The sequence below is a fragment of the Rhodococcus sp. T2V genome, assembly GCF_029269925.1.
GTDB lineage: Bacteria > Actinomycetota > Actinomycetes > Mycobacteriales > Mycobacteriaceae > Rhodococcus_F > Rhodococcus_F koreensis.
In genome coordinates this window covers 230687-282880 of the sequence record NZ_JARJBD010000005.1, presented here as the reverse complement: position 1 = coordinate 282880, position 52194 = coordinate 230687, and the positions used below count along the sequence as shown (strand labels likewise).

Genomic DNA, 52194 nt, shown 5'->3' with positions numbered 1-52194 from the left:
AGATGGCGAGGAATTTGGCGCGCTCGAGCAGCGGAAGCGAGGTGTCCTCGGCGAGGGCAAGTACTCGTGAATTGAAATCGAGCCAGCTGAGTTCGCGGTTGAGATAGCGATTTTCGGGGAGTCCGTCGGCGAGCGCACTCGGCACTGTGCTGGTCGCGGCAGGTGGCGCCCCGGGAATGGTCGGCGGGGGCGCGAGGACGCGACCGTCGCGCGAACCGTCCTCCACGTGCACGTCGGTGTTCGGATGGAGTGCTTCGCCGTTGCTCACCCGACGATCATCCCTCGAGAATTCGGCTCTGGACAGTCGACGGCGGCGTCCACGCTGGTGCCGCAATGTCTGCTGTGCCGCGCCTCGCGCGCACGATGGCCGCGGTATACGGCAATCGTGCCCGTGCTGTTCGTCCGGGCCGTTCGAAGAAGGAGCCTGAGCAGGTAAAATCGGGGAGTGTGGCGGTGAGCTGGGGCAGAAGTCATGTCGACCTCACCTTCGCGAAACGCACTGGTTGCTCCAGGCCGCAACGATGGTAATTCGCTCCCCGTACCGTCAAGTACATCAAGTGGATGAGGCGACACACTCATGACCAATCAGGAATCCCGCAACCCACGCCTCGATCGCATCCCCGAGGTCCTCACCGCCGAACGGCAACTTCCCTGTCTCGCCGCCGAAGACGATCCCCGCACACCGTGACGGGCCCGCCGAGGCGCGGAGGAACCCAGCGGCCCCGCACCTCCGCGGTCGGCGGCAACGTTTCGACCACCGAATCGACGCCGAAGCATCGGCATGGTGCGGTTGGGCGGCGTGACGTGATGGGTTCGCGCACAGTGCTGGGGAGAGTGCCGGTGGTCCGGGTTGTGACGGTGCTGGCGGGAGTGGTTTGCCTGGCGATGGGTGGGGTGTCAGGTCTCGCGTTCGTGCTCGGGACCGATGTGATGACCGCGCCGGCGAAAGTTGTGGTCGCGGTGACCACCGCCGGGTTTCTCGTCTCGGGCGTGGTGCTGGTTGCTCGTGTTCACTCTCGTCGACCCGAATGATGTGCGACAGAGGACGATATGGTCGGCGCCGTCGACTTCCGGTATCCCCACGGACGCAAACGGCATTCATGACTACGCATGACTTCGCAACGGGTTGGCGTGATCGTGTGCGAGCTGGAACGACAGCGCCGAATTAGCACAATGATTGCTTTTTCTGTGTTCTCCAGAATGGGTGAGATTCTGACGAGGGGGTGAATGTGTTCGGCAAACTACGGCGCGGCTCCCGCCGACGCTCCGTGTGTGAATTCCGCTCGCTCCTCAGCCCTCCCATTCCAGCAACGGCGCTCTCGTGGCGGTCGTCAATGAGCAGCGTCGTACGCTTCTGTGATCTCGATGGGAATGCGCCCTCGGCCCCCGATGTCATAGCCCTGTTTCTGTGCCCATTCCCGCACTGCCCTCACCTGGTCACGGTCCCGCCGCACAGGTTTCTGCTTGGCGCCCCCACCCGACGTCAGTGTGCCCGCGGATCGACTCATGCGACCACCCACCTTTGTGGCGTGATCGATGTAGTGGTCGAGTTTATTGTGGAACTCCTTCGCATTCTTCGCCGACAAGTCGATCTGGTAGTCGATTCCATTCACGGAGAAGGCGATTGTCTCTCCCTTTCCCTCCGCTATGGAAGTTCCGTCGATATCGTCAACGTGTTCGACTACTATTTGGCGCGCCATTCCCACTCCTCAGTCGCTTTTGTAAACCCACTCTACGTCCAGTGCACAATGCGCGCCTCGATCAACACAAGGACATTCTTGGCAGAAAAAGACCTCATGCCCGAGACAGGTCAGCACTCGAATCCATAGCCGAAGTGTTCGCGGTCGAGGGACGGCGATACTCGCTGCCCGCAGGTCGGTTGCGGGCAGCGAAAGGGTTCTGTCACATCGGACGGCCGTTCGTGACTGTCGAGGTCCGGGGGAGATGATGGAGGTGGGGGTGTCAGCCGTTGGCGTGGAAGGGGACGCCGTGTCCGCGGCGGCGCGGGGTGGGGCGGCGGAGGATCGCATGGACGGCGGCGGTGCCGCCGAGTAGCAGTATGAGCAGTGCCTTGTGGATGTTCACAGAATTCCTTCTACTGGGCGGACGCCGGTGTTGTGTCGGTGGTGCCGGTGGAGTCATAGGCCGACGACGCGTTCGAGGGCGTCGAGTTCGGTGTCGAGGTGGTCGAGCATCGGGTGCAGGTTCGGGACGGTGCGCCGGCAGCCGGTCAACCCGAACACGAGTTGGTCATCGCTGCTGGTGCAGGTGATGTTCAGGGCTTGTCCGGTGACCGGGATCGACAGGGGGTAGAGGGAGTCGAGGTGGGCGCCGTTCCAGTACAGCGGGGTGTCGGGTCCGGCGACGTTGGAGATCACCAGGTTGAACGGCGGCCGCTGCGGTCCTCGGCGGCCGAGGAGCATTTCGATTCCGAGGGGGGCGGCGCCGACGGCGCTCATCGCCAGCACTTGGGCGGGGCTCATGGCACGGAGGGCGTGTTTGCCTTCGCGCATGCAGGTGCGCACGGTGTCGAGGCGGTGGGCGGGGTCCGGTAGGTGGGTGGCGAGGTTGCACATCAGGACCCCGATCCGGTTCCCGTTGACGGATTCCGTATCGGTGTCGGAAGTGTTGGGGCGCAGGGACACCGGGACCATGGCGATCAGCGGTTCGGCGGGCAGCGCACCGAGGTCGTGCAGGTAGCCGCGCAGTGCCCCTGCGGACATCGCGAGGATGATGTCGTTGACGGTGGCGTCGGCGTGCTTGGCGAGCAGTCGTATCCGTTCGAGTGGCCAGGTGCGGGCGGCGAAGTGGCGGGCGCCCCCGATCGCGACGTTGAACATGGTGTGCGGTGCCTGTGTGGACAGGGGGCCGCCCTTGGCGCGTAGGGCGCGTTCCACGGTGCCGGCCAGCGCCGGTGCCAGGCCGGCGACCTCGCTCGACGCGTTGCGGGCGCCGCGCAGGACCTGACCCGGAAGGTCACGCAGGTTCGGCGGCGTCGATGATCCAGGTTCTGGCGGGGCCGCGTCGGTCGCGGTCACGGGGGCGGCGGGTTGCCAGGGGGCGGGCATGCCAGTGCGCGTGGGGTCCTCGCTCATGCTGCGGCGCAACAGGTTCATCGCGGATGCGCCGTCGGCGAGGGCGTGGTGGATCTTGGTGTATACCGCGTAGCGGCCGTCGTCGAGGCCTTCGATCAGGTGCATCTCCCACAGTGGGCGGGTGCGGTCGAGTGAGGTTCCGTGCAGCCGGGCCACCAGGGTCATCAGTTCGGGCATGCCACCCGGTTGGGGGAGGGCGTTGCGGTGCACGTGGTAATCGACGTCGACGTCGGTCGCGGTGTCCCAACCCCACTGTCCCAGGGTGGTGACCGATCGTCGGGCCTGCTTGCGGAAGAGTGGTGCCACCTCGTCGGAGGTTGCAGCCGTCTCGAACATCGCCCCGATGTCGGCTGCGTCGGCGCCGTCCGGTGGAGTGAATACTGCCAGGCCGCCGACGTGCATCGGATGTTCCCGCGACTCGCCGAGGAGGAACAGTGAATCGGTCGGTGACATCGGCAGCAGCATGTCGGGTGTCCCTTCCGGCCCCGCTCGCACACCCGCACTGCCACTACGGGGTTCCCGGGAACCTTGTATTCAGCTCTAGGTAATCGAGTCGTAAGATAACGGTCAGGTGTGGTTCATGTCACAATCTGGCATCTCTCATTCAGTTGTACAGGATGCGCGGACATCCGCGCGAGGCCGAAAGTCCCGGATAGGACAAGTCGGGCAAGCGAACAGGTCGGCCAGGCGGGGCGGGGCGGACTCGGCGCCTGGTGGTAGTGGTGTCCACGCGCACGTTCCGCCGGTTCGGCAACACCGAAAACCGGTGGAAAGTAGGTAGTTCGATCCTTGCACTGCGGGATCAGGGTGCGGTGGCGGCGACGTGCCGCCTGTATTGGTCGGGCGCGACGCCGAGGCGTCGCAGGAATGCCGGGCGATCCGGGGGATCCCATGTCGGCGAGGCGAACCCGGCGTCAGTTCTGCGGCCGGCGGGGCGGGCGCGCTGCGGGCCTCGTCGGCGACGGTGCGGCGTCGGCTTATCGCGGAGGAGTACTTCGGTGCGCGGGTGCGCGGGTGGAGGACGGCTGCGGTGGTGAGGGCTTCGGCGGTGGCGAGGAGGCGCCCTGGCCCGCTGCCGGTGACATGCCGTGGGCGGCGTCACCGTTGATCAGGGCCCGTTGATCTCCCCAGGAGGGTAGGTCTGGTACGCGTTCGGCGTTGCAGGCGAAGATCGTCGGGGTCGACTCGAGATGGCGGCGGGCGCCGGGGACCGGGGTGGGGAATGCGGCGGTCAGCTCGCGCGTCCAATCCTGCGAGGAGTGCATGCCGACGCCGGCCTGGGGGAGCGCCGGGCGGGTCAGCCGGGCGAACCAGAAGATCCCCGTGCTGCCACCGTCGAGAATGCCGAAGGTGTGTTCTGCGTGGCGGAAGAACGACAGCACCCCGGGTTCGGGGTCGGTGTGGCCGGGGATGCCGGCGTCGTGGCCGTAGAGCACGACCTGGTCGTCGTAGACCGGTCCGGTCGGGCAGGCGATGATCTCTCCGCGCACGATCGAGGACATTCCGTCGCACCCGACGAGCACGTCCGCGTCGACGACCCGGCCGTCGGCCGTGTGCAGTCGCGCACCGTCGGGGGAGGTAGTGCCTGACCGGACACCGTCAGGTAGGCGCCGTCCTCACCCGCGGAGTCCGGTTCCCGCCGCTCGTACACTGTCACCCGGTGCCCGTGGCCAATGGCGGCGATCGCGACGGTTCTCGGACCGGCCACAGTGTGCCTGGAAGGGGCGCTCCTCGATCGTGTTCGGGTGCGGACGGGCGCGTCGCCGAAATGGCTTGAACAGGGTTGTATTGAAAACTCATGAGTTCTAAGATTGGGTATGGCCACGGTCGAGCACGACTCGGCGGTGCCGGGCGGATCCGGGACCCGCCGGTACCGATCTCCGCTGCGCCGCATGCAGGCGGCGCAGACGCGGGCGGTCGTGCTCGAGGCCGCCACCCGGTTGTTCGCCGAGCGCGGCTGGGTCGCGACAGGGGTGCGTGATGTCGCGCGGGCCGCGGAGGTTTCCGTCGAAACCGTCTACACGACATTCGGATCCAAGGCCGACCTGTTGAAGTCGGCGCTGGAGGTTGCCATCGTCGGAGACGACGCTGAGGTGCCGTTGGCCGACCGGCCCGTCTACACGGCGATCCGAACGGGGCGCACGACCAGTGACCGCATCGAGTCGGGTGCCCGCATGATCGCCACGATCAACGAGCGCATCTACCGCCTGGCCGTGGCAATCCGCCAGGGTGCGACGGCGGATGCCACGCTCGCAGCGGTGGCCGCCGACCTGGAGGGGCAGCGCAGGCGCTCGGTCGCCGACGTCGCCGACCTGATCGTGGGTCGTCACGCCGATCCCGGTCAGGTCGACGAACTGTGGGTCCAGGCCCACGACCAGGTCTACGCCCTGCTCGTGGACGAATGCGGTTGGAGCCGTGTCCGTTACGAGTCGTGGTTGATCGACCGCATCGAAGAAATCCTCGACCGCCCGGTGTGACACACCGGCGCCTTTGTCTGGAGTAGGTCATGACTACCGACGCTCGGCATTCTGCCGACACTCGCATCATGCGCATCGTCCACAACGCGCTGCGCCGCGATATCGCACGCGCCGCGGAGGCGCTGCACATGACACCTCCGCCCGCGCAGGCCCAACGGGTCGCCCTCGCCGATCATCTCGTGTGGATGATGCATTTCCTGCACCTGCACCACAGCGGCGAGGACCGTGGGCTGTGGCCGCTGGTCCGCGAGTTGAACCCGGACGCCGGGCCGCTGCTCGACGTGATGGACGCCGATCATGCGCGAATCGTCCCCGAGATGGAGCGGGTCGTCGCTGCGGCAACCGACTATCGTGCGCATCCGGCTGCCCGAGAGGAACTTTCGCGTTCCCTCGCCGCTCTCGGGCAGGTTCTGCTGCCGCATCTGCACCGGGAGGAGGACGAGATGATGCCGATCGTCGCCCGAACCCTGACCCGTGGTCAGTGGGACGACGTGGAACAGCAGGTGTTCATTGCCTCGAAGACCAAGCGGGAGCTGGGGATCGAAGCTCACTGGCTCGTCGACGGTGTCGATCGGGAGGACTACGACGTCACCGTTCGCAAGGTCGGTCCCGCCACCCGGTTCATGCTGCTCCATGCGTTCAAACGACCGTATCGGCGGGCGTGCGCCTCCCGGTGGGGCGCCGACCTCGACGTGAGCCCGCGGCATCACCGGCCGGCCCGCACCGAGGGCTCGGCAGAATTGTGGATCGACGTCCCGGCCCGGCCGCTGTACGACGTGGTCGCCGACGTCACCCGCATCGCCGAACGCAGCCCCGAGTGCCGCAGCTGCGCGTGGCTACCGGGACGGTCGCCGGGGACCGTGGGCGCCCGATTCCGGGGACACAACCACGCACATCACATGCGGTGGTCCCGGGTCTGCGAGGTGACCGTCGCCGATACGGGCAGGAAATTCGCATTCCACACGGTGTCGGACCGACGCAACCCGCTGTACCACGACTCGACCACCTGGTCGTACACGTTCAAGGCGGACGGCGACGGGACCCGGGTGACGCACTCGTATCGGATCGACGTACTGCCGTACCGCCCGCTGCTCTCGCTCTACTCACACCTCCAGCCGCAGCACCGCGACATGCGGCCGCAGATGCGGCAGAACCTGGAGGCGCTGCGACGGCAGGCGCACGCCGGCACGGCTACCGGGTCCCTGCCCCGAACGGCCTAGCGGGAGCGGACGAGGTGATTCAATGGTGGTCATCGATCCCCACGGCAAGGAGAGCGCATGCTGGTGGCATTCAGCGTCAGCCCGATGGGCGGGGACTCCGACAGTGTCGGTGCCGCGGTCGCCGCGGCCGTGCGTGTTGTCCGCGAATCCGGGCTGCCCAACGAGACCACGTCGATGTTCACCACCGTCGAGGGTGAGTGGGACGAGGTGATGGCGGTCGTGAAGCGCGCGACGGACGTTCTGCTGGAACAGTTTCCGCGGGTCAGTCTGGTGCTGAAGGCGGATATCCGGCCGGCGCGCAGCGGTCAGCTTCGGGCGAAGGTCGAGACCGTGGAGCGTCACCTGGCCGAGTGACCGTTCTCGCCGGAGTATGGGTGGGCGAGTTCCGTGCCGATCCGGGCGGGTTCGGCGCGGACGAAGAAGCCGGACACCAGGGAGCGGCGGATCGAACGGACGGTCATGCCGGCCGCAATGAAACTGCGGGCCAACCATCCGGGTGTCCGGATCCGGGACGGTGTGCGGTAGCACGTCACGGGATATTCCGACGTCCGGTCGGCGACCGGGAGAGGGGAGCACGAATGGACTGGCCGCACGAACTTGCCGATCAGCTCAGCTGGCACTGGGACCATCAATTGCGCCCACGGCTGGCGGGGCTGACCGATGAGGAGTACATCTGGGAGCCTGCCCCGGACTGCTGGAGTGTGCGACCGAGAGGCCGCTCGCAGGCTCCCGTTCAGGGCGGCAGCTGCGAGTTCACCATCGACTTCGCCTTTCCCGCGCCGGACCCGCCGCCGATCACGACCATCGCCTGGCGGCTCGGGCACATCATCGTCGGCGTCTTGGGCATGCGGATCGGCAATCACTTCGGCGGCCCGCCCATGGACTATCAGACGTTCGACTACGCCGGTACCGCTGCGCAGGCGCTCATCCAACTCGACGAGCAGTACGACGCCTGGTGCGAAGGCGTGCGGGGCCTGGGAACCAGCGGTCTCACCCAGTCGTGCGGGCCGAGCGAGGGACCGTTCGCGGACTACCCGATGGCGGCGCTGGTGTTGCACATCAATCGCGAGGTCATCCACCACGGTGCCGAAGTGGCGCTGCTGCGCGATCTGTACCTGCGACGACCGGCCTAGCGTTCGCCCGCGACGCGGGCGAGCCGGCGGACGAGGGTCCGCACGACCGAGCCGTAGGACGTGAACAACGGGTGAATTGGGCCGTGTCGAGTTGCGTGTAACTCGCGGTACTGGCCACGCTAGTAGGGAACGGCGAGGGAGGGAGCCGATCATGCTCGTTCGTCTACCCGGGGTGTATCGCCCCCAGCGCGACACGTGGCTGCTCGCCGAGGTGCTGGCCGCCCGAGAACTCGGGCCGGGCACCCGTGTGCTCGATCTCTGCTGCGGCACAGGCGTGTTGAGTGTCCAGGCGTGTGCGGCGGGCGCCGGTTGGGTGACAGCGGTCGACGTGTCCCGCCGCGCCGCGATCAGTACGTGGCTCAATGCCACACTGAACCGGCGGACGATCCGTGTGGTGCGGGGCGATCTGGTGGACGCCGTCCGGACCCTTCGCTTCGACGTGGTGGTGGCCAACCCGCCCTACGCGCCGGCGACCGACGACGGCAGGCCGGGCCGGGTCCTCGCGCGGGCTTGGGACGGGGGCGTCGACGGGCGCGCCGTGCTGGACCGGATCTGCAGCGAAACCCCGGACCTCCTCGCCCCCGGCGGCACCCTGCTCCTCGTCCAGTCGACGCTCAACGGGGTGGACAAGACGCGGGCGATGCTCGAGGAACGGGGACTGCGGGTGGACGTGGTGGCGTCGGAGGACGTGCCGTTCGGTCCCGCACTCGCGTCCCGCACGAGGATGCTGGAGGCACGGGAGATGATCCGGCCGGGCCAGCGCACCGAGCGCATCGCGGTGCTGGCGGCGACCGACCTGCGGTCCGGCGACACGCGGCACTGACCCGGCGAGCGCATCGACCCGATTCCGGTGTTTGTCCGATTCGCCACGATCCCGCGGCAACTGCGGTTCCATGGATGGGTGCGTTCAGGACTTCGTGAGGTATCGAATTCGACGCGGACCCCGAATCCGGCGTCGGCCCACTCGACCTGAAGGAGAGCAGACGTGGTCATCCCGCACACCGGTGGTCCCGCGGAGGAAGCCCTGCTCAGGGGAGGGCGGTTCTTCACTCCGGGTGTGTTCTCGGACGATCTGCGCACCGTCACCCGGGAAGGCGGGCGGCAGGGCGACGTCTTCTACCGGGACCGCTGGAGCCACGACAAGGTGGTGCGGTCCACCCACGGCGTGAACTGCACCGGATCGTGTTCGTGGAAGATCTACGTCAAGGACGGGATCATCACGTGGGAGACCCAGGAAACCGACTACCCGTCGGTGGGTCCGGACCGCCCCGAGTACGAACCCCGCGGCTGCCCCCGCGGTGCGGCGTTCTCCTGGTACACGTACTCGCCGACGCGCGTGCGGTATCCCTACGCGCGCGGTGTTCTCGTCGAAATGTACCGGGAGGCCCGTGAGCGCCTCGGTGATCCGGTGGACGCGTGGGCCGACATCCAGGCCGACCCCGCGCGTCGCCGGAAGTATCAGCAGGCCAGGGGCAAGGGTGGGCTCGTGCGGGTCACCTGGGCCGAGGCCACCGAGATGATCGCCGCGGCGCACGTGCACACGATCAGGGAATACGGCCCCGACCGGATCGCCGGGTTCTCGCCGATTCCCGCGATGTCGATGGTGTCGTTCGCCGCGGGATCGCGGTTCGTCGAACTTCTCGGTGGCGTCATGACCTCGTTCTACGATTGGTACGCCGATCTTCCGGTCGCGTCGCCGCAGGTGTTCGGGGATCAGACCGATGTTCCCGAGTCCGGCGACTGGTGGGACGCGGCGTATCTGATGATGTGGGGGTCCAACGTCCCGGTCACCCGGACTCCGGACGCCCACTGGATGGCCGAGGTGCGGTATCGCGGCACGAAAGTCGTGTCGATCAGCCCCGACTACGCCGACAACACGAAATTCGCGGACGAGTGGATGCCGTGCGCCGCGGGCACGGACGGCGCGATGGCGATGGCGATGGGACACGTGATCCTGTCGGAGTTCTTCGTGACGCGGCGCGAACCGTTCTTCGTCGACTACGTGCGGCAGTACACGGATCTGCCGTTCCTGATCGCGCTCGAGGAACGCGACGGCCGCCTCGTTCCGGGAAAGAACGTGACCGCCGCGGACCTCGGTGAGTCGAGCGAGAACGCCGCGTTCAAACCCGTCCTGGTGGACGGCGCCACGGGCGAGGTGGTGGTGCCGCACGGCTCCCTCGGATTCCGTTACGGCGACGAGGGCGTGGGGAAGTGGAATCTGGACCTCGGTGACGTCGTTCCCGCGCTGACGGTCGTCGCGCCCGACGGGGAGGGCGAGACCGCCGCGGTGCACCTGCCGCGGTTCGACACCCCGGACGGCCACGGCGAGACGCTGGTGCGCGGTGTGCCGGTCCGCCGGGTCGGCGACCTCCGGGTGTGCACCATCTTCGACCTCCTGCTCGCCCAGTACGGCGTTGCTCGGCCCGGGCTTCCCGGTGACTGGCCCGGCGGCTTCGACGACGCGGCCGTCCCGTACACACCGGCGTGGCAGGAACCGATCACCGGGGTCGCGGCGGCGCAGGTGGTCCGGATCGCCCGCGAGTTCGCGACCAACGCCGTCGACTCGGGCGGGCGTTCGATGATCATCATGGGCGCCGGGATCTGCCAGTGGTTCCACGGCGACGCGACGTACCGGGCGGTGCTGAGCCTGCTGTTGCTCACCGGGTCGATGGGCCGCAACGGCGGCGGGTGGGCCCACTACGTCGGGCAGGAGAAGTGCCGTCCCGTCACGGGATGGGCGACGGTCGCGATGGGCACCGACTGGAGTCGCCCGCCGCGCCAGATGGCGGGCACGTCGTATTGGTACGTCCACACAGACCAGTGGCGGTACGACGGGTACCGCGCCGACGCCCTCGCGAGCCCCACCGGCCGGGGAAACTTCCGGGGCAGGCACACGATGGACGTGATGACGTCGGCCGTCTCGATGGGGTGGACGCCGTTCTACCCGCAGTTCGACCGCTCCAGCCTCGACCTGGCCGACGAGGCCCAGGCCCAGGGACGCGACGTCGTGGAGCACGTGACCAGCAAATTGGCCTCGGGGGAGCTGAAATTCGCGATCACCGACCCGGATGATCCGCGGAACTGGCCGCGCGTGCTGAGCGTGTGGCGCGCGAACCTGCTCGGTTCATCGAGCAAGGGTAACGAGTACTTTCTCCGTCACCTCCTGGGCACGACGTCGAATCTGCAGGCGGAGCCCACCCCCGAGCACCTTCGCCCGAACGACGTCACCTGGCGCGACGACATCCCGGAGGGCAAACTCGACCTGCTGATGTCGATCGACTTCCGGATGACGTCCACCACGTTGCTGTCGGACGTCGTCCTCCCCGCCGCGACCTGGTACGAGAAGTCCGACCTGTCCAGCACCGACATGCACCCGTATCTGCACGCCTTCTCTCCGGCGATCGACCCGCCGTGGGAAACCCGTTCCGATTTCGACGCTTTCGGTGCGGTGGCGCGGGCGTTCAGCGTGCTGGCGCGACGGCATCTCGGTGTGCGCCGCGACGTCGTGATGGGCACGTTGCAGCACGACACCCCGGGAGCGATGGCATACCGGGGCGGCACCGAACAGGATTGGCGCGCACACGGTCAGACGCCCGTCCCGGGCAAGACGATGGGTCCGCTGGTGGTGGTCGAACGGGACTATCCCGCCGTCGCCGAGAAGTGGGCGGCGCTGGGCCCGCTCGTCGAGTCGGCGGGGCTCACCACCAAAGGCGTCACCACGCATCCGGACCGAGAGGTACGCGAACTCGCCGCCGGGCACGGCGTCCTCGACTCCGGCGTCGCCGCGGGTCGGCCGGCGCTCGACACCGCCGAGAAGATGGCCGAGACCATCCTCGCGTTGTCGGGGACGTCGAACGGCAGACTCGCCGTCCAGGGATTCCGCGAACTCGAGAAGCGGACGGGCACGCCGCTCGCGCACCTCGCCGAGGGGAGCGAGGAGCGCCGGATCACGTTCGCCGACACCCAGGCCCGGCCGGTTCCGGTGATCACCAGCCCCGAATGGTCGGGCAGCGAGACCGGCGGCCGCCGGTACGCGCCGTTCACGGTGAACATCGAGGAGCTGAAGCCCTTCCACACGCTGACCGGGCGCATGCACTTCTTCCTCGACCACGACTGGATCGAGGAACTGGGGGAGCAGTTGCCCATCTACCGCCCGCCGCTCGACATGGCCCGGTTGTTCGGCGAACCCGCCGTGGGCGATCGGCAGGGCGGGATCGGGCTGAGCGTGCGCTATCTGACCCCGCACTCGAAATGGTCGATCCACTCCGAGTATCAGGACAACCTGTTCATGCTGTCGCTGTCGCGGGGTGGGCCCACCATGTGGATGAGCCCGAACGACGCCGCGAAGATCGAGGTGCGGGACAACGACTGGGTGGAGGCGGTCAATCGCAACGGGGTGGTGGTGTGCCGGGCGATCGTCTCGCACCGGATGCCGGACGGCGTCGTCTACGTCTACCACGCGCAGGAACGCACCATCGACGTGCCACTCACCGAAACGACCGGACAGCGTGGGGGCATCCATAATTCGCTGACCCGGCTGCTGATCAAGCCGTCCCACCTGGCCGGCGGCTACGCGCAGACGTCGTTCGCGTTCAACTATCTGGGGCCGACCGGAAACCAGCGCGACGAGGTGACGGTGGTGCGCCGTCGCTCGCAGGAGGTGACGTACTGATGCGTGTCATGGCTCAGCTCGCGATGGTGATGAATCTCGACAAGTGCATCGGCTGCCACACCTGTTCGGTGACGTGCAAGCAGGCGTGGACCAATCGCTCCGGTACCGAGTACGTGTGGTTCAACAACGTGGAAACCCGGCCCGGCCAGGGCTATCCGCGCACCTACGAGGACCAGGAGAAGTGGCGCGGCGGGTGGGTGCGGGACGGCAAGGGGCGGCTGCGCCTGCGGGACGGCGGCCGGTGGAAGAAGCTCTCGCGGATCTTCTCGAACCCGAAGATGCCGTCCATCGACGACTACTACGAACCCTGGACGTACGACTACGAGAACCTCACCCGCGCCCCGCTCGGCGAGCACATACCCGTCGCGGCCCCGCGCAGCCTGATCAGCGGCAGGCCGATGAAGGTGGAGTGGTCGGCGAACTGGGACGACGACCTCGCGGGTTCGCCCGAGATCCTCCCGGACGATCCGGTGCTGAAGAAGGTGAGCGACACCGTCAAGCTCGAGCTCGAAGAGACGTTCATGTTCTACCTGCCGCGCATCTGCGAGCACTGCCTCAACCCGTCCTGCGTCGCCTCCTGCCCGTCGGGCGCGATGTACAAGCGGTCCGAGGACGGCATCGTGCTCGTCGACCAGGACAAGTGCCGCGGCTGGCGGATGTGCGTGTCCGGATGCCCGTACAAGAAGGTGTATTTCAACCACAAGACCGGCAAGGCCGAGAAGTGCACGTTCTGTTATCCGCGCGTCGAGGTGGGACTGCCGACCGTGTGCGCGGAGACGTGCGTCGGCCGGCTGCGCTACATCGGCCTGCTCTTCTACGACGTCGACAAGGTCCTCGCCGCGGCCTCGGCGGAGAACGACACGGACCTGTACGAGGCGCAACTCGACCTCCTGCTGGACCCCCGCGACCCCGCAGTCGTGGAGGGCGCCCGCGCGGAGGGAATCTCGGACGAATGGATCGAGGCGGCCCAGAATTCGCCCGTCCACGCCCTGATCAAGGACTGCCGGGTCGCGCTTCCGCTGCATCCGGAATTCCGGACGATGCCGATGGTCTGGTACGTGCCGCCGCTGTCGCCCGTCGTCGACGCCGTCAGCCGCGACGGTCACGACGGCGAGGACGTCGGCAACCTGTTCGGTGCGCTCGACTCGTTGCGGATCCCGGTCGAATACCTGGCGGGACTGTTCACCGCGGGCGACACCGAGGTGGTGGACGGTGTCCTTCGCCGCCTCGCGGCGATGCGGTCGTACATGCGCGACATCAACCTCGGCCGCGAGCCGCAGCCCCACATCCCGGCCGCGGTCGGGATGACGGAGGAACAGATCTACCAGATGTACCGGTTGCTGGCGCTCGCGAAATACGAAGAGCGGTACGTGATCCCCACCGCCTACGCCGCCGACGGACACCGCCTCGAGGAGACGGCGACGGAATGCGCACTCGACTTCGAGGGCGGCCCCGGCATGCACGAGTCCGGTCCCTTCGGTGAGGTCAGCGGCGGCCCGGTGCCCGTGGCGGTCGAGACATTCCACGCGCTGCGCGAGCGGCAGACCACCGGCGAGATGTCCGCCAACGCGAGCCACCCGTCCCGCGTGAACCTACTGAACTGGGACGGCAAAGGCGCCCCGGCCGGCATGTTCCCCGAACGGAGCGAGCAGTCGTGACCGGACTGTTCCGCCGTCGGCGTGGGACTACCCGCGATCGCCTGGTGTGGCACGCGGCGGCACTGCTGCTCGCGTATCCGGACGACGGCCGGGACGAGCGTCTCCACGTCGTCGCCGACATCCTCGGGCACGTGCCGCCCGATTCGGGGCGGCTGCTCGCGGAGGTGCATCGCTTCCTGTGCGGGACGGACCCGTACGTGGCGGCGGCGCAGTACGTCGAGACGTTCGATCTCCGCCGCCGCACGACGCTGTATCTGACGTACTGGACGGCGGGCGACACCCGCAACCGCGGCCGCGAGATCCTGGCCTTCGCCGACACCTACCGCCGCGCCGGTGTCGAACCGCCGAAGGACGAGTCGGCCGATCACCTGACGGTGGTGCTCGAGTTCGCCGCGCTCGTCGACGCCGCCGCGGGTGCGGGACTCCTGTCGGCGCACCGGGTTCCGCTCGACATGCTGCATGCGGCGCTCGGCGAGACGGGCTCGCCGTACGCCGGCGTCGTCGCGGCCGTGTGCGGCACACTGCCGCCCGCCTCCGACCGGGACGTGGCGCGGGCGCGGCAACTCGCCGCGGCCGGGCCGCCCGCCGAGACCGTCGGGCTCGAGCCCTTCACCCTGACCGTTCCACCGCGCCGCGAAGGAGCGACCTGACATGTCAGCCGGTGAACTCTTCTGGGACATCGTGCCGTACGTCACGCTGGCGATCTTCGTGGTCGGCACGTGGTGGCGGTACCGCTACGACAAATTCGGGTGGACCACCCGCTCTTCGCAGCTCTACGAGAGCCGGTTGCTGCGGATCGGCAGCCCGCTGTTCCACTTCGGCATCCTCGTCGTGATCGCCGGCCACGTCATCGGCCTGGTCGTCCCGCAGTCGTGGACCGACGCGATCGGGATGAGCGAGCACGCCTATCACCTCCAGGCCCTCGTGCTCGGCGCGATCGCGGGGGTGGCAACTCTGACCGGTGCCCTCGTCCTGGTGTACCGGCGGCGCACCCGCGGTCCGGTGTTCACGGCGACCACCTGGAACGACAAGCTGATGTACGCGGTGCTGCTCGCCGCGATCGTCGCCGGGCTGGCGACCACCCTGCTCGGATCCGGCGTCGTCGGCGAGGAGAGCAACTACCGCGAGACGGTGTCGCCGTGGTTCCGGTCGATCTGGATTCTGCAGCCCCGCGGCGATCTGATGGCGCAGGCGGCGCCGGCCTTCCACATACACGTCGCGATCGCTCTGGTGTTGTTCGCGCTCTGGCCGTTCACCCGGCTCGTGCACGCCTTCAGCGCTCCCGTGGGCTATCTGTTCCGCCCCTACATCGTGTACCGCAGCCGCGACGTCGCCCGAAACGGCGAGCTCATCGGCTCGCAACCCCGTCGTCGAGCCTGGTGAACCACTGTCGGGGGCCGCGTGTAAAGTTTGCCGTTCGACGACGCCCAGCTTTCGAGGACCGCTGAACCACTACATGGCCAAGATCGATCGCAGCCGCACTGCCGCACTCACCCAAGCGCCGACCCTGCACGAGCCGGATGCCGGCGTCCGGCGCACCGTGCTCCCCGGCGGGCTCCGGGTGGTCACCGAATACGTTCCCGGTGTCCGATCCGCCTCCGTGGGCGTCTGGGTGGGTGTCGGATCACGCGACGAGCAACCCACCGTCGCCGGGGCCGCGCATTTCCTCGAGCATCTGCTGTTCAAGGCCACGCCGTCGCGCAGCGCTCTCGACATCGCGCAGGTGATGGACGGCGTCGGCGGCGAGCTCAACGCCTTCACGTCCAAGGAGCACACCTGCTTCTACGCGCACGTGCTCGACGACGACCTGCCGCTCGCCATCGACCTCGTCAGTGACGTCGTCCTGCGCGGCCGCTGCCGGTCCTCCGACGTCGACGTCGAACGCCAGGTGGTCCTCGAAGAGATCTCGATGCGCGACGACGATCCGGAGGACCTCCTCGGCGACGCGTTCCTGACCGCCCTGTACGGCGACCATCCCGTCGGCAGGCCGGTGATCGGCAGTGTCGAATCCATCGAATCGATGACCCGCACCCAACTCCACTCGTTCCACGTGCGGCGCTACACGCCGCCGCGCATGGTGGTCGCCGTCGCCGGCAACGTGGAGCACGAACACACCGTCGAGCTGGTGCGGCGCGCGTTCGCCGGGCACCTCGAATCGGCCTCCGAACCGGCTCCCCGACGTGCAGGCACCCTGCGCCTGCGCACGGAGCCGGCACTCAGCCTGACCAACCGGGACAGCGAACAGGTCCACCTCTCGCTCGGGGTGCGCGCGTTCGGGCGGCACGAGGCCCATCGCTGGGCGCTGTCGGTCCTCAACGCCGCCGTCGGCGGCGGGCTCAGTTCCCGGCTCTTCCAGGAAGTGCGGGAAATCCGTGGCCTGGCATATTCCGTGTACTCGGGCATCGACACGTTCTCCGACACGGGCGCGTTCTCGATCTACGCCGGGTGTCAGCCCGAGAACCTCGGCGAGGTCACCACGGTGATCCGCGAGGTGCTGTCGAACGTGGCGGCCGAGGGCATCACCGACGCCGAGTGCGCCCGCGCCAAGGGTTCGCTGCGGGGCGGACTGGTTCTGGGACTGGAGGATTCGGGTTCCCGGATGCACCGTATCGGTCGCAGTGAGCTCAACTACGGCAATCACCGCAGCATCACCGAAACCCTGAGCAAGATCGACGCGGTCACCACCGACGAGGTCCGCGACGTCGCGAGGGTCCTGCTGCAGCGCCCGTTCGCCGCCGCCGTCGTCGGACCGTATCGTCGCAGGCGCGACCTGCCGGCCTCGGTGCGCGGCATCGTCCGGTAACGAGGATTCGCCGAACACCGACAGGAGCAGCCCGACATGAAGATCCGTGGAGCGGTACTCGAGGAGATCGGGAGAACGCGCCCGTTCGCCGAGTCGGCGCCGATCTCGATCTCCGAACTCGACCTCGACGAGCCCGGTGCGGGCGAGATCCTGGTCCGGATCGAGGCGGCGGGTCTGTGCCACTCCGATCTGTCCGTCGTCGACGGCAACCGCGTGCGCCCGGTCCCGATGCTGCTCGGGCACGAGGCGGCGGGGCGGATCATGCAACTCGGCGCCGGCGTCGACGACGTCACGGTCGGACAGCGCGTGGTCATGACGTTCCTCCCGCGCTGCGGAGAGTGTGAAGGCTGCGCCACCGACGGTCGCATGCCGTGCGTGCCGGGGACCAGCGCCAACAACGGCGGAACCCTGCTCGACGGGGGAGCGCGACTGCACCGCGGCGGCGCCACCGTGCACCACCATCTCGGGGTGTCCGGATTCGCGACGCACGCGGTCGTCAACCGGCGCTCGGTCGTTCCCGTCGGCGACGACGTCCCCGCCGACGTGGCGGCCGTGCTCGGATGCGCCGTCCTCACCGGCGGCGGCGCCGTCCTCAACGCGGGCGACCCGCAACCCGGCCAGGCCGTGATGGTCGTCGGGCTCGGCGGCGTGGGAATGGCCGCGATCCTGACGGCCGTGTCCCGGGGCGCCGGTGAGGTCATCGGCGTCGACGCCGTGCCCGCGAAATTGCAGACCGCCCGCGAACTCGGAGCGACCGCGGTCTACACCCCGGCGGAACTCGAGGAAGCCGGTGTTCGGGCGCCCATCGTCATCGAGGCCGCCGGGAACGCACGCGCGTTCGAATCGGCTGTTCGCGCAACCTCTCCCGGGGGCAAGACGATCACCGTCGGACTGCCGTCCCCGGACGCGCAGTCGTCGATCTCCCCGCTCACCCTGGTGGCGGAGGCCCGCACGATCATCGGCAGCTACCTCGGCTCGGCGGTGCCGTCCCGGGACATCCCGATCTACGAGGACCTCTGGCGCTCCGGGAAGCTTCCCGTCGAGAAACTCATCTCCTCCCGCATCACCCTCGACGACATCAACCGCGGCATGGACGAACTCGCCGACGGCAGGGCGATCCGGCAGATCATCGTGTTCGACTGATTCGCGCGGATTCCGTCAGTCGGAGTCGCTCGGGCGCCCCGTGACGTCTTCGACGGACAGTGCCGACAACGCGATCAGGCCGGCCAGAAAACCGGCCCGGTCCCGCTCCGGCAACCGGGCGAGGAGTCGCTCCTCGCCCCGCCGGATCGCCGCCTGCGCCGAATCGCGCACCCGATGCCCATCGGGGGTCAGCGACAGCAGCCGGGCCCGGCGGTCCGCGGGATCGCGCTGCCGGTCGATCAGGCCGCGGTCCTGCAGTTCGTCGAGCACGCCGATGATCCGGGTCTTGTCGGCGCCGATCGTCTCCGCGAGAGCGGCTTGGGTGCGCAGCGGGTGCTCGTCGAGTGCGAGGAGTACGACGTAGCCCCACATGGTCAGCCCGTGCTCGGCGAGCACGGGGAGTTCTGCCGCCAACAGTGAGCGGTTCAGGGTGGTCGTCATCGCGGCGAGGTCGGGGCGGGTGCGCTCGTGCTGTCCGTTCTTCGGGTCGAGGCTCGGCATACCGCAGAAAATACACCTTGACCGATAATCTACTTGAGTAGATGATAAGCGATAGCGTATTAATTCGTTTCGAAGGTCGGAGGTACCGACGATGGATGTGGACGAGGTCCGGCGCTGGGATGCCCGCGCCGTCGAGGCGAGTGTGGAGATCGTGTCGCACGTGACGGGTGGCGACCTGCAGCGCGCGACACCGTGCGCGCAATGGACCCTCGGCGAACTGCTGGCTCACATGACCGTGCAGCACCTGGGGTTCGCCGCGGCGGCCGCGGGCGACGGACCCGACCTGTCGCACTGGCGGCCGCATGCGTCGGCGAACCCGGTTGCCGCCTATCGCGCGGCGGCGGACACCGTCGTCGAGGCCTTCGCCCGCGACGGTGTCGGGGAGCGGCAGTTCTGGCTACCGGAGATCAGCACCGAGTTCCCGTTCCCCGCGGCCACCGCCGTCGGGTTCCACTTCCTCGACTACGCCGTCCATTCGTGGGACGTCGCGCGAGCACTCGACCTCGACTTCGCGCCGGAAACCGGCATGGTGGCCGCGGTTCTCCCTATCGCCCGCCGCGTGCCGGACGGTGCGGACCGGTTGCGCGAGGGCGCCGCGTTCGCCCCGGGATCGACCGCCGGCGCCGACTCTGCGGATTTCGACGCGGTGCTGTCGCTGCTCGGCCGATCACCGCACTGGCACCCGGGATACGAGCCCCACCGCGTGTGAGGACGAGACGCAGGTCTCCCACGCCGCCCCTGCACAGCGGTCGGCACCCGGCGATTGCGTAGGCTTTCGGGCGAATCGTTGTGACTGGACGGAGCGTGGAGAAGTGAGCGCAGCAGCACCCATCAGAGTCGGGGTTCTCGGGGCCAAGGGCAAGGTCGGACGGGCGATCTGCGAGGCGGTGGAGCAGGCACCGGACCTCGAACTCGTCGCGGAGGTCGATCACGGCGACCGGCTCGAGTCGTTCGTCGAGGCCGGCACGCAGGTCGTCGTCGACTTCACCCACCCCGACGTGGTGATGGACAACCTGAAGTTCCTCGTCTCCAACGGCATTCATGCCGTGGTGGGCACCACCGGATTCGACGACACGAGGCTCGACACCGTGCGGTCGTGGCTGACCGAGCGCCCCGACGTCGGGGTCCTGATCGCCCCCAACTTCGCGATCGGCGCCGTCCTCTCCATGCGCTTCGCCGAAGCGGCAGCACGATTCTTCGATTCCGTCGAGGTCATCGAGTTGCACCACCCCAACAAGGCGGATGCGCCGTCCGGCACCGCCTACCGGACCGCCGCCCTCATCTCGGAGGCACGCCGCAAGGCCGGCGTGGGACCGAGCCCCGACGCGACGACCACCGAACTGGACGGTGCGCGCGGCGCCGACGTGGACGGCGTGCGCGTCCATTCCGTGCGGCTCGCAGGTCTGGTCGCCCATCAGGAGATCATCCTCGGCACGCAGGGCGAGACGCTGACCATCCGCCACGATTCGATCGACCGCAACTCCTTCGCCCCCGGCGTCCTGCTCGGTGTGCGGGAGATCGGCAACCGCCCCGGTCTCACCGTCGGTATCGACCCCCTTCTCGACCTGTGAAGGACGGCTCGACCAAGACCGTCGTCACGATCGGACTGCTGGTCGCGGCCCTGGCGTTCTACTTCGTCCTGCTCGGGCAGCGCGGCATCGAGCTGATCCAGGACGGCGGTGCGGCGGCGATCGGCCTGGGTATCGGCGTCCTGATCCTGCCGTTCCTGGGTGCCTGGATCGTCTACGCCACGCTCCGCGCCGGATTTCAGCACCAGCATCTGTCCCGCCGCATCGCCGACGAGCGACTCGAACTGGATGTCACCGATCTCCCGAAGCGTCCCTCGGGTCGCATCGACCGAGACGCGGCCGACGCACTGTTCCAGCAGGTCAAGTCCGAATGGGAAGCAGACCCGGACAACTGGCGGAACTCCTACCGGCTCGCGCGCGCCTACGACTACGCCGGCGACCGCGGCCGGGCCAGGGAAACGATGAAACGAGCCGTGGAACTCGAACGCGTCGAACGGGAAGCCGGGTCCGGCCGGTAGGGCACGGAACCGGTCGTACGCTGACGACTGTGAAGTCGCTACTCGTCGTCCACCACACGCCGTCGCCGGTGACCCGTGAGTGCCTCGAAGCCGTACTGAAAGGCGCCCGGGACCCCGACATCGACGGGGTCGAGGTGAAGTCGATCCCCGCACTCGGCGCGACCGTCCCCGACGTCCTCGCGGCCGACGGGTTCCTGTTCGGGACCTCCGCCAACTTCGGCTACATGTCCGGTGCGCTGAAGCACTTCTTCGACACCGTCTACTACCCGTGCCTCGACGCGGTCGCCGGGCGGCCCTACGGACTCTGGGTGCACGGCAACAACGACACCGCCGGGGCCGTGAAGTCGGTGCAGAAGATCGTGACCGGGCTGGCGCTCACCCAGGTCGCCGAGATCCTGGAACTGACCGGATCTGTCGACGCGAGTGCGCGGGAGCGGTTGTACGAACTCGGTGCGACGGTGGCGGTCACGCTGGCCGACGACGCCTGACCACGTCGCCGTCGACTGTGTCGGTGGCCGATGGCAAGCTTCGGGCATGCGTGAGATGACCGCCGCCGCGGCCAGGAGAACGGCGCTCTGGGCGCAGGGTTTCGCCGACCGGAAGCCGGCCGGTACGCCGACGCGCAGGCACGTCCGTTCGGTTCTCGACCGCGTGCGGTTGTTCCAGATCGACTCCGTGTCGGTGGCCGTGCGTGCCCACTACGTCCCGCTGTTCAGCCGTCTCGGGGTGTACGACCGCGGTCTGGTCGACTCGGCGGCGTGGTCGCACTCCGCCCGCGCACCCCGCATGCTGGCGGAGTACTGGGCGCACGAGGCGGCGTTCATCCCGGTCGAGGACTGGCCGCTGCTGCGCTGGCGGATGCACCGGTACCGGCACGGACGCTGGTCCGGCGAATCCCGCGTACTCGACCGCAATCCCACGCTCGCCGCCGACGTGCTCGACGTGATCGGCGCCGTCGGTGCGTGCAGCGCGGGTGACGTGGAGAAACACCTCGAGGTCGACCGGCCCGACCGCAAGGGTCCTTGGTGGGATCGCAGCGACACCAAAGTGGTGTGCGAGCAGCTGTTCGCGTCCGGCGCGCTGGCGGTCGACAAGCGCGTCGCCTTCACCCGTCACTACGACCTCACCGAACGGGTGCTGCCGAAAGCGGTTCTCGCCGAGAATGTTTCGGAGGACGATGCCGTCCGTGGCCTGGTGCAACGGTCCGCGCGGGCCCTCGGGGTGGCCACCGAACCCGATCTGCGCGACTACTACCGGCTGTCGCCGGCGCAGACCGCCGCGGCCGTCGAGGACCTCGTCGAGGACGGTGTGCTCGAACGGGTCGACGTCCGGGGCTGGGAGGCACCGGCATTCGTCCACCGCGACGTCCGGGTTCCCCGGAAGGTGGAGGGGGCGGCGCTGCTCTGCCCGTTCGATCCGCTGGTCTTCTGCCGGCCCCGCACCGAGCGGGTATTCGACTTCCGGTACCGCCTCGAGATCTACACCCCCGCGCACAAACGTGTCCACGGGTACTACGTCTTCCCGTTCCTGCTGAACGGTGAACTGGTGGCGAGGGTCGATCTCAAGGCCGACCGCGCGTCGGGGACGCTCGAGGTGCGATCCGCGTTCGTCGAACCCGACCGGAATCCGGGGCACGTGGTGGAGGCGCTGGTTCCGGAATTGCGAAGAATGGCAACGTGGTTGGGCCTGGACGACGTCCGGGTGGACGATCGCGGCAACCTCGGTGCTCTCCTCGCGGCCGAGGCGTCGCGGCCGCGAGGAGAGTGAAGAACTCGAGCCTCTCGGCTGCCTACAGGCTCTCGACGAACTTCGTCAGGCCCTTGCTCGCGGTGTCGAGCGCCGTCTTCTGCGCCTTCTTCACGAGGAACCCCGGCAGCGGAATCTTCGGGTCGACCGTCAATTCGAACGTCACCTTGGTGCCGACGCCGGACTCGGTGAGGACGTACGACCCGTCCTGGGCGTTCTGCTGGCCGCTCTCGACGAGGTGCCACGACACCGTGTTGTCGCCCTCGAACGTGTAGTCGACGACCTGCTCGTCGCTGATCCCGAGGATGGAGACGCTCATCCGGACTCGGTGGGGGCGGCCGTCGTCGTGTGTGCTCTCGATGGTGACCGACTTGTGGGCCGAGGACCACTCGGGCAGGCGATCCACCGCAGCGATCGCGGCCATCACCGTGGCCGGATCGGCCTTGATCTCGAATTCCTTGACGCCGGAAACGGCCATGTTCTTCGCTCCTTCGAGCCCGTGGCGACTCTCACCGTGTGGCTGATGCGACGTAATTACATCACCGCCGCCGACGGGCGCGTGGAGTGAGTGCACCGGCGCTCAGAAATCGCCTCTCCCGTTCCGGCGCATCTGGTCCTTGAGCGCGCCCTGGACCGCTTGCGACACCCAGGAATTGAGTGACACCCCGTTCTGGGAGGCGGCCTCCTCGGCCTTCGACTTGATCTGATCCATCAGGCGGAGGGTGACGCGGCTGATGTCACCGGTGACGTCATCGAACGCGGCACCGATGTCCTCGGCGGTGGCGGTGCGTTCCCCGTCCGGCCCGGGCTGGGCGGGAGTGCGGTGCACGTCGACCGCCACCTCGCTGCCGTCCAGACGCACGCCGACGGTGCGATTGCCGAGTTCGGAAGACACCTCTCCCGCAAAGTCGGTGAGCGCCGACAGGAGGAGCAGGCGCGCGGCGGGCTCGACTGCGGCGGCGAGCGCCGCAGCGGTCGCCCGCGTCTGCTCGTCGCCGAGTGCGGCTGCTGCGTTCAGGTCGTCTCGCAGCCGTGAGACATAGATGCCGAGGTCCATGACGCCAGCATGACGTCAACTGTGACGTCAGTCAAGCAGTCGTGACCTCGGTGTGGTGATGTCACCCTCGGACAGTGCCGGGCCGACGCTGCGACTAGGGTCGATGCATTCAGGAGGGACTCCCGACCAGGGAGTTCGGTAGGAGGATCAGCGCAGTGCCGCAGACCGTGCCGCTCAGGGTGCAACTCGTCGCGAAGACCGAGTTCTTTCCACCGGCGGACATCCCGTGGGAGACCGACGCCGACGGCGGCGAAGCGCTGGCGGAATTCGCGGGCCGGGCGTGCTACCAGAGCTGGTCCAAACCCAACCCCCGCACCGCGACCAACGCCGGATACCTGCGTCATCTGCTCGAGGTCGGGCACGAGTCGGTCCTCGAACACGGCACCGTCAGCTTCTACATCACCGGCATCTCCCGGTCCTGCACCCACGAGTTGATCCGGCACCGCCACTTCTCCTACTCGCAGCTGTCGCAGCGCTTCGTGCGTGAGAACGAGGGGAACGTCGTCGTCCCGCCCGCGATCGCCGGCGACCCCGAACTCGAGGAGCTGTTCGCGAAGGCCACCGACGCCAGCAGAACGGCGTACGGCGAACTCCTCGAGGCCCTCGAATCGAAACTGGCCGACACCTCCAACGTGCCGCTGCGCAACAAGCAGGCGAGGCAGGCCGCGAGGGCCGTCCTGCCCAACGCGACGGAGACCCGCGTGGTGGTCACCGGCAACTACCGCGCCTGGCGGCACTTCGTCTCGATGCGGGCCACCGAGCACGCCGACGTGGAGATTCGCCGTGTCGCGGTCGAGTGCCTGCGGCAGCTGCAGGCGGCCGCACCGAATGTCTTCGGCGACTTCGAGGTACTGGACTGGGGCGACGGCACCGAGGTGGCGCGGAGCACGTTTTCCGCCGACGCGTGACTGGTGTGCAAAAGTACCTGGGTCACCGGGTAGCCTTCTGACCATGACCTACGGTGATTCCGCTTCTCCAGTCGAGCGTCCGTTCGGCACCGTGTCCACAGCGATGGTGACGCCGTTCACCTCGGACGGAAAGCTGGACGTCGACGCCGGTGTCCGCCTCGCGGCGTACCTCGTCGACAACGGGTGCGACTCCCTCGTGCTCGCCGGCACGACCGGTGAGTCGCCGACGACCACCGAAAACGAGAAGCTCGAGCTGCTCCGGGCGGTCATCGACGCGGTGGGCAACCGCGCGAAGATCATCGCCGGCGCGGGCAGCAACGACACCGCGCACAGCGTCGAACTCGCCCGTGACGCCGCCCGCGCCGGCGCGCAGGGCCTCCTCGTCGTCACCCCCTACTACTCGCGTCCGCCGCAGGCCGGACTGTTCGCGCACTTCACCGCCGTCGCCAACGCCACCGACCTTCCGGTCATGCTCTACGACATTCCACCCCGCTCCGTGGTCCCCATCGAGACGGAGACCATCCGGCGCCTCGCCGAGCACCCGCGCATCGTCGCGGTCAAGGACGCCAAGGGCGACCTCAACGCGGGCGCCGAGCTGATCGGCACCACCGACCTCCAGTTCTACTCGGGTGACGATCCGCTCAACCTGCCGTGGCTGTCGGTGGGCGCGACGGGATTCGTCAGCGTCATCGGGCACCTCGTGCCCGGCCGGTTGCGTGAACTGCACACCGCCTTCGCGGCCGGGGACATCGCCCGCGCCCGCGCCATCAACCTCAGCCTCATCCCGGTCATCCGCTCGGTGGCGCGTCTGGGCGGCGTGAGCGCGTCGAAGGCGGGTCTGCGCCTGATTGGCCTCGACGTCGGTGAACCCCGGTTGCCGCAGGTGGCGCCCACGCACGATCAGATCGATCTCCTGGCTGCCGATCTGCACGCCGCGGGGGTGCTCGCGTGACCCGACCGCCTCGTCGTCGCAGCGCCAGCCGCCAGGCAGGTCCCCCTTCCCCCACCGCGAGCGAGCCGACGACGCCGGCCCCCGCTGCCGAGCCGGCGAAGTCCGCGCCCGTCGTCGCCGACGAGCCGAGTGCCCCGAAGTCGGAGCAGGCCAAGTCCGCGCCCGTGAAGACCGCCTCCACGAAGGGCGGCGCCGCCAACAAGTCGTCGTCGCGCTCCGGACGGCGCGGCGGCAGCAAGCGTCAGGACTCGCGGCCGGCCGCGGTCGATCCGACGGCCCGGCTCGGCGCCCCGCCGAAGGCCCCGTTCAAGGGTCTGCGGGTGGTGGCTCTGGGCGGCATCGGCGAGATCGGTCGCAACATGACCGTCTTCGAGCACCAGGGCAAACTGCTCATCGTCGACTGCGGTGTGCTGTTCCCGGAAGACCAGCAGCCTGGTGTCGACCTGATCCTCCCGGACTTCCGGCACATCGAGGACCGCATGGACGACGTCGAGGCAGTCGTCCTCACACACGGCCACGAGGACCACATCGGCGCCATCCCGTTCCTGCTGCGCCTGCGTCCGGATCTGCCTGTCGTCGGTTCGCGGTTCACGCTCGCGCTCGTCGCGGCCAAGTGCCGTGAGCACCGCCAGCGCCCCAACCTCGTCGAGGTCGTCGAGGGTCAGCGCACCGAACACGGCCCATTCGAGTGCGAGTACTTCGCCGTCAACCACTCGATCCCCGACGCCATTGCCGTCGCGATCCGGACCGACGCCGGCGTCGTCCTGCACACCGGCGACATCAAGCTCGACCAGTTGCCGCTCGATGGCAGGCTCACCGACCTCGCCGGCTTCTCCCGTCTCGGCGACGAGGGCGTCGACCTGTTCCTCGTCGACTCCACCAACGCCGAGGTGCCGGGATTCGTCACCCCCGAACGTGAGATCGGGGGAGTGCTCGACAACGTCATCGGCAAGGCCCGGCAGCGTGTGATCGTGGCCTCCTTCGCCAGCCACGTGCACCGCATCCAGCAGGTCGTCGACGTCGCGCACCGGTACAACCGGCGGGTCGCGTTCGTGGGCCGGTCGATGGTCCGCAACATGCAGATCGCGCAGGATCTCGGCTACCTGAGCGTCCCGGACGGTCTGGTCGTCGACATCGACACCGCGGCCAACCTGCCCGACGACCGGCTCGTCCTCATCTCCACCGGCTCGCAGGGCGAACCGCTGTCGGCGTTGTCGCGGATGGCCCGCGGCGAGCACCGGCAGATCAACATCCGGGCCAACGACCTCGTCGTGCTGGCCTCGTCGCTGATCCCCGGCAACGAGAACTCCGTGTTCGCCGTCGTCAACGGCCTCGCCAAGCGCGGCGCCACCGTCGTCACCCAGCAGAGCGCGAAGGTGCACGTCTCCGGTCACGCCTCGGCGGGTGAGCTCCTGTACCTGTACAACGCGGTCCGGCCCACCAACGCGATGCCGGTCCACGGCGAATGGCGCCACCTGCGGGCCAACGCCGCCCTCGCGAAGGCGACCGGCGTGCCGGAGGAGCGGATCGTGCTCGCCGAGGACGGTGTGGTGGTCGACATGGTCGACGGTCTCGCCGAGATCGTCGGGCAGGTTCCCGTCGGGCACGTCTACGTCGACGGACTGTCCGTCGGCGACGTCGGCGACTCCACACTGTCGGACCGGTTGGTCCTCGGTGAGGGCGGGTTCATTGCCATCAACGTCGTCATCGACGACCACACGGGCCGCGCCGTCAGCACCCCCGAGGTGTCCGGACGCGGATTCTCCGACGACCCGACGGCCCTCAAGGACGCGGCACAGTTGGTCGAGGCGGAGCTGCTGCGCCTGGCCACCGAAGGCATCAACGACGCTCACCGCATCGCCCAGGCGATCCGGCGTGTCGTCGGCAGATGGGTGGCCGACAAGTACCGTCGCCGGCCGATGATCGTCCCGACCGTCATCGCGGTGCCGTCGGCGGAGGGCAAGTAGTTCTCCGACAGGTAGATTCGGTCGGGTGACCTTCGCCCGAGATGAACGCCTCGCCCTCGTCGACTCGATGGCCGAATTCGGTCCCGACGCCCCGACCCTCTGCGGGACGTGGACCAACCGGGACCTGGCCGCCCACCTGATCGTGCGCGAACGACGCCTCGACGCTGCCCCCGGCATCGTCGTGGGCCTGCTCGCCGGGTACACCGAACGCGTCCAGAACGAGACGGCGACGCGTCCGTGGAGCCGGCTGCTGGACGAGGTCCGGTCGGGTCCGCCGATGTGGTCGCCGATGTACTGGGTGGACGCGCAGGTGAACCTGGGGGAGATGTTCGTCCACCACGAGGACGTGCGCCGCGCCCACGACGGGTGGGAGCCGCGCGTGCTGCCCGCCGACCGTCAGGACGCGCTGTGGGGTCTCGCGCGCAAGGTCGGCAAGCTCGGCTACCGGCACGCCCCGGTGACGGTGGTACTCGAGCGGCCGTCCGGGGAGCAGGCCACCGTCCGCACGGCCGGCACCGGCCGGGTGATCCTGCGGGGGGAACCGTCGGAACTCGCCCTGCACGCGTTCGGCCGGAATCGGGTGCGGATCGAGACCGAGGGCGATGCCGCCGACATCGAGGCCGTGACTTCCCTCGACCGAGGGTTCTGAGGCCATTTCGACGCAGCTCTGCCGTGTTACGGGTGTTGCGGATGGTCCGGAAGGGGCCGTAGCGACTAATCTGAGAGCCATGGCAGGTAAGGCGAGCGCCCGCGGTTCGAGCACGACGTCCAAGCCCAAGTCCCGCACGACCCGGACGGTCAGCACTCCGCGTAAATCCACGTCGCCCCGCGGCGGCGCCCGGAGGCCCGCCGCGACGAAGGCGTCCGCATCCGGTCCCCTGAAGTCGGTGGGCCGGGGAATCGGCGGCGGCTGGTCGCTCGTGGCGAAGGGAGTCGGAGCCACCACCCGCACCGTCGGCAAGGCGGCCGAGATCGAGCAGGGCCACCGGCGCGACGGCATCGCCCTCGGACTGATTGCGATCAGCGTCGTGGTCGCCGGCGGAATCTGGTTCTCCGCGGGCGGTCCGGTGGGCGAGTGGATCGAGACCGGAGTCCGCGCCGTGTTCGGCGGGGTATCCGCTGTCCTGCCCCTGATCGGTGTCGCCGTCGCGGTGACCCTGATGCGGACCGAACCGAAACCCGAGATCCGGCCCCGGCTGGTGCTGGGGTCGCTGCTGGTCGGTCTGCCGGTTCTCGGCCTGTGGCACATCGCGACGGGGTCGCCCGCCGACGCCGACGGCAGGGCCCGCGGCGCCGGCTTCGTCGGGTACGCGGCGGGCGGTCCCCTGACCGACGGTCTCACCGTGTGGCTCGCCGCGCCGCTGCTGCTGATGGCGGCACTGTTCGGTGTCCTGCTCCTGACCGGGACCACGGTCCGCGAGGTGCCCGGCAAGCTGCAGTCGTACTTCGGAACGTCGTTCGGCCGCGATCACTACGCCGACTACGACAGCGAGTACTACGAGGACGGCGAATACGACCCCACCCTCTTCGATGCCGACGGCTACCCCGTCGACGACTACAAGACCGGGGTCCGGGGTGCCCCGGCCGACAACTATCCCACCGACGAGTACGACGTCAGCGGCACCGCGAAGACGGAGGTGCTCGGGCTGTGTGAGACCGAGCCCGCCACGGAACCCGTGCCCGCTCCGGCACCGGCCCCGAAACGGCCGCGCGCCAAGGCCAAGCCCGTCGTCGCCCCGAAGCCGGAACCCGAACCGGAACCTCTGCCCGACGTCGACAAGTTCGTCACCGACCGGGTGGTCGAGGGCGACTACACACTGCCGCCGACGTCCCTGCTCATCGAGGGCGATGCGCCGAAGACGCGCAGTTCGGCCAACGACGCGATGATCGAGGCCATCACCGAGGTCCTCGAACAGTTCAAGATCGACGCCGCCGTCACCGGATTCACCCGCGGCCCGACCGTCACCCGCTACGAGGTGGAACTCGGCCCGGGTGTGAAGGTCGAGAAGATCACCGCGCTCGCCCGCAACATCGCGTACGCCGTCGCCACCGACAACGTGCGCCTGCTCGCGCCGATCCCGGGCAAGTCCGCGGTGGGTATCGAGGTCCCCAACTCCGACCGTGAGATGGTGCGCCTCGCCGACGTGCTCACCGCCCCGACCACCCGCAAGGACCACCACCCGCTGGTGATCGGTCTCGGCAAGGACATCGAGGGCGACTTCGTCAGCGCCAACCTCGCGAAGATGCCGCACCTGCTCGTGGCCGGTTCCACCGGTTCCGGTAAGTCCAGCTTCGTGAACTCGATGCTGGTGTCCCTGCTGTCCCGGGCGACACCCGACGAGGTCCGGATGATCCTCATCGACCCCAAGATGGTGGAGTTGACGCCGTACGAAGGCATTCCGCACCTCATCACGCCCATCATCACCCAGCCGAAGAAGGCGGCGGCCGCGCTGGCCTGGCTGGTGGAGGAGATGGAGCAGCGTTACCAGGACATGCAGGCCAACCGGGTGCGCCACATCGACGACTTCAACTCCAAGGTGAAGTCGGGTGAGATCACGGCGCCGCTCGGCAGCGAACGGGTCTACCGGCCGTACCCGTACATCCTCGCCATCGTCGACGAACTCGCCGACCTCATGATGACCGCGCCGCGCGACGTCGAGGACGCGATCGTCCGCATCACCCAGAAGGCGCGCGCCGCCGGTATCCACCTCGTGCTGGCCACGCAGAGGCCCTCGGTGGACGTCGTGACGGGTCTGATCAAGACCAATGTGCCGTCCCGGCTGGCCTTCGCGACGTCGTCCCTGACCGACTCCCGGGTCATCCTGGACCAGCCCGGCGCCGAGAAGCTGATCGGTATGGGCGACGGGCTGTTCCTGCCGATGGGTGCGGGCAAGCCGACCCGCCTGCAGGGTGCGTTCATCACCGACGAAGAGATCTCCGCGGTCGTCGATTTCAGCAAGAACCAGGCGGAGCCGGAGTACACCGAGGGTGTCACCGCCGCGAAGGTCGGGGAGAAGAAGGACGTCGATCCCGACATCGGCGACGATATGGATGTGCTGTTGCAGGCGGTGGAACTCGTCGTCTCCAGCCAGTTCGGGTCCACGTCGATGCTGCAGCGGAAACTGCGGGTCGGATTCGCGAAGGCGGGCCGCCTGATGGACCTGATGGAGACCAGGGGCGTGGTGGGCCCCAGCGAGGGCTCGAAGGCCCGCGAGGTCCTCATCAAGCCCGAGGAACTCGACGGCCTGTTGTGGTCGATCCGTGGCGGCGACCCGGACGAGGCCCCGCCCGACCAGGGGTGACACACGATGCGCGTGTCCGAAATGTGCGGTTCGCGCGCACTGTGGTTGAATGGTCTCCGAATTGGAGGGGAGTATCCCCACCTCTGTGACAGCATCGTCAACACGATCGGCACCGTTGCCGATCCGGGGCTGTCAGTCGCTCGGGCGAATATTCCGGTGCGGCGGGAGAGACCTCCGGTACCCGCTAGGTCTACCGGAGGTCTGTGTTCATGCATGTGTCACCGCTGGTCTGGGTCATCACCTGTGTGGTGATTCTCGGACTGTTCGTGTTCGACTTCTTCGCTCACGTACGTACCCCGCACGCCCCCACGTTCCGTGAGTCGGCGTTCTGGTCGTCGGTCTACATCGGCGTCGCGATCCTGTTTGGCCTGATCGTGATGTGGCTGTGGGGAAGTCAGTACGGCGGCGAATATTTCGCCGGATACGTCACCGAGAAGGCGTTGTCGGTCGACAACCTGTTCGTGTTCGTCATCATCATGGGAACGTTCGCGGTGCCGCGGGAGTACCAGCAGAAGGTGCTGCTGATCGGCATCGTGATGGCGCTGGTGATGCGCGGAATCTTCATCGGCGTCGGCGCCGCGGCGATCAACGCGTACAGCTGGGTGTTCTACCTGTTCGGCGCGTTCCTCATCTACACCGCGTACACGCTGGTGCGTGATCACGGGCACGAGAAGGAGGTAGAGGAGGAACGCGACAGCAAGATCGTCGCCATCGCGAAGAAGATCCTCCCCACCACGGACACCTACGACGGCGACAAGCTCGTCACGCGGATCAACGGCAAGCGCGTCGTGACGCCGCTGCTGCTCGCGCTGGTCGCCATCGGATTCACCGACGTGCTGTTCGCGCTCGACTCGATCCCCGCGATCTACGGGCTCACCCAGGAGCCGTACCTGGTGTTCACGGCCAACGCGTTCGCGCTGATGGGTCTGCGTCAGCTGTACTTCCTGATCGGCGGCTTGCTGGATCGCCTGGTGTACCTGTCGTACGGCCTGTCGATCATCCTGGCGTTCATCGGCGTCAAGCTGGTTCTGCACGCTCTGCACGAGAACACGCTGGGCTTCGTCAACGGCGGGGAACACGTGGCCGTGCCGGAGGTGTCGACGGTGTTCTCGCTCGCCGTCATCATCGGTGTGCTGGCAGTGACGACCGTCGCCAGCCTCCTCAAGACGCGGAACACGACGCCGGCGAAGTAACTCCGCCGGGCGTCGTGCTCGAGGGGTCCGGTGCTCGGCGGTTCAGGAGCTGAATTCGCCGAGTACCGGAACCCATTCGACGATCCGGGTGGCCGTCACCAGGCCGTTGCGGGCGAACGGGTCGTGGGTGAAGAGCTGTTCCACGGTCGCCGCGTCGGCGGCGTCGACGATGATGAACGCGCCGCTACCGTCCGCGAACGGACCGGACGACACCACCGTCTTCTGCTCGGCCAGTTCGCCGAGCCACTCCCGGTGGGCGGGGCGATGCTCGTCGCGTCCGGCGACGGTATCGGCCGAATACGTGTACTCCACTACGAACAGGGACATGTTCTCGCTCTCTCGGGACGGGTTCATCGAACAAAAATGGGATCAGGGCCCATCTGTCTCACGCACTGGGATTTCAGAGAGTGAGAAGCATTCGGGTGTTGCCGAGGGTGTTCGGCTTGACGTAGCTCAGGTCGAGGAACTCGGCGACACCGGTGTCGTACGAACGGCACATCTCCGCGTACACCTCGGCGGTGACGGGTGTGCCGTCGATCTCCACGAATCCGTGCTTGCCGAAGAAGTCGACCTCGAACGTGAGAACGAACAGGCGCTCGAGTTCGAGTTCCCGCGCGACCTCGATCAATTTGGCCACCACGTGATGGCCCGCACCCTGGCCCTTGGCCGACGGATCGACGGCGATCGTGCGCACCTCGCCGAGGTCCGCCCACAGCACGTGCATTGCGCCACAACCGATCACGTTGCCGCCGCGCTCGGCCACCCAGAACTCCTGAACGGATTCGTACAGGGTCACGAGGTTTTTCTCGAGCAGGATCTTGCCGGAGTAGATGTCGATCAGACGCTTGATCTCGGGAACGTCGGAGGTTCGTGCTCGCCGCACGATCAGCTGATTGTCGGCGGTGTCCGGCGTCCGAGAAGTCATGTCGTGAACATTAGCCAACGGCCGTACCGATATTCTTAGGCACGTGCCGGTACGACCTACGAATCCCTCCCACTCCCCACCGCGTCCCGGGGTGCAGTTCGACGCTGCGGTGCTCCGATGAGCGCGCAGCGCGAGGATTGGACGGCCGCCGACAACCCGGCGGCCCCGGATCCGTCGGTCGAGCCCGCGAGTGAGACGGCCGTACCACTGCTGAACATCGCGAACATCCTGACGATCCTCCGGATCCTGCTGGTCCCCGTCTTCCTGGTCGTGCTGTTCGTCGGCGACGGACACTCGACGACGTGGCGCCTGATCGCCACCGGCGTGTTCGCGGTCGCCGCCATCACCGACCGGATCGACGGTCAACTCGCCCGCAAGCACGGCCTCGTCACCGATTTCGGCAAGCTCGCCGACCCCATCGCGGACAAAGCGCTGATCGGTGCCGCCCTCGTGGGTCTGTCGATTCTCGGCGACCTGCTCTGGTGGGTGACCGCGGTGATCGCGGTGCGGGAACTGGGCATCACGCTGCTCCGGTTCGCGGTCCTGCGGCACGCGGTCATTCCCGCGGGCCGGGGTGGCAAGCTCAAGACTCTCGTCCAGACGATCGCGATCGGGTTCTACCTGCTGCCGCTGCCGGACGGATTCGACGTCCTCGGATGGGTTCTGATGGGGGCGGCCGTGCTGCTGACGGTGGTGACCGGGCTGGACTACGTCGTGCAGGCCGTCCGGCTGCGAGCCGGGGTGCTCGAGGTCGAGGCGAACGCGAGCACCGGGGCGTGACCGACCCGTTGGTGGACGGCACGCGGGCCGCCGACCTGGTTGCCGTGCTCACCGCCCGCGGCGAGACCGTCGCCACCGCGGAATCGCTCACGGCGGGACTGCTCACCGCCACCATCGCCGGTGTGCCGGGCGCGAGCAACGTGCTGCGCGGCGGACTCGTCGTGTACGCCACCGACCTGAAGGCAACCCTCGCCGGGGTGGATCCCGCCCGGCTGGCGGAGGACGGGCCCGTGGCGCCGTCCACGGCACAGGCGCTCGCGGACGGCGCCCGCGCCCGCTGCGGCGCCGACTGGGGCGTCGGACTGACCGGCGTCGCCGGCCCCGACACGCAGGACGGACATCCCGTGGGCACGGTGTTCCTGAGCATTTCCGGTGCGGCCGGAACGTCGGTCCTCGAGCTCGGATTGACCGGCGGCCGGTGGCAGATCCGTAAATCTGCGGTTTCCGCCGCCGTGTCGGGACTCCTCGATCGTGTGCAGGAAACATCCGCAGGCTAAGGTCGGGAACCAATCGGTCCTGTTCGCGCGTTGAGATAGGCGAGACAGGTGACGGATGAAGGAGGAGCGAGATGGCGCTGCTATTGCGTGAGGCAATCGGTGACAGTCTTCGGCGTACGCGCGTTTCGCAGAGCCGGACCCTGCGTGAGGTCTCCAACAGTGCTCGTGTGAGCCTCGGGTACTTGTCCGAGGTCGAACGAGGGCGCAAGGAAGCCTCGAGTGAGCTCCTGGCTGCGATCTGCGACGCGCTGGACGTCCCACTGTCCGACGTGCTCGTCGACGTCAGCGAATCGCTGTCCGACGGGTCTTCGGCCAAGCGTGCGGACACCGAGCGGCACGCGGTCGAATCCGCGCCCGCAGAGGCCCCCGCCGCGAGCGCACGACCGGGTTCGACGACCATCGCCCGCGACACCCGGGTGGTCATCCCTGCACCCGCGCAGGCGCTGGCTGCCGCGTAGCAACACCCGTGCCGAACCGATAGATTTCAGTCAACCGCCGATCTCGTCGGCGGGTGAGCCAGGTAGTCGGGGCGCAGCCCTTGTTCCGGTGCGTGACGGTCGCGTATCGGGTCGCGCATCGCGCGGCGCAACAGATGGAGGCAGGATCAAACCCATGGCTAATCCTTTCGTCAAGGGATGGAAGTACCTGATGGCGCTCTTCAATTCCAAGATCGATGAGAAGGCTGACCCCAAGGTTCAGATTCAGCAGGCGATCGAGGATGCGCAGCGTCAGCACCAGGCCCTGTCGCAGCAGGCCGCGTCTGTCATCGGCAACCAGCGCCAGCTCGAGATGAAGCTCAGCCGCCAGCTCGACGAGGTGGAGAAGCTCAACGCCAACGCCCGTCAGGCCGTCAACCTGGCCGACCAGGCGCAGGCCGCCGGCGACACCGAGAAGGCCATCCAGTACACCAATGCCGCCGAGGCGTTCGCCGCACAGCTCGTCACCGCCGAGCAGGGCGTCGAAGACCTGAAGGCACTGCACGACCAGTCGCTGCAGGCAGCTGCCCAGGCGAAGAAGGCCGTGGAGCAGAACGCGATGGCTCTGCAGGCCAAGGTCGCGGAACGCACCAAGCTGCTCAGCCAGCTGGAGCAGGCCAAGATGCAGGAACGGGTCAGCGAGTCGCTGCGCTCCATGGACAGCACCCTCTCCGCTCCCGGCAACACGCCCAGCCTCGATGCCGTGCGCGACAAGATCGAGCGGCGCTACGCCGATGCCCTCGGTTCTGCGGAGCTGGCACAGAACTCGGTGTCGGGCCGCATGATGGAAGTGCAGCAGGCGAGCATCCAGATGGCCGGACACAGCCGCCTCGAGCAGATCCGGGCCTCCATGAAGGGCGATGCATTGCCGTCCGGCGGTACGGCCGGCGCACCGGCGACGCCCGCCGCCAACCCGAACCTCGACAAGCAGCCGCCGGCAGCAGGCCAGACCGGCACGGCGCAGTAACCGAATCGCCTGTGAGCATGAGTTCCACCCGACGTGGCCGACCTGGACGTTCAGTCCGGTCGGCCACTGTCGTGTCCGGGCTCGCCGGGATCCAGGGCGCACTGCGCGAGGCCGGTGAGTCCGTCGCGGACGCGGCGCAGCGGTGGCGCGACCCTCGTGAACGTCTCCTGCGGAAGAAACGGCGGGCCCGGCGTCGTGCGAAGCGCTACGGCATCGTGTCCGGAACCTCGGCCACCGGCGCCGCCGGTCTCGCTCTGATGGCTGCGCCGGAATGGTCGATGCTGATGGCCGGTGGGGGCGCGGTCGTGTTCGCGGTCCCCGCGGTGCTGGCCGTCAGCCGGTACCGCAAGCTCGACGCCGTGACCTTGCCGCCGGGTCTGCCTGCCCGCCGGGTGCTTCCGGCGCCGTCCTCGGTCGCCCGGGAGCCGATGGAGCGACTCGTGCACAGCGAACGGGCACTGCACGGCATCCTCGGCGTGCTGTCCCGGTCCGGGACCATCAGCGCCGAGGACATCGAGGACACCCATGCCACGGCCCGCTCCGCGGCAGCCGCGTTGCAGGCGGTGGCCCTCGACATCACGTCGATGGAGGACGCCGCCCGGGGGAGCCGGGCCGCAGCGGCGCCGCTCCACCGGGCGATCGCCTCGGCTGCCGCCCAACTCGGCGACGGCGTCGAACAATTCGAAGAACTGGTGGCCGCTGCCGCCGAGGTCGCCGTGCCCGGAACGGCGAGTGCCGTCGGCGAACTCGCCTATGAACGCGCGGAACTCGTGTCGGCGACCGAGAAACTCGCCGGCCTCGCGACGGCCCTCGGCGAGATCGACGACATCGTTCGCCGCTACCGCTGACCTCGTCGATCGACGCACGGCGCCCTGGGGACCCGGTGTGGGGGAGAACCCTGATCTTTCCCTGATCTTTACGTTGACCTGGTGATTTACCCGAGCCGGCGTGCCAGGCTGGTGTGCGTACCCGATAAATGGGGTCGACCGGACGTCGGGCGCAGAAATCGATCGGGGAGACGTGAGTGGAGGAAACCATGTTCTGGAAGATTGTTCTGGCTGTCGCGGCGATCTGGATCGCCCTCGCCGTGGTCGGTGCCCTCGTCAAGGGCCTGTTCTGGATTCTCGTCGTCAGCGCCGTCGTATTCGGTGTGTACCTGTTGATCAAGGCGATGTCGGGATCCGGCGAGAAATCGGACATCACGCGTAGCTGACGGGCATGCTCTACCCATGGAACCGGTACCGGAGGACTGGCATCGTGGGCTCGTCGTGGTCGCGCACCCCGACGACATCGAATACGGCGCAGCGGCGGCTGTGGCGCGCTGGACCGGGCAGGGTAAGGATATCCGCTATGTGCTCGCCACCAGCGGAGAGGCAGGGATCGCGGGCCTGCACCCGACGGAGTCGGGCCCGCTGCGGGAGGCGGAGGAGTGGCGCTCCGCGGCCGTGGTGGGGGTGACCGACGTCGAGTTCCTCGGTTATCCCGACGGCACCCTCGTCGAGAGTCTCGCACTCCGCCGCGACCTCGCCACGGCGATCCGTCGTCATCGTCCAGATCTCGTGGTGACGGCGAACTTTGGGGACACCTGGGGGCCGGGCCGGCTGAACAGCGCGGACCACCGCGCTCTCGGGCGAGCCGTCCTCGACGCCACCGCGGACGCCGCGAACGAATGGATCTTCCCCGAACTGGGGGAGTCGGGGTTGCCGCCGTGGCGCGGAGTCCGGTGGGTGGCGGTCCACACGATGACCCCCACCCATGCCGTGGATGTCACCCACACGGTGGATCGGGCGGTGCTCTCGCTGGCTGAGCACGTCCACTACCTGGAGGCGCTCAGCGACGTGCCGGTGGGGCAGCAGGCGCGGGCTCAGGTCGAGATGGTGACCGGGCGGCAACCGGGATTCGACGCCGAACACGCGGTGGGGTTCGAGCTCTACTACTTCGGCTGAGTTGTCGAAGCGCTCGCGATCGTGGTCATGCGTGGGTCAAGTCTTCGACGGCGGACGGCTCGAGGCACCCGCCGTCGGCCATACGCGAGGTGATTCGAATACCAGTGAGGTGCCGGCGGGGGATTCATGCGTTACGGTGTTACATACAATGTCTATTCGTAATCCACCGTCGCGTGACGACACCTCAGCGAGCGTCGAAGACTCCATTCTCGACGCCGCACGCTCGTGCATCCTCGATTTCGGACTGCGCCGCACCACCCTGGCGGAGGTCGCGCGGAGGGCCGGGGTCAGCAGGCCGACCGTCTACCGGCGCTGGTCGGACACCAGGGCAGTGGTCGCAGACCTCATGACCCGCGAGATCGCCGCCGTGATGCCCGAATTCTCCACCGAGGAATCGGTTCACCGCCAACTGGTCGACGCCGTGGTCCACGTGTCCACCGAGGTGCGTGACCATCCGCTGTTCGTGAAGATCCTGCGCTCGGATCAGGAACTGTTCACCACCTACATCCTCGAGCGGCTGGGGACCAGCCAGCGGGCGATCATCGACCAGGTCTCGGTCGCGGTGTCGGCGGGGCAGCACCAGGGCTCGATCCGCGCGGGGGACAGTCGTCAGATCGCCACCATGGTGCTGCTGATCGCACAGTCCGCGGTCCAGTCGGCCGTGATGGTCGCCGAGGAACTTCCCGGCGACGCCCTGACCGAACAACTCCGGCACGCCGTCGGCGCCTATCTGGCACCCGCAGCAGCCGACACCCACCCGACAGATCGAGGAGACCGGTGACCCACCCCAGCACGCCGCCCGTGAGCCGCTCGTCGGCGCTGAACGCCGCACGACGGGCACGCGAGCTCGACCAGCTGTCGAACGGCGCGCGCGTCGACGTCCTCGTGATCGGCGGCGGAGTGACCGGCGTCGGCGTCGCGCTCGACGCGGCATCACGCGGCCTCGACGTCGTGCTCGTGGAGAAGCGGGACCTCGCGTTCGGGACCAGCCGGTGGAGTTCGAAACTCGCCCACGGCGGACTGCGGTACCTGGCGTCGGGCAATGTCGGCATCGCCCGCGAGAGTGCGGTCGAACGCGGAATCCTGATGACCCGCACCGCGCCCCACCTCGTCCGGGCGCTGCCACAGCTCGTCCCCGTCCTCGATTCCACGACGCTGTTCGGAAAGTCCCTCGTCCGCACGGGATTCCTGGCCGGTGACCTGCTCCGTGCGAGCGCTCGCACGCCGTCGACGGTCCTGCCGCGATCGCGGACGGTCCGGGCCGACCGGGTGGTCGAACTGACCCCCGCTGTGCGCCGGGACGGTCTTCGGGGCGGCCTGATGGCCTTCGACGGCCAACTCGTCGACGACGCCAGGCTCGTGGTGTCCCTCGCGCGCACCGCGGCGCTCCACGGCGCGAAGGTGCTCACCCGGACGGGCGCCTACGACGTGACCGGGACATCCGCGACCCTGCGCGACGAACTGACCGGCTCGGAACTGTCGATCACCGCGCGCGCCGTGGTCAACGCGGCAGGCGTGTGGTCGGGTGAGATCGATCCGTCGATCACGCTCCGGCCCAGTCGCGGAACGCATCTGGTCCTGCCGGCGGAACGGCTCGGGAACCCGACCGCGGCGCTCACGGTTCCGATCCCCGGTGAGACCAATCGCTTCGTCTTCGCGCTGCCCGCACAGCTCGGCCGCGTGTACCTCGGCCTGACCGACGAGGCGGCGCCGGGACCCGTCCCCGACGTTCCGGAAGCGTCGGAGCAGGAAATCGACTTCCTGCTCGACACGGTCAACACCGCACTCGAAGTGCCGTTGCGGCGTTCGGACGTCCTCGGCACGTTCGCCGGACTGCGACCGCTGCTCGACACCGGCGACGGATCGACCGCCGACCTCTCACGCAACCACGCCGTCCTCCGCTCGGACACCGGTCTGGTCAGTGTGGTGGGCGGCAAGCTGACCACGTACCGGAAGATGGCGGAGGACGCCGTCGACGCCGCGGCGGCAGCGACGGGACTGGACGCGCGCCCCTGCCGGACCCGTGCCCTCCCGCTCGTCGGCGCCGCGACTCCCGAAGCGCTGCGCCAGGTTTCGGCCCCGCCGGTGCTGCTCGCCCGCTACGGAACGGAGGCGGCACTGATCGCCGCCGCCGACCCCGAACTGCTGACCCCGATCGCCGAGGGCGTGGACGTGAGCCGAGCCGAGTTCGAGTTCGCCGTGACCCACGAGGGAGCACTCGACGTCGACGACCTCCTCGACCGGCGCACCCGGATCGGCCTCGTCCCTGCCGACCGTGCGCGGTCTCTCGCCGCTGCGGAAGCCGTGTTCGAGAAACGGTGACGGCGACTGTGTGACACCCTGTGCTTCGTGCGAGTCGCCGTGGTCGCCGGGCCTGATCCCGGACATGCCTTTCCCGCCCTGGCCTTGTGCCTCGCCCTCATCGAGGCCGGGGACGAACCGGTCCTGTTCACCGGCGCCCGGTGGGTCGAGCCCGCGCGGGCGGCCGGTGTGCCTGCCGAGTTGCTGAAAGGTCTCGCGCCCCGCCCGACGGACGACGACCTCGACGCGGGGGCGCGCATCCACGCCCGCGCCGCGCACATCTCCACCGAGTTGCTCCCCGACCTGCGCGCGATGGGACCCGACCTCGTGGTCTCGGACATCCTCACCGCAGGCGGGGGCATGGCGGCGGAGCGGTTGGGGATCCCCTGGGTCGAGTTGTCCCCGCACCCGCTGTACGCGGCGTCACGGGGATTGCCGCCCATCGGAAGCGGGTTGGCTCCGGGGGTGGGAATCCGCGGCCGGGCCCGCGACACGCTCATGCGGGCGGCGACGGCGCGGTCGATCCGGCAGGGCGAGCGGCAGCGTTCCGAGGCCCGCGTCGGCGTCGGGTTGCCGGCGAAGGATCCGGGACCGGTGCGCCGGCTGATCGCGACGCTCCCCGCGCTCGAGGTGCCGAGGCCGGACTGGCCCGCGGAGGCGCACGTGGTCGGGCCACTGCTGTGGGAACCGACGAACGAGGTGCTCGAGCCGCCGGACGGTACCGATCCGCTGGTCATGGTGGCGCCGTCGACCGCGTTCACCGGTGCCGAGGGCATGCTCGAGACGACGCTCGCCGGTCTCGACGGGGCCGGCGTCCGCGTGATCGCGTCGATACTCGACGGATCTTCGGCCGCGGTTCCGCCCTGGGTGCGGGCGGGGCTCGGCCGTCAGGACGCGATGCTCCGCGAGGCCTCCGCGGTCGTCTGCGGCGGTGGCCACGGGATGCTGTCGAAGGCCCTGCTCGCAGGGGTCCCGGCGGTGGTGGTTCCCGGCGGCGGCGATCAGTGGGAACTCGCGAATCGCGCCGCGCGGCAGGGGAGTGCCGTCGTGGTGCGTCCCCCGAGCGCCGAGGCGCTCCGTGCGGCGGTCCAGCAGGTGCTCTCGCACGGCGCGCACGCGGAGGCCGCGCAGCGGGCCGCGCGGAGCGTCGCGGACGTGGCGGATCCGGTGGAGGTGTGCCGCGACGCGCTGCGATGAGAGCGCCGCCCGGGGTTCGGCTAGCGTGGAAGCGTGCGACTGACAGAATTTCACGAACTCGTCCGCGAAGAGTTCGGGCAGATGCGCGGCGACGCACTACTCGTCGACCACGTGCTGCTCAGTCTCGGGGGCAAGACCGCCGCCGAGGCCATCGAGGACGGCCGGGAACCCCGCGAGGTGTGGCGTGAACTCTGCGCCGAGTTCGACGTCCCACCGCAGCGCCGGTAGAAATCCGGCGTGTCGAACGGGCCGGTCGCGCCAATCGAACACATGTTCCCCTATGCTGGAGATGTTCGGTGGTCACGGTTCTTGTCGGTACCTGGATCTAACCTGACTGCAGATCACTGATGAGACTCGAGAATGGGGACGACGATGGCACCACAGGCACACGATCGAGACAAGGCGCTCGACCTCGCGCTGGCGCAGATCGACAAGAACTTCGGCAAGGGCTCGGTGATGCGCCTGGGCGAAGGTGTCCGTCAGCCGATCGCCGTCATCCCGACCGGCTCCATCTCGCTGGACGTCGCCCTCGGCATCGGCGGGCTGCCCCGCGGCCGTGTCGTCGAGATCTACGGCCCGGAATCCTCGGGTAAGACCACCGTCGCTCTGCACGCGGTCGCCAACGCCCAGGCGGCCGGCGGCATCGCCGCGTTCATCGACGCCGAGCACGCGCTCGACCCCGACTACGCCCAGAAGCTCGGCGTCGACACCGACGCACTGCTGGTGTCGCAACCCGACACCGGTGAGCAGGCGCTCGAGATCGCAGACATGCTGATCCGCTCCGGCGCCCTCGACATCCTCGTCGTCGACTCCGTGGCCGCTCTCGTCCCGCGCGCCGAGATCGAGGGCGAGATGGGCGACAGCCACGTGGGTCTGCAGGCGCGTCTGATGAGCCAGGCGCTCCGTAAGATGACCGGCGCGCTCAGCAACTCCGGCACCACCGCGATCTTCATCAACCAGCTGCGCGAGAAGATCGGCGTGATGTTCGGTTCCCCCGAGACCACCACCGGTGGTAAGGCGTTGAAGTTCTACTCGTCCGTGCGCCTCGACGTGCGGCGGATCGAGACCCTGAAGGACGGCACGGACGCGGTGGGCAACCGCACCCGCGTCAAGGTGGTCAAGAACAAGGTCGCGCCGCCGTTCAAGCAGGCCGAGTTCGACATCCTCTACGGTCAGGGAATCAGCAAGGAAGGCTCGCTGATCGACATGGGTGTCGAGCACGGGTTCATCCGCAAGTCGGGTTCCTGGTACACCTACGAAGGCGACCAGCTGGGGCAGGGCAAGGAGAACGCCCGCAAGTTCCTGTTGGAGAACACCGACATCCGGGACGAGATCGAGAAGAAGATCAAGGAAAAGCTCGGAATCGGTGCCGACGTCACTGCTGCTACGGACGACGCCGCCCCGGTCGAATTCTAGGCGCTGCCGTGCGTCCCACGGGCGAGGGTGGAACGGAGACGCAGGCCAAGGATTTGTGCCTGCGTCTCCTGACGGATCGTGCCCGGAGTCGAGCGGAGTTGTCCGACCGTCTGGCGAAGAAGGGGTACTCGGCCGACATCGCCGAGCGTGTACTGGATCGACTCACCGAGGTCGGGCTCGTCAACGACGCCGACTTCGCCCAGCAGTGGGTGCATTCACGGCACACGTACTCCGGTAAGGGAAAACGTGCGCTCGCACTGGAACTGCGCCGCAAGGGCATCGGTCAGGAAGACGCCACCGAGGCGCTCGCTCGGATCGACAGCGAAGACGAGCGAGCTCGAGCCACCGAACTGGTCGCGAAGAAACTGCGCACCGTGTCCACGGACGACCGTGACCGGGCGGTCCGCCGGCTGGTGTCCATGCTGGCGCGCCGCGGGTTCCCCCAGGGCATGGCGTTCGAGGTCGTCAAGGAGCAACTCGATCGTGCCGGCGCGGAAACCGACGGCCTGTTCGACGAGACCTGAATCGGACACAGCCCGACCATGATCACGACCTGACCACGATCACGACGAACGACACTGCGGTCGGACGGGAGCCGAGTTCCCATCCGACCGCAGTGTCGTTCGTGTCCCGAGCGGTGCCGGGTCACAACCGCTTGTCGGTGATGTCCATACCCGGAACCGACACCGCGGGAAGTTCGGAGACGGCCCCCTTGGGGCCTCCGCCCTTCCGGGCGGCCCGCAGCCGCTTCTCCACCCTGGTCGCCACCACGGTGAGCGTGTAGTTGAGGACGATCATGATGATCGCCACCACGATCAGGGCGGGCAGGTAGTTGCCGTAGAACGCGCCGAGCTGCTGGCCGGACCGCACCACTTCGACGTAGCCGATGAGGTAACCGAGCGCGGAGTCCTTCAGGGCGACCACCATCTGCGAGATGATCGCGGGCAGCATCGCCGTGACGGCCTGCGGCAGCAGGATGGTGCGCATGACCTGACTCTTGCGCATGCCCAGTGCCATGGCGGCCTCGCCCTGGCCCTTGGGGAGCGAGTTGATGCCGGCCCTGACGATTTCGGCGATCACCGAGCCGTTGTACAGCGTGAGGCCCACGATGACCGCGGCGAGCGCAAGGTACTTCGACTTGAACACCTCGTACTCGGCGAACAGCTGGTACGAGAAGATCATCAGGATCAGCACCGGGATGGCGCGGAACAGTTCGACGATCCCGCCCGCCACCCATCGCACCGGTCGGTGGTCCGACAAACGTCCGATGCCGAGGATCGCGCCGAGGATCAACGCGAACACGATCGACACGGCGGCCGCGACGAGGGTGCCGCGGATACCGGGAATGAGGTAGGTGGTCCACGAGGTCGACTCGGTGAACGGGTCCCATTTCGCCGCGGTCAACTGGCCCTTGTCGTCGAGTGCGGCGTAGACGAGGTAGCCGATTACCAGCAGTACGAGGGCGACGGCGACGGAGATCAGGCGGTAGACGTTCTTCGCCTTCGGGCCTGGCGCGTCGTAGAGGACGGTGGCGGAATTGCTCATCGTGCAACCTCGAATCGCTTGCTCAGGTATCCGAAGAGAAGCCCCATCGGCAGGGTCAGGATCACGAATCCGAGCGCGAAGATGCCACCGACGACGAAGATGGCGGCCTCGTTCTCGATCATCTCCTTCATCAGGAGCGATGCCTCCGCCACACCGATCACCGAGGCGATCGTGGTGTTCTTCGTCAGGGCGATCAACACGCTGCCGAGGGGTGCGGTAACCGCGCGGAACGCCTGCGGCAGCACGATGAGCCGCAGATTCTGGGAGAACGTCAGACCGAGTGACCGGCCCGCCTCCGCCTGGCCGACGTGCACGGTGTTGATACCGGACCGGAGGGACTCGCAGACGAAGGCCGCCGTGTAGATGCTGAGGCCGAGCACGGCGAGCCGGAAGTTGTTCTGCTCGAAGAACGTCGGCGACTGCTCCGGGGCGAGCGTGACGCCCATCGTCTGGAAGAGCCCGAACGAGCAGAAGATGATGATGAGGGTCAGGGGAGTGTTGCGGAAGATCGTCACGTATGCCGCGCCGACGCCGCGCGCGACCGGGATCGGTGACACCCGCATGGCCGCGAGGATGGTGCCGAGTATCAGAGCGCCGACAGCCGAGAACACGGTCAGCTGCACCGTCGTCCAGAATGCGTCCATCAGCTGATCGCTGTATTTGCTCAGTAGGTCCACTTACCGTCTCCCCAGGTCACCGGTGGTTGGTGTCGAACCGGGCCGGACGACCCCACGAAAAGGGGAGTCGTCCGACCCGGATGAGTGAGTTGTTCAGTACCGATCGACGGTCGGCGGTGCGGGGATCGGGTAGCCCGACGCGCCGACGGTCTCGTTGAACGCACGCGCCCACGAACCGTCCGCGATCATCGCCTCGATGGCGTCGTTGATCTTGGCCCGGGTCTCGTCGTCACCCTTGGCCAGGCCGACGCCGTAGCGCTCCTCGGTGAACGGCGCGCCGACCACCTTCAGCTCGCCCGGGTACTGCGCCGCGTAGCCGGCGAGGATGATGTCGTCGGTGGTGACGGCGTCGACTGCGCCGTTCCGCAGCGCCTCGACGCAGGCGGAGTACGTGTCGAACTCCTGCAGTTGCACGTCCTGCGCGTACTGGTCCTTGACCTTCTGCGCCGGGGTGGACCCGGTGACGGAGCACAGCTTCTTGCCGCCGTTGAGCGACTCGGGGCCGGTGATGTCGGTGTTGTCGGACTTCACCAGGAGCGACTGTCCGGCGATGAAGTACGGCCCGGCGAAGTCGACCTTCTCCTTGCGGGCGTCGGTGATCGAGTAGGTGGCGACGATGTAGTCGACCTCACCGTTCTGGATCAGCGTCTCGCGCTGAGCCGACGGGGACTCCTTGAACACGATGTTCTCGGGCGCGACACCCAGCTTGCCCGCGATGTACTCGGCCACCTCGACGTCGAACCCGCTGAAGGAACCATCGGGGTTGCGCAGTCCGAGGCCGGGCTGGTCGTACTTGATTCCGACCGTGAGCTTGCCCTCCGACGCGCTCTGGGAGGCGCTCTTCTCTTCACCTCCGCCACAGGCCGATGCGACGACGGCGAGCGCCATGACGCCGATTCCCACACGAATCGAGCGGTTGATCCTCATCGAGTTCCTCCAATTGAAATGACGGGTGTTGCCTGTGGAGCACGGTCGACCGAGAGGGCACCGCGGCGGCGCCCTCTCCGATCAGTGGCTGAGAATTTTGCCGAGAAAGTCCTTCGCGCGCTCGGATTTGGGAGCGGTGAAGAACGTGGCGGGCTCGGAGTCCTCGACGATCTGGCCGTCGGCCATGAAGAGAACACGGTCGCCGGCCTTGCGGGCGAAGCCCATCTCGTGGGTCACCACGAGCATGGTCATGCCTTCCTTGGCGAGCGAGGTCATGACGTCGAGGACTTCGTTGACCATTTCCGGGTCGAGCGCGGACGTCGGCTCGTCGAACAGCATGACCTTGGGGTTCATGGCGAGTGCGCGGGCGATCGCGACACGTTGCTGCTGACCGCCCGACAACTGCGCCGGGTACTTGTCCGCCTGGTTGGCGATGCCGACCCGCTCGAGAAGCTCGTAGGCCTTCTTCTTCGCGTCGGCGCTGCTCTTCTTCCGGACCTTGACCGGTGCGAGCATCACGTTCTCGAGGATCGTCTTGTGGGCGAACAGGTTGAACGACTGGAACACCATCCCCACGTCGGCGCGCAGCGCGGCCAGTGCCTTGCCCTCGGCCGGCAGCACCTTCCCGTCCACGGCGATCTCACCGGAGTCGATGGGCTCGAGGCGGTTGATGGTCCGGCACAGCGTCGACTTTCCGGATCCGGACGGTCCCAGGACGATCACGACCTGCCCCCGAGGGACTTCGAGGTCGATCTCCTGGAGGACGTGGAGGGCGCCGAAGTGTTTGTTCACCGATTTCATCGAGATCATGGACGGGGCCGCGCCCGTGGAGGGCGTCGGCGTCGCGTCGTCGGCTTGCGTCATAGTCGATGACCCTATGTGCTGGGAGCGGGAGCACCTGTCATTTGCTCCGAGAATCCTCGGGATGTCACGGAAACTTTACTGTCCGGCGTCGGTCGTGTGTCCTGACGCACACCGGCCGCGACGAGGCGATTTGGCGCGGGCCGTACCCTGGCATACGTGGACACGATCGACCAGACCCCTCACCGCAGCTACGAGGTGCGCACGTACGGCTGCCAGATGAACGTGCACGACTCCGAGCGGCTGTCGGGGCTCCTCGAGGACGCCGGCTACACGAAGGCGGCCGCCGGGCAGTCGCCCGACCTCGTCGTCTTCAACACCTGCGCGGTGCGGGAGAACGCCGACAACAAGCTGTACGGCAACCTGAGCCATCTGGCGCCGGCGAAGGAACTGAATCCCGACATGCAGATCGCGGTCGGCGGGTGCCTGGCGCAGAAGGACCGCGACGTCGTCGTGAAGAAGGCTCCGTGGGTGGACGTCGTGTTCGGCACCCACAACATCGGTTCGCTCCCGGCGCTGCTGGACCGGGCGCGCCACAATCAGCGGGCCGAGGTCGAGATCCTCGACGCGCTCGAGGCGTTTCCGTCGACGCTGCCCGCCAAGCGGGAGTCGGCGTACGCCGGCTGGGTGTCCATCTCGGTGGGATGCAACAACACGTGCACGTTCTGCATCGTCCCCGCGCTGCGCGGCAAGGAGGTCGACCGGCGGCCCGGCGACATCCTGGCCGAGGTGCAGGCCCTGGTGAACGAGGGCGTCGTCGAGGTCACGCTGCTCGGGCAGAACGTCAACGCATACGGCGTCTCCTTCGCCGACCCCGACCAGCCCCGCGACCGCGGCGCGTTCGCCGCGCTGCTGCGCGCGTGCGGCGAGATCGACGGGCTCGAGCGCGTCCGCTTCACGTCCCCGCACCCGGCCGAGTTCACCGACGACGTCATCGAGGCGATGGCCGAGACCCCCAACGTGTGCCCGCAGCTGCACATGCCGCTGCAGTCCGGTTCGGACCGCGTCCTGAAGGCGATGCGCCGCTCCTACCGGAAGTCGCGGTTCCTGGGGATCATCGAGAAGGTCCGCACCGCGATGCCGCACGCGGCGATCACCACCGACATCATCGTGGGCTTCCCCGGTGAGACCGAGGAAGACTTCCAGGACACGCTCGACGTCGTCCGGCAGGCGCGCTTCACCAGCGCGTTCACCTTCCAGTACTCCAAGCGTCCCGGCACCCCGGCAGCGGACATGGACGACCAGCTGCCCAAGGCCGTCGTGCAGGAACGGTACGAACGTCTCATCGCGTTGCAGGAACAGATCACGCTCGAGGAGAACCAGAAGCTCGTCGGCGCCGAGGTGGAACTGCTCGTCGCCGCCGGGGAGGGCCGCAAGAACGCGGAGACCGCACGGATGAGCGGGCGCGCCCGCGACGGGCGGCTCGTCCACTTCCGGCCGGAGGGAAACCTCGACGGAAACGTCCGGCCCGGCGACGTCGTCACCATCGTGATCAGCGCCGCAGCCCCGCACCACCTCGTCGCGGACACCCCGGTCCTGACCCACCGCCGCACTCGCGCAGGCGACTCCTTCGAGAAGGGCGTCACCCCGAAGACCCCGCCGATCGGCGTGGGACTCGGACTGCCGCAGATCGGTGTGCCCGCACCACTACCCGCTCAGATGGGATGCAACGCATGACCCCGCAGTTCGACGACCAGCGCCACGACGACCCGAGTGACGCGAACGAGCCGATCGAGAGCTACCTGAAGGATTTCGACGCTGCCGAGAAGAAGGTGGCCGGTGAGATCGACCCCGGGGCGCGTGCGCTCGTGGTCGCGGTCGCGGTGGTCGTGCTCCTCGGCTCGCTGACGTTGCCGCATTCCGGCATCGCCAACGGCTGGGAGGTGCTGGTGTACGGGGACGACGCCCGCGCGGAGACGATCGCGCTGCCGTCGCGGCTGTTCGTGTGGTTCGAGGTGGTGTTCGGGGTCGTCGTGTCGATGCTGGCGCTCGTCACCCGTCGCTGGGCGCTCGCGTGGGTGGCCCTCGCCGGAACCGCCGTGTCCATCGTGTTCGGCATGCTCGCCATCTGGTCGCGGCAGACGCCGGCGCCCGGCGTCGAGGCGGCCGGACCGGGCATCGGCCTGATCATCGGCTGGCTCACCGTCATCGTGCTCACGTTCCACTGGCTGAAGGTGGTCTGGAGCCGGACCGCGCTGCAGCTGGCCGCGGAAGAGGAACGCCGCGCCGCTGCCGCCGAAGCGGAGCGACGCGGCGACTGGAACGTCGGCTGATCGTGCCTACTGGCCGCTGACGGCGCCCTCGGCCGCCTCGGCCCATTCGCGCCACTGCTTGGCCTGGGCGAGAGCGCTCTCGGCGTCCTTCGTCTTGCCCGCCGCAGAGGCCTTGGCGGCCTGCTCCTCGAACTGCGTGACCCGCTCCCGGAACTGCGCGGCCCGGGCGAGCGTCTCCGGGTCGGTGCGGCGCCATTCCTCGTCGGCGGCGTCGCGGACCCGCTTCTCGATGGCCCGCAGCTTGCCCTCGAGGTCGTGCATCCGCTCGCGGGGCACCTTCCCGATGGCGTCCCACTTCTCCTGCAGGTCGCGGAGTGCGGCCCTCGCCCCGTCGATGTCCTTGGACGGATCGATGTGGCCGGCGTTCTTCAGCAACTCCTCCTTGGCGACCGCGTTCTCCTCGAACTCGGCGTCGCGTTCGGAGGACGCGGCGTTGCGGGCGGCGAAGAACACGTCCTGAGCGCCCTTGAACCGCTTCCACAGGTTGTCGTCGGCTTCCCGCGGCGCGCGTCCGGCGGCCTTCCACTCGGCGAGCAGATCGCGGAAGGCTCCGGCCGTGGGACCCCAGTCGGTGGAGTCGGACAGTGCCTCCGCCCGCTCGACGAGTTCTTCCTTCTTGGTCTTGGCGGCGGCGCGCTCACGGTCGAGTTCGGCGAAATGCGCGCCGCGGCGCCGGTTGAACGCCTCCCGCGCCTTGGAATACCGCTTCCACAGGGCGTCGTCGACCTTCCGGTCGATGCCGCGGATGGTCTTCCACTCGTCCAGGATCTCGCGCAACCGGTCGCCGGCGGCCTTCCACTGCGTGGACTCGGCACCGATCTGTTCCGCCTCGGCGGCCAGTGCTTCCTTGCGCTCGGTGTGCGCCTGCCGCGACAGTTCCTTCTCGTGCTTGGCGTGGGCGGCCGCCTCGTCGGATCCGGCGATGATGACGTCGAGTCGCGCAGAGAGCGAGTCGACGTCACCGATCACCGCGGCGGTCGGGAGCGATTCGGCGAGCGCGGTTGCGGCGGCCTTCGTCTTCTTCGCGTCGCCCGCACCGGAATTGAGCCGGGCCTCGAGGAGTGCCACTTCGGTGGCGAGATCGTCGAAGCGCCGACCGAAATGCGCCAGGCCTTCCGCCGCGTCTCCGGCCTGCCACGACCCGATCTGCCGTTCACCGTCCGCGGTCTTCACCCAGGCGGTGCCGTCGTCGTCGACGCGGCCGAACTCGCTCGGATCACTGTGGGCGGGGGCGGCGACGGCGGGGGCGGAGAGGGCGTGCGTCGGTGTGGGGTGGGGCTTGGGTGCACCCGGTTTCGCGGCCGCGCCCGGCTTCGGGACGCTGGGCTTCGGTGTGTCGTGCTGCTGAGCGGCAGGCTCCACGGCGGGCTTCGCGTCGCTGCTGTCGGTCATCGGTTCCTCATCTCTGCCGCGCGTCACGGCTGCCTGAACGCAATACTGGCTCCATACGACCCGGGACGGGTGCTGGCTCCATTCAACCCGGTACGGGCCCTGTGGACTATTGAATCAGGTCCGACGGTCCGTGTTGGTACCGATTGAGGGCAGTGCCCGAATCGGATGTCGGGTCCGTGCCTGCGGTCGACTAGCGTGACTGTGTGTTCACCGCTGCCATCCTCGTGCCGTCCCCACCGTTGCTGGTACCCGAACTGACCGGGGCGGCCGCTGCGGAGACGGCGCCGCTGCGGGACGCGGTCCAGGCGGCCGCGAAGGCATTGTCCGCGATCGCCACCGAATGGGTGGCGATCGGCGCGGCGCCCACCGCGGTGGAGGTGCCGGCCGACGCTCAGGGCACCTACCGCGGCTACGGCGTCGACGTGCGGGTCACGCTGCGGCCCGGTCATGCCGGCGAACCCGACCCCGACCTGCCGCTCGCGGCGCTGACGGCCGGATGGATCCGGGGAGCGTGCGCGCCGGACGCCGTCGTCGACGCGCGGATCCTCGCCGCCGACCTGTCGCCGCAGCAGTGCGCCGCGTACGGCGCGGAATTGCGCACGTTTCTGGACCGGGACCCCGAGCCGCGCGGGCTGGTGATCGTCGCGGACGGGGCGAACACCCTCACCGCGAAGGCACCGGGCGCGTTCGATCCCCGCGCGGAAGGCGTGCAGGCCCGGGTCGACGCGGCCCTCGACACCGGCGACCGGGACGCGCTGCTCGCCCTCGACCCCGCCGAATGCGCCGCCCTCGGCATCGGCGGGCGCGTCCCGTGGCAGGTCCTGGCCGGCGTGTTCGACGCCGCGCCGGCCTCCTGCCGGACGCTGTACAGCGCGGCGCCCTACGGAGTGGGCTACCACGTGGGGGAGTGGCGTCCGTGACCTCACCCGTGCCGATCGCCGTCGTCGGACCGACCGCCACCGGAAAGTCGGATCTCGCGCTGGACCTGGCGGAACGCCTCGGCGGCGAGATCGTCAACATCGACGCCATGCAGCTGTACCGGGGCATGGACATCGGCACCGCCAAACTCGCCCCGGCCGAACGCCGCGGAATTCCGCATCACCAACTCGACGTGCTCGACGTGACGCAGACGGCCACCGTCGCGAACTATCAGCAGGCCGCGGTCCGCGACGTGGAGGCGATCGCCGCCCGCGGCGCCGTGCCGGTCATCGTCGGCGGATCGATGATGTACGTGCAGTCGCTGCTCGACGAGTGGAGCTTCCCCGCCACCGACGCGTCGGTGCGGGCGCGGTGGGAAGCCGTCCTCGCCGAGAAGGGCGTCGCGGCCGTCCACGCCGAGCTGAGCCGGGTGGATCCCGACGCCGCCGCGTCGATCCTCCCCACCGACGGCAGACGTCTGGTCCGGGCCCTCGAAGTCGTCGAGATCACGGGCAGGCCGTTCGCGGCGTCCGCCCCGCGCATCGGCGAACCGCGCTGGGGCACACACATCGTCGGCGTCGACCGCGACACCGCCGCACTCGACGACCGGATCCGGCTCCGCACCCGGCTGATGTTCGAACAGGGACTCGTCGACGAGGTGCGCGGGCTGATCGACGTGGGACTGCGCGAGGGCGTCACCGCGCCGCGGGCCATCGGCTACGCACAGGTCCTCGCCTGGCTCGACGGCGAATACGACCTGGCCGAGGCGGAGGAACGCACGTTCATCGGCACCCGGCGCTACGTGCGCAGGCAACGGTCCTGGTTCCGCCGCGACCCCCGCATCCACTGGGTCGACGGAAACACCCCCGACCTCGCGGACGCCACGATCCGCACCCTCGACGAGACGCGAACACTGGGAGAACGATGAGCCGAACACCGTCCGCACGGCACCGTCCGGCCTCGTCCGTGCTGGTCACCACCCGCAACGCCCGCTTCCAGCAATGGCAGTCGTACCTCGCCAACCGTGCCAAGCGGACGAAGGCGGGACGCTTCCTGATCCAGGGTGTGCGCCCCCTCAACCTAGCCCTGGAACACGACTGGCCGATCGAATCGCTGCTGCACCGCATCGACGGCCCACCGCTGTCCGACTGGGCGCGGGAACTGCTCGCGACCCGATCCGTCGAACAGATAGGCGTCAGCGCTGAACTGATGGCCGAACTCG

General features: G+C 68.3%; 56 protein-coding genes and 1 pseudogene (1 of these 57 running past the window's edge). 41 read left to right on the top strand and 16 right to left on the bottom strand.

Annotation, left to right across the window (positions count from 1 at the left end; genetic code table 11):
• Nucleotides 1-226: pseudogene (locus P3H15_RS07465) on the bottom strand (RNA degradosome polyphosphate kinase); the annotation flags it as partial.
• 626 nt (nt 227-852) lie between these two features.
• Here P3H15_RS07465 and P3H15_RS07460 point away from each other — a divergent pair.
• Nucleotides 853-1032, top strand: coding sequence for a hypothetical protein (locus P3H15_RS07460; RefSeq protein ID WP_276136622.1), 180 nt, complete (start codon nt 853-855; stop codon nt 1030-1032).
• A 299-nt stretch (nt 1033-1331) separates the two neighbouring features.
• Here the strand turns inward: P3H15_RS07460 and P3H15_RS07455 are convergent, their stop codons facing one another.
• The 4 genes from P3H15_RS07455 to P3H15_RS07440 all read right to left on the bottom strand — a co-directional run bounded on the left by P3H15_RS07455 (nt 1332) and on the right by P3H15_RS07440 (nt 4654).
• Nucleotides 1332-1700 carry an Lsr2 family protein gene (locus P3H15_RS07455; RefSeq protein ID WP_276136621.1) on the bottom strand — a complete coding sequence of 123 codons (369 nt, stop codon included), beginning with the start codon at nt 1698-1700 and terminating at the stop codon, nt 1332-1334.
• 262 nt (nt 1701-1962) lie between these two features.
• Nucleotides 1963-2085, bottom strand: a complete 123-nt coding sequence (locus P3H15_RS07450; RefSeq protein WP_276136620.1) for a hypothetical protein — start codon at nt 2083-2085, stop codon at nt 1963-1965.
• A 53-nt stretch (nt 2086-2138) separates the two neighbouring features.
• The gene (locus tag P3H15_RS07445) at nt 2139-3560 is read right to left on the bottom strand and encodes a wax ester/triacylglycerol synthase family O-acyltransferase (RefSeq protein WP_276136619.1); all 1422 of its coding nucleotides are present in this window, start codon (nt 3558-3560) and stop codon (nt 2139-2141) included.
• Nucleotides 3561-4072: 512 nt separating this feature from the next.
• Nucleotides 4073-4654, bottom strand: coding sequence for an NAD(P)/FAD-dependent oxidoreductase (locus tag P3H15_RS07440; protein ID WP_276136634.1), 582 nt, complete (start codon nt 4652-4654; stop codon nt 4073-4075).
• 258 nt (nt 4655-4912) lie between these two features.
• On the opposite strand from P3H15_RS07440, the gene P3H15_RS07435 reads away from it, so the two are divergent.
• The 3 genes from P3H15_RS07435 to P3H15_RS07425 are packed head-to-tail and all read left to right on the top strand — an operon-like array spanning nt 4913 to nt 7146.
• A complete protein-coding gene (locus tag P3H15_RS07435; protein ID WP_276136618.1) occupies nt 4913-5572 on the top strand; it encodes a TetR/AcrR family transcriptional regulator in 660 nt (219 codons plus the stop codon).
• A gap of 29 nt (nt 5573-5601) precedes the next feature.
• Complete coding sequence (locus tag P3H15_RS07430) at nt 5602-6792, top strand: hemerythrin domain-containing protein (protein WP_276136617.1); 1191 nt, start codon at nt 5602-5604, stop codon at nt 6790-6792.
• A 57-nt stretch (nt 6793-6849) separates the two neighbouring features.
• A complete protein-coding gene (locus tag P3H15_RS07425; protein WP_276136616.1) occupies nt 6850-7146 on the top strand; it encodes an MTH1187 family thiamine-binding protein in 297 nt (98 codons plus the stop codon).
• Here P3H15_RS07425 and P3H15_RS07420 read toward each other — a convergent pair.
• The gene (locus P3H15_RS07420) at nt 7131-7325 is read right to left on the bottom strand and encodes a hypothetical protein (RefSeq protein WP_276136615.1); all 195 of its coding nucleotides are present in this window, start codon (nt 7323-7325) and stop codon (nt 7131-7133) included. The two genes, P3H15_RS07425 and P3H15_RS07420, sit on opposite strands and share 16 nt — an antisense overlap.
• A 45-nt stretch (nt 7326-7370) precedes the next feature.
• Here P3H15_RS07420 and P3H15_RS07415 point away from each other — a divergent pair, with 45 nt between their 5' ends.
• From P3H15_RS07415 to P3H15_RS07380, 8 genes are all read left to right on the top strand, one after another.
• Nucleotides 7371-7925 carry a DinB family protein gene (locus P3H15_RS07415; protein ID WP_276136614.1) on the top strand — a complete coding sequence of 185 codons (555 nt, stop codon included), beginning with the start codon at nt 7371-7373 and terminating at the stop codon, nt 7923-7925.
• A 151-nt stretch (nt 7926-8076) separates the two neighbouring features.
• Nucleotides 8077-8748 carry a HemK2/MTQ2 family protein methyltransferase gene (locus P3H15_RS07410; RefSeq protein ID WP_276136613.1) on the top strand — a complete coding sequence of 224 codons (672 nt, stop codon included), beginning with the start codon at nt 8077-8079 and terminating at the stop codon, nt 8746-8748.
• Between the two features lie 162 nt (nt 8749-8910).
• Nucleotides 8911-12597, top strand: a complete 3687-nt coding sequence (locus P3H15_RS07405; RefSeq protein ID WP_276136612.1) for a nitrate reductase subunit alpha — start codon at nt 8911-8913, stop codon at nt 12595-12597.
• Nucleotides 12597-14255 (top strand): nitrate reductase subunit beta, encoded by a 1659-nt coding sequence (gene narH / locus P3H15_RS07400; protein ID WP_276136611.1) that lies wholly within the window; start codon nt 12597-12599, stop codon nt 14253-14255. The genes P3H15_RS07405 and narH overlap by 1 nt, the downstream gene beginning before the upstream one ends.
• Nucleotides 14252-14905: a nitrate reductase molybdenum cofactor assembly chaperone gene (narJ, locus tag P3H15_RS07395; RefSeq protein ID WP_276136610.1), complete on the top strand. Its 654-nt coding sequence runs from the start codon at nt 14252-14254 to the stop codon at nt 14903-14905. Before narH ends, narJ begins: the two co-directional genes overlap by 4 nt.
• A 1-nt stretch (nt 14906) precedes the next feature.
• Complete coding sequence (gene narI, locus P3H15_RS07390; RefSeq protein WP_276136609.1) at nt 14907-15638, top strand: respiratory nitrate reductase subunit gamma; 732 nt, start codon at nt 14907-14909, stop codon at nt 15636-15638.
• Between the two features lie 73 nt (nt 15639-15711).
• On the top strand, nt 15712-17058 hold the full coding sequence (locus P3H15_RS07385) for a pitrilysin family protein (protein ID WP_276136608.1): 1347 nt from the start codon (nt 15712-15714) through the stop codon (nt 17056-17058).
• A 36-nt stretch (nt 17059-17094) separates the two neighbouring features.
• The gene (locus tag P3H15_RS07380; RefSeq protein WP_276136607.1) at nt 17095-18201 is read left to right on the top strand and encodes an alcohol dehydrogenase catalytic domain-containing protein; all 1107 of its coding nucleotides are present in this window, start codon (nt 17095-17097) and stop codon (nt 18199-18201) included.
• Nucleotides 18202-18216: 15 nt separating this feature from the next.
• On the opposite strand, the gene P3H15_RS07375 is transcribed toward P3H15_RS07380, so the two are convergent.
• Nucleotides 18217-18702, bottom strand: coding sequence for a MarR family winged helix-turn-helix transcriptional regulator (locus P3H15_RS07375; protein WP_276136606.1), 486 nt, complete (start codon nt 18700-18702; stop codon nt 18217-18219).
• Between the two features lie 91 nt (nt 18703-18793).
• On the opposite strand from P3H15_RS07375, the gene P3H15_RS07370 reads away from it, so the two are divergent.
• The 5 genes from P3H15_RS07370 to P3H15_RS07350 all read left to right on the top strand — a co-directional run bounded on the left by P3H15_RS07370 (nt 18794) and on the right by P3H15_RS07350 (nt 22516).
• Nucleotides 18794-19411, top strand: coding sequence for a TIGR03086 family metal-binding protein (locus tag P3H15_RS07370; protein ID WP_276136605.1), 618 nt, complete (start codon nt 18794-18796; stop codon nt 19409-19411).
• Between the two features lie 103 nt (nt 19412-19514).
• On the top strand, nt 19515-20273 hold the full coding sequence (dapB, locus tag P3H15_RS07365) for a 4-hydroxy-tetrahydrodipicolinate reductase (RefSeq protein WP_276136604.1): 759 nt from the start codon (nt 19515-19517) through the stop codon (nt 20271-20273).
• Nucleotides 20270-20749: a hypothetical protein gene (locus tag P3H15_RS07360; RefSeq protein ID WP_276136603.1), complete on the top strand. Its 480-nt coding sequence runs from the start codon at nt 20270-20272 to the stop codon at nt 20747-20749. The genes dapB and P3H15_RS07360 overlap by 4 nt, the downstream gene beginning before the upstream one ends.
• Nucleotides 20750-20778: 29 nt before the next feature.
• Nucleotides 20779-21237: a flavodoxin family protein gene (locus P3H15_RS07355; RefSeq protein ID WP_276136602.1), complete on the top strand. Its 459-nt coding sequence runs from the start codon at nt 20779-20781 to the stop codon at nt 21235-21237.
• 46 nt (nt 21238-21283) lie between these two features.
• Nucleotides 21284-22516, top strand: coding sequence for a winged helix-turn-helix domain-containing protein (locus P3H15_RS07350; protein WP_276136601.1), 1233 nt, complete (start codon nt 21284-21286; stop codon nt 22514-22516).
• Nucleotides 22517-22538: 22 nt separating this feature from the next.
• On the opposite strand, the gene P3H15_RS07345 is transcribed toward P3H15_RS07350, so the two are convergent.
• Together P3H15_RS07345 and P3H15_RS07340 are read right to left on the bottom strand one after the other, a co-directional pair.
• Entirely contained in the window at nt 22539-22973 is a 435-nt protein-coding gene (locus P3H15_RS07345; RefSeq protein WP_276136600.1) for an SRPBCC family protein, read from the bottom strand.
• Nucleotides 22974-23075: 102 nt separating this feature from the next.
• Complete coding sequence (locus P3H15_RS07340) at nt 23076-23552, bottom strand: toxin-antitoxin system HicB family antitoxin (RefSeq protein WP_206015356.1); 477 nt, start codon at nt 23550-23552, stop codon at nt 23076-23078.
• A gap of 155 nt (nt 23553-23707) precedes the next feature.
• On the opposite strand from P3H15_RS07340, the gene thyX reads away from it, so the two are divergent.
• The 6 genes from thyX (at nt 23708) to P3H15_RS07310 (ending at nt 31874) form a co-directional block, all read left to right on the top strand.
• Complete coding sequence (thyX, locus tag P3H15_RS07335) at nt 23708-24460, top strand: FAD-dependent thymidylate synthase (protein ID WP_087555775.1); 753 nt, start codon at nt 23708-23710, stop codon at nt 24458-24460.
• 43 nt (nt 24461-24503) lie between these two features.
• Nucleotides 24504-25412 (top strand): 4-hydroxy-tetrahydrodipicolinate synthase, encoded by a 909-nt coding sequence (gene dapA / locus P3H15_RS07330; protein ID WP_015890417.1) that lies wholly within the window; start codon nt 24504-24506, stop codon nt 25410-25412.
• Nucleotides 25409-27379: a ribonuclease J gene (locus P3H15_RS07325; RefSeq protein ID WP_276136599.1), complete on the top strand. Its 1971-nt coding sequence runs from the start codon at nt 25409-25411 to the stop codon at nt 27377-27379. Before dapA ends, P3H15_RS07325 begins: the two co-directional genes overlap by 4 nt.
• A 25-nt stretch (nt 27380-27404) precedes the next feature.
• Nucleotides 27405-28028 carry a TIGR03085 family metal-binding protein gene (locus P3H15_RS07320; protein WP_276136598.1) on the top strand — a complete coding sequence of 208 codons (624 nt, stop codon included), beginning with the start codon at nt 27405-27407 and terminating at the stop codon, nt 28026-28028.
• A 79-nt stretch (nt 28029-28107) separates the two neighbouring features.
• A complete protein-coding gene (locus tag P3H15_RS07315; RefSeq protein ID WP_276136597.1) occupies nt 28108-30681 on the top strand; it encodes a DNA translocase FtsK in 2574 nt (857 codons plus the stop codon).
• Between the two features lie 209 nt (nt 30682-30890).
• A complete protein-coding gene (locus tag P3H15_RS07310) occupies nt 30891-31874 on the top strand; it encodes a TerC family protein (RefSeq protein WP_276136596.1) in 984 nt (327 codons plus the stop codon).
• Between the two features lie 42 nt (nt 31875-31916).
• On the opposite strand, the gene P3H15_RS07305 is transcribed toward P3H15_RS07310, so the two are convergent.
• Together P3H15_RS07305 and P3H15_RS07300 are read right to left on the bottom strand one after the other, a co-directional pair.
• The gene (locus P3H15_RS07305) at nt 31917-32201 is read right to left on the bottom strand and encodes a YciI family protein (protein WP_072942431.1); all 285 of its coding nucleotides are present in this window, start codon (nt 32199-32201) and stop codon (nt 31917-31919) included.
• 73 nt (nt 32202-32274) lie between these two features.
• The gene (locus tag P3H15_RS07300) at nt 32275-32799 is read right to left on the bottom strand and encodes an amino-acid N-acetyltransferase (protein ID WP_072942430.1); all 525 of its coding nucleotides are present in this window, start codon (nt 32797-32799) and stop codon (nt 32275-32277) included.
• A gap of 117 nt (nt 32800-32916) precedes the next feature.
• Here P3H15_RS07300 and pgsA point away from each other — a divergent pair, with 117 nt between their 5' ends.
• The 13 genes from pgsA to recX all read left to right on the top strand — a co-directional run bounded on the left by pgsA (nt 32917) and on the right by recX (nt 42903).
• Nucleotides 32917-33579 carry a CDP-diacylglycerol--glycerol-3-phosphate 3-phosphatidyltransferase gene (gene pgsA, locus P3H15_RS07295; RefSeq protein ID WP_276136595.1) on the top strand — a complete coding sequence of 221 codons (663 nt, stop codon included), beginning with the start codon at nt 32917-32919 and terminating at the stop codon, nt 33577-33579.
• The gene (locus P3H15_RS07290; RefSeq protein WP_276136594.1) at nt 33576-34076 is read left to right on the top strand and encodes a CinA family protein; all 501 of its coding nucleotides are present in this window, start codon (nt 33576-33578) and stop codon (nt 34074-34076) included. The genes pgsA and P3H15_RS07290 overlap by 4 nt, the downstream gene beginning before the upstream one ends.
• 71 nt (nt 34077-34147) lie before the next feature.
• Nucleotides 34148-34534 carry a helix-turn-helix domain-containing protein gene (locus P3H15_RS07285; RefSeq protein ID WP_072942427.1) on the top strand — a complete coding sequence of 129 codons (387 nt, stop codon included), beginning with the start codon at nt 34148-34150 and terminating at the stop codon, nt 34532-34534.
• Nucleotides 34535-34688: 154 nt separating this feature from the next.
• Nucleotides 34689-35519, top strand: coding sequence for a PspA/IM30 family protein (locus tag P3H15_RS07280; protein ID WP_276136593.1), 831 nt, complete (start codon nt 34689-34691; stop codon nt 35517-35519).
• 17 nt (nt 35520-35536) lie between these two features.
• Nucleotides 35537-36367: a hypothetical protein gene (locus P3H15_RS07275; RefSeq protein WP_276136592.1), complete on the top strand. Its 831-nt coding sequence runs from the start codon at nt 35537-35539 to the stop codon at nt 36365-36367.
• Between the two features lie 188 nt (nt 36368-36555).
• Complete coding sequence (locus tag P3H15_RS07270; protein WP_007296377.1) at nt 36556-36732, top strand: hypothetical protein; 177 nt, start codon at nt 36556-36558, stop codon at nt 36730-36732.
• A gap of 16 nt (nt 36733-36748) precedes the next feature.
• Nucleotides 36749-37465, top strand: coding sequence for a PIG-L deacetylase family protein (locus P3H15_RS07265; protein ID WP_276136591.1), 717 nt, complete (start codon nt 36749-36751; stop codon nt 37463-37465).
• A 148-nt stretch (nt 37466-37613) separates the two neighbouring features.
• Nucleotides 37614-38246: a TetR/AcrR family transcriptional regulator gene (locus P3H15_RS07260; protein WP_276136590.1), complete on the top strand. Its 633-nt coding sequence runs from the start codon at nt 37614-37616 to the stop codon at nt 38244-38246.
• Nucleotides 38243-39787, top strand: a complete 1545-nt coding sequence (locus P3H15_RS07255; protein ID WP_276136589.1) for a glycerol-3-phosphate dehydrogenase/oxidase — start codon at nt 38243-38245, stop codon at nt 39785-39787. The genes P3H15_RS07260 and P3H15_RS07255 overlap by 4 nt, the downstream gene beginning before the upstream one ends.
• A gap of 27 nt (nt 39788-39814) precedes the next feature.
• Nucleotides 39815-40963, top strand: coding sequence for a glycosyltransferase (locus tag P3H15_RS07250; protein WP_276136588.1), 1149 nt, complete (start codon nt 39815-39817; stop codon nt 40961-40963).
• A 33-nt stretch (nt 40964-40996) separates the two neighbouring features.
• Nucleotides 40997-41191: a DUF3046 domain-containing protein gene (locus P3H15_RS07245; protein WP_015890433.1), complete on the top strand. Its 195-nt coding sequence runs from the start codon at nt 40997-40999 to the stop codon at nt 41189-41191.
• Between the two features lie 144 nt (nt 41192-41335).
• Nucleotides 41336-42379, top strand: coding sequence for a recombinase RecA (gene recA, locus P3H15_RS07240; RefSeq protein WP_185729301.1), 1044 nt, complete (start codon nt 41336-41338; stop codon nt 42377-42379).
• Nucleotides 42380-42387: 8 nt separating this feature from the next.
• The gene (gene recX, locus P3H15_RS07235) at nt 42388-42903 is read left to right on the top strand and encodes a recombination regulator RecX (protein ID WP_276136587.1); all 516 of its coding nucleotides are present in this window, start codon (nt 42388-42390) and stop codon (nt 42901-42903) included.
• A 121-nt stretch (nt 42904-43024) separates the two neighbouring features.
• On the opposite strand, the gene P3H15_RS07230 is transcribed toward recX, so the two are convergent.
• From P3H15_RS07230 to gluA, 4 genes are all read right to left on the bottom strand, one after another.
• Nucleotides 43025-43924 carry an amino acid ABC transporter permease gene (locus tag P3H15_RS07230; RefSeq protein WP_276136586.1) on the bottom strand — a complete coding sequence of 300 codons (900 nt, stop codon included), beginning with the start codon at nt 43922-43924 and terminating at the stop codon, nt 43025-43027.
• Nucleotides 43921-44601, bottom strand: a complete 681-nt coding sequence (locus P3H15_RS07225) for an amino acid ABC transporter permease (protein WP_276136585.1) — start codon at nt 44599-44601, stop codon at nt 43921-43923. The genes P3H15_RS07230 and P3H15_RS07225 overlap by 4 nt, the downstream gene beginning before the upstream one ends.
• A gap of 93 nt (nt 44602-44694) precedes the next feature.
• Entirely contained in the window at nt 44695-45528 is an 834-nt protein-coding gene (locus tag P3H15_RS07220; protein ID WP_276136584.1) for a glutamate ABC transporter substrate-binding protein, read from the bottom strand.
• Between the two features lie 81 nt (nt 45529-45609).
• The gene (gluA, locus tag P3H15_RS07215; protein ID WP_083395905.1) at nt 45610-46338 is read right to left on the bottom strand and encodes a glutamate ABC transporter ATP-binding protein GluA; all 729 of its coding nucleotides are present in this window, start codon (nt 46336-46338) and stop codon (nt 45610-45612) included.
• 210 nt (nt 46339-46548) lie between these two features.
• Between gluA and miaB the strand changes: the two genes are divergently transcribed.
• Nucleotides 46549-48066, top strand: a complete 1518-nt coding sequence (gene miaB / locus P3H15_RS07210) for a tRNA (N6-isopentenyl adenosine(37)-C2)-methylthiotransferase MiaB (protein WP_276136583.1) — start codon at nt 46549-46551, stop codon at nt 48064-48066.
• Nucleotides 48063-48662: a hypothetical protein gene (locus P3H15_RS07205; protein WP_072942409.1), complete on the top strand. Its 600-nt coding sequence runs from the start codon at nt 48063-48065 to the stop codon at nt 48660-48662. Before miaB ends, P3H15_RS07205 begins: the two co-directional genes overlap by 4 nt.
• A 6-nt stretch (nt 48663-48668) precedes the next feature.
• Here P3H15_RS07205 and P3H15_RS07200 read toward each other — a convergent pair whose 3' ends face one another.
• Entirely contained in the window at nt 48669-50054 is a 1386-nt protein-coding gene (locus P3H15_RS07200) for a DUF349 domain-containing protein (protein WP_276136582.1), read from the bottom strand.
• Between the two features lie 203 nt (nt 50055-50257).
• Here P3H15_RS07200 and P3H15_RS07195 point away from each other — a divergent pair, with 203 nt between their 5' ends.
• The 3 genes in view from P3H15_RS07195 to P3H15_RS07185 are tightly spaced (each overlapping or abutting the next) and all read left to right on the top strand, a layout consistent with a single transcriptional unit that may run on beyond the window.
• Nucleotides 50258-50974 carry a class III extradiol dioxygenase subunit B-like domain-containing protein gene (locus tag P3H15_RS07195; protein WP_276136581.1) on the top strand — a complete coding sequence of 239 codons (717 nt, stop codon included), beginning with the start codon at nt 50258-50260 and terminating at the stop codon, nt 50972-50974.
• On the top strand, nt 50971-51900 hold the full coding sequence (miaA, locus tag P3H15_RS07190) for a tRNA (adenosine(37)-N6)-dimethylallyltransferase MiaA (protein ID WP_174705495.1): 930 nt from the start codon (nt 50971-50973) through the stop codon (nt 51898-51900). The genes P3H15_RS07195 and miaA overlap by 4 nt, the downstream gene beginning before the upstream one ends.
• On the top strand, nt 51897-52194 hold the beginning of the coding sequence (locus tag P3H15_RS07185; RefSeq protein ID WP_276136580.1) for an RNA methyltransferase. Its footprint extends 551 nt past the window's final position; 298 of the gene's 849 nt are visible here — the first part of the coding sequence; its start codon is at nt 51897-51899; the stop codon falls past the right edge of the window. Before miaA ends, P3H15_RS07185 begins: the two co-directional genes overlap by 4 nt.

Bases quoted from the DNA above. Each gene is read 5' to 3' on its own strand.
- P3H15_RS07350 (WP_276136601.1), top strand. From the start codon at position 21,284: ATGCGTGAGATGACCGCCGCCGCGGCCAGGAGAACGGCGCTCTGGGCG.
- P3H15_RS07280 (WP_276136593.1), top strand. From the start codon at position 34,689: ATGGCTAATCCTTTCGTCAAGGGATGGAAGTACCTGATGGCGCTCTTC.
- P3H15_RS07285 (WP_072942427.1), top strand. From the start codon at position 34,148: ATGGCGCTGCTATTGCGTGAGGCAATCGGTGACAGTCTTCGGCGTACG.
- P3H15_RS07410 (WP_276136613.1), top strand. From the start codon at position 8,077: ATGCTCGTTCGTCTACCCGGGGTGTATCGCCCCCAGCGCGACACGTGG.
- P3H15_RS07265 (WP_276136591.1), top strand. From the start codon at position 36,749: ATGGAACCGGTACCGGAGGACTGGCATCGTGGGCTCGTCGTGGTCGCG.
- P3H15_RS07270 (WP_007296377.1), top strand. From the start codon at position 36,556: ATGTTCTGGAAGATTGTTCTGGCTGTCGCGGCGATCTGGATCGCCCTC.
- P3H15_RS07375 (WP_276136606.1), bottom strand. From the start codon at position 18,702: ATGCCGAGCCTCGACCCGAAGAACGGACAGCACGAGCGCACCCGCCCC.
- P3H15_RS07425 (WP_276136616.1), top strand. From the start codon at position 6,850: ATGCTGGTGGCATTCAGCGTCAGCCCGATGGGCGGGGACTCCGACAGT.
- P3H15_RS07305 (WP_072942431.1), bottom strand. From the start codon at position 32,201: ATGTCCCTGTTCGTAGTGGAGTACACGTATTCGGCCGATACCGTCGCC.
- narH (WP_276136611.1), top strand. From the start codon at position 12,597: ATGCGTGTCATGGCTCAGCTCGCGATGGTGATGAATCTCGACAAGTGC.
- P3H15_RS07455 (WP_276136621.1), bottom strand. From the start codon at position 1,700: ATGGCGCGCCAAATAGTAGTCGAACACGTTGACGATATCGACGGAACT.
- P3H15_RS07415 (WP_276136614.1), top strand. From the start codon at position 7,371: ATGGACTGGCCGCACGAACTTGCCGATCAGCTCAGCTGGCACTGGGAC.
- P3H15_RS07345 (WP_276136600.1), bottom strand. From the start codon at position 22,973: ATGGCCGTTTCCGGCGTCAAGGAATTCGAGATCAAGGCCGATCCGGCC.
- dapA (WP_015890417.1), top strand. From the start codon at position 24,504: ATGACCTACGGTGATTCCGCTTCTCCAGTCGAGCGTCCGTTCGGCACC.
- pgsA (WP_276136595.1), top strand. From the start codon at position 32,917: ATGAGCGCGCAGCGCGAGGATTGGACGGCCGCCGACAACCCGGCGGCC.
- narI (WP_276136609.1), top strand. From the start codon at position 14,907: ATGTCAGCCGGTGAACTCTTCTGGGACATCGTGCCGTACGTCACGCTG.
- P3H15_RS07300 (WP_072942430.1), bottom strand. From the start codon at position 32,799: ATGACTTCTCGGACGCCGGACACCGCCGACAATCAGCTGATCGTGCGG.
- P3H15_RS07220 (WP_276136584.1), bottom strand. From the start codon at position 45,528: ATGAGGATCAACCGCTCGATTCGTGTGGGAATCGGCGTCATGGCGCTC.
- P3H15_RS07385 (WP_276136608.1), top strand. From the start codon at position 15,712: ATGGCCAAGATCGATCGCAGCCGCACTGCCGCACTCACCCAAGCGCCG.
- P3H15_RS07315 (WP_276136597.1), top strand. From the start codon at position 28,108: ATGGCAGGTAAGGCGAGCGCCCGCGGTTCGAGCACGACGTCCAAGCCC.
- P3H15_RS07275 (WP_276136592.1), top strand. From the start codon at position 35,537: ATGAGTTCCACCCGACGTGGCCGACCTGGACGTTCAGTCCGGTCGGCC.
- P3H15_RS07310 (WP_276136596.1), top strand. From the start codon at position 30,891: ATGCATGTGTCACCGCTGGTCTGGGTCATCACCTGTGTGGTGATTCTC.
- P3H15_RS07340 (WP_206015356.1), bottom strand. From the start codon at position 23,552: ATGGACCTCGGCATCTATGTCTCACGGCTGCGAGACGACCTGAACGCA.
- P3H15_RS07230 (WP_276136586.1), bottom strand. From the start codon at position 43,924: ATGAGCAATTCCGCCACCGTCCTCTACGACGCGCCAGGCCCGAAGGCG.
- P3H15_RS07380 (WP_276136607.1), top strand. From the start codon at position 17,095: ATGAAGATCCGTGGAGCGGTACTCGAGGAGATCGGGAGAACGCGCCCG.
- P3H15_RS07200 (WP_276136582.1), bottom strand. From the start codon at position 50,054: ATGACCGACAGCAGCGACGCGAAGCCCGCCGTGGAGCCTGCCGCTCAG.
- P3H15_RS07260 (WP_276136590.1), top strand. From the start codon at position 37,614: ATGTCTATTCGTAATCCACCGTCGCGTGACGACACCTCAGCGAGCGTC.
- P3H15_RS07205 (WP_072942409.1), top strand. From the start codon at position 48,063: ATGACCCCGCAGTTCGACGACCAGCGCCACGACGACCCGAGTGACGCG.
- P3H15_RS07370 (WP_276136605.1), top strand. From the start codon at position 18,794: ATGGATGTGGACGAGGTCCGGCGCTGGGATGCCCGCGCCGTCGAGGCG.
- gluA (WP_083395905.1), bottom strand. From the start codon at position 46,338: ATGATCTCGATGAAATCGGTGAACAAACACTTCGGCGCCCTCCACGTC.
- P3H15_RS07445 (WP_276136619.1), bottom strand. From the start codon at position 3,560: ATGCTGCTGCCGATGTCACCGACCGATTCACTGTTCCTCCTCGGCGAG.
- P3H15_RS07435 (WP_276136618.1), top strand. From the start codon at position 4,913: ATGGCCACGGTCGAGCACGACTCGGCGGTGCCGGGCGGATCCGGGACC.
- recA (WP_185729301.1), top strand. From the start codon at position 41,336: ATGGCACCACAGGCACACGATCGAGACAAGGCGCTCGACCTCGCGCTG.
- P3H15_RS07430 (WP_276136617.1), top strand. From the start codon at position 5,602: ATGACTACCGACGCTCGGCATTCTGCCGACACTCGCATCATGCGCATC.